Raw genomic sequence first — 57,671 nt, 5'->3', positions numbered from 1 at the left:
GTTATAACAGGGTTGGGAAATATGCTTACAGCACTGTTGCCGGAAACATTTACAGCAGGATTTGCTTTTACTTCAGAAATACTCTCGTAAGCCAGGTGACCACTTGCAAGGTCAGATGCGTTATAAACATCTTCGCCTTGTTTTGCGAACGCTGTAGCTTTTAAGGTAGAAAGATCTACGCTGTAATAGTTATCTGTTCTGGAGGCACTGCTTACAACCACTTTGCCTTTATCATCTACAGCGGCGCCGTTAATGGTATAATCAGCAGGCATGTTATCGATTGCGCCCATATAATCGGCCACCATTGTTTGTGGGTTAATCCTGAACACGTTTCTTTTCATGCTGATCACATACAGGTTTCCCATTGCATCTGCAATCATATCTCCACCCCAGCTTGTGCAGAAGTTACGGATAGAAATACCATCGTTGTCTGCACCATCTTTTATTGCACCAAGATCTGAGATAGTAATTTTATTGCCGGACGTAAAACGGATAAGGTGGCTTGCATCATTGGTTAGTGCATAGCCATAACCATCAGCGCCAAAACACATTCTTGTTACTACATCGGCTTCGCTTCTTTCTTCAAAAGATTTTAAAGGGGTATTACGCACGTAATAAACAGCGCTTGTGCCTTTATTAAGGTCAAAATACCTTAACTCGTTACTGTGCATCGGCGTAAAAAACAAACGGTTTGTTTTTGCGTCATAAGCTGTTGCAGCCACAAGGCTTTCGGTAGGAGCACCTGATGCGGTACGGGCACCACTTAATGCATCCAATGTTGCGGGTTTATCCTTTAGCGAGTAAATGCTTTTTAATTCAGCGCCGGTTGTTAAATCAATCTGCCTTACAGCGTTCCAGGAAATATCTCCTTTTGTAGAACCGGTAATTGCAAATGCTTTTGATTTTTGGGCAACACTTTGGCCGTTATAGGTTAGACATAAAGCACTTAGCAGGCCTGGGATTAGGTAAAACGTTCTCATAGTTTAATAGTTTTCAGGTGCAATGTAAAAAATTTCTGGTACTTGTTTGAATAAGTTTGTAATAAACCAGCCTTTAATTTCGTTGCAAGCCCTTATTTTGTTGGTATTTTAAGCTTACTCAGGTGTTTCTAAGCCACACAACCCACATGAAAATGTAGTAGTCCTTCTACCGCGTTTGGTGATGGCACAAAATTAAAATCACCTGCAACAAACATTGGCCATTTTAATGCTTTCCTGTACGTTTGCCTTATGCCAAATTTATCTATCAGCCACCGCGGGCAGCTAATGCCGCCTTCACCAATAAGAAAGCTTGTTCCATATGCCGAAACAGCCAAGAAAAAAGGAATCAAGGTTTTTCACCTGAATATTGGTCAGCCGGATATAGAAACACCCAAAGCAGTGCTGGATGCAGTGCGCCATTCAGAATTTAAGATTCTTGAATACAGCCACAGTGCAGGTAATGAAAGCTACCGCCGCAAACTCGTGGATTACTATCAGTCTGTTGGCATTGCCATAGACCATAACCAGATCATTATTACCACGGGTGGTTCAGAAGCCATCTTGTTTGGTTTTATGGCCTGTCTCGATCCTGGAGATGAAGTAATCATCCCGGAACCATTTTATGCTAACTACAACGGGTTCGCAGTAGCGGCGGGCGTCAATGTTGTACCCATCACCTCTTATATCGGGTCGGGCTTTGCATTGCCGCCAATAGCAGAATTGGAAAAGGCCATTACGCCCAAAACAAAAGCCATTATTATCTGCAATCCCAATAATCCTACGGGTTATTTATACAGCAGGGAGGAGTTGGAAACACTCAAACAGATTGTGCTAAAGCACAACCTTTACCTTTTTTCAGACGAAGCCTACCGCGAATTTTGTTACGAGGGCACGCATTTCAGCGCCATGCAGTTAGAAGGTGTAGATAATAATGTTGTGATGATGGATACCATCAGCAAAAGATATAGCTGTTGTGGTGGTCGCATCGGTGCGCTGGTTACCAAAAACAAGGCACTGTTAGATACAGTCATGAAGTTTGCACAGGCAAGACTAAGCCCTCCCGGTTTTGGCCAGATCGCAGGCGAAGCTGCACTGGATCTTCCGCCGGATTATTTCGACGATACAAAAGCTGAATACAAGGCCCGGAGAGACCTCATTGTAAAGCGCCTGAACAAAATGCCCAATGTTGTGTGCCCAAATCCAGGCGGCGCATTTTACGCAATCGCAAAACTGCCGATTGATGACGCAGATAAGTTCTGCCAATGGTTACTCGAAGATTTTTCTTATCACAACAAAACAGTCATGCTGGCGCCTGCCACCGGGTTTTACGGCACCGCCGGTCTTGGCCGGCAGGAAGTTCGCCTTGCTTACGTACTCAATCTTGAAGCTATCAACCAGGCAATGGATTGCCTGGAAAAAGCACTGGAGGTATACCCCGGTAAATCAGGCTGATCAGTAATAATGAGCCAGGGGTTCACCTAAGCATTAAGCGCCTGTTGCGTCGCACTCCTGTACATCCTGTCCGCTGTGCAGCAGTGAGCAACCGTCTCACGATAAAACAGCTTTTCGCCAAATGCGAAGCTATACGATCAGGCTGCTGCGCAGCCTGATCGCTTTTTATATGGCCCGTTGTATGTGCACACCTCACAAAAGCCAAAATACAGGAATACGCCTGCCAATATTTCCACTTATCTTGCCTTGGCAAAAAATTTGACCTCCTGAATAACAATTTTTTAAGTATGGAAGAAAAAGAAAAGCAAACCTTTGAGCAGGAAAACACTGTAGAAACGGCTGATTTTTCAATTAATGCTGACGAAAGTGCAGCAGGCACCACACATCTGAACGAACCAATGAGCGAGCAATCAGAAATTGAAACACTCAGAACCGAACTGCAGGAACAAAAAGATAAATATATCAGGCTATATGCAGAGTTCGATAATTTTCGCCGCAGAACCAGTAAAGAACGGCTGGAACTTATGCAGACAGCCGGCAAAGACGTGATCGTGTCGTTACTCGATGTATTGGACGATTGCGATCGCGCCGAGAAACAAATGCAAACCACTGACGACGTTACCCTGATTAAGGAAGGCATTCAACTGGTGTTTAATAAACTCAGGAATAACCTCTCCTCAAAAGGCGTAAAAGCAATGGAAAGTATTGGCCAGGAATTCGATGTCGAAAAACATGAAGCCATAACCGAAATTCCGGCTCCTTCGCCAGAGTTATCAGGTAAGGTAATCGACGAAGTGCAAAAAGGTTATTATATGAATGACAAGATCATTCGTTTTGCCAAAGTTGTAGTAGGCAAGTAACAGCCAAAACCTGTAAAGGTTGGGGCAGACTTTTTATAAAACAATTTCATTATTACAAAAATTCTTAAGTCCCGTTTGGGATTTAGGTTAAACTCCCCTTCGTGGGGTGGGACTTATGAAGAGAGATTATTACGAAATACTCGGTGTTAGCAAATCTGCCACAGCAGATGAGCTAAAGAAAGCATACAGGAAGGTGGCCATGCAATACCACCCCGACAGAAACCCGGGAGATAAAGCTGCAGAAGAAAAATTCAAAGAAGCTGCTGAAGCTTACGAAGTATTAAGTGACGCGGACAAACGTGCCAAATACGATCGTTTTGGGCACCAGGCGTTTGCTCCCGGCCAGGGTGGTTTTGGTGGCGGTCATGCTTCCAATATGGAAGATATTTTCAGCCAGTTTGGCGATATTTTCGGCGATGATATATTCGGGAGCTTTTTTGGCGGTGGCGGCCGCAGAGGCGGAGCGTCTGGTGGCGGAAGGCCGAGAGGAGTACGGGGCAGCAACCTGCGCGTAAAGCTGAAGCTCACTTTTGAAGAAGCCGCCAGAGGCGTTACCAAAACAATTAAAGTAAAAAAATACGTTGGCTGTAATACCTGCGGTGGCAGTGGCGCCAAAGATAAAGGTAGCGTGCAGACATGCAGCACCTGTGGCGGCAGCGGCCAGGTAAGAAAAGTTACCAATACTTTTCTCGGGCAGATGCAGACTGTTACAACCTGCCCCGGCTGTAATGGAGAAGGCACAACAATTACGGCAAAGTGCGGTAATTGCAAAGGAGAAGGGCGCGTGTATGGCGAAGAAATGGTAACTGTTGACATACCTGCAGGCGTGCAGGAAGGCATGCAACTGAGTATGAGTGGCAAAGGAAACGCCGGCGAACGTGGTGGCGCACCCGGGGATCTTATTATTTTAATAGAAGAAGAAGCACATAAAGAGCTGCAGCGAGACGGTTTAAATGTTGCGTTTGAATTGCATATTACTTTTCCCGATGCGGTATTTGGTACACAGGTAGAAGTACCTACAATAGACGGGCGTGCTAAAATAAAAATACCTGCAGGCACACAAAGCGGGAAAATTTTCAGGTTGAAGGGTAAAGGCTTCCCGGATGTAAATGGGTACCAGAAAGGCGATCAATTGGTACATGTAAACGTTTGGACGCCGCAAAACCTTACCAGTGAAGAAAAAACAGTGCTTGAAAAGCTGAATAGCAGTCCCAATTTTTCTCCGCAACCTGGTAAGAGCGAGAAAAGCTTTTTTGACAGGGTGAAGGAAGTGTTTAGTTGAATAAAAAAACGCTGCAAGACCTGCAGCGTTTTTTTCTTTTTGCAACCATACTACTAATGCTATTATTTACAGACATTTTAGTAATTAATGTATTTAAAAGCTTTTGAAATAAGAAATCCCAACCATCTTTACAGACGATTGGGATTTACAACTTTACCTTTTCCTGTAGAGCGTACGGGAATCGAACCCGTGATTCCTCCGTGAAAGGGAGGTGTCTTAACCCCTTGACCAACGCTCCGTTCCCTTGTTTTTTGGGAGTGCAAAAATAGGAGTCAATTACAATTCCGCAAAATCTTTTTTAAAATATTCTGCAATCGTTATCAATTGTTTTGGTAACTGCCGCCGGAACGCCACAGTTCATAAGCATTACAGAACGATGAACGTAATGCGACGCAACAAAAGCTTAATTCATATTCTACAGCCTGTAAACAAAAAAGATCATGTTTTTTAGCTGTATTCAACGTAAATTCGCAACGCTTTTTAAAAACTAAACAATTAAACATGAGCACAGTAAAAGTAGCTATCAACGGTTTTGGCAGAATAGGCCGCCTGGTATATCGCCAGATCTTTAACATGGAAGGCATTGATGTAGTGGCAATCAATGATCTTACCAGCCCCAAAGTGTTGGCTCACCTGCTCAAATATGATAGCGCACAAGGTCGTTTTAACGAAGATGTAAAAGCAACAGAAAATTCTATCGTTGTTAATGGCAGCGAAGTAAAAATATATGCACAAAAAAATCCTGCTGAAATTCCATGGGGCCAGCACGATGTAGACGTAGTACTGGAATGTACCGGTTTTTTTACAGATAAAACAAAAGCTGAAGCACACCTTACTGCCGGCGCAAAACGCGTTGTAATATCTGCACCCGCAACAGGTGATCTGAAAACAATTGTATTCAACGTTAACCACAGTATTCTCGACGGTAGTGAAACAGTAATCAGTTGTGCATCCTGCACCACTAATTGTCTTGCGCCAATGGCTAAAGTGCTCGAAGATTCTTTCGGCATTGTAAACGGGTTAATGACTACCATACACGCCTACACAAACGACCAGAATACACAGGATGCGCCGCATGCAAAAGGCGATCTTCGCCGTGCACGTGCAGCAGCGCAAAATATCGTTCCAAACAGTACAGGTGCAGCTAAAGCAATCGGCCTTGTACTTCCTTCATTAAAAGGCAAATTGGATGGTTCTGCACAACGTGTACCAACCATTACAGGTTCTTTGACTGAGTTAACTGCCGTACTGGGTAAGAAAACCACTGTTGAAGAAGTAAATGCAGCAATGGAAGCAGCAGCCAACGAAAGCTTTGGTTATACAACAGATGAAATAGTAAGCACAGACATTATCGGCAGCAGCTTCGGCTCTTTGTTCGATGCTACACAAACACGTGTACAAACAGTTGGCGATGTTCAACTGGTACGTACAGTGAGCTGGTACGATAACGAAATGAGCTATGTAAGCCAGTTAGTACGTACGGTACATTATTTCGCTGGTCTAATAAGCAAATAGTTTGTGTTGACCAACAGAAGCAATACTATGATATTTTCGTTGTGTCACTCACTTGTACTTAATGTTCTCTATTGAACTTTCATACAGCCGTAGTGTGTAAACGCTACGGTTTCTTTTTTCACCTTATAACTTAAAAAATGAAAATCAAAAACATTGAAGGGCTTACTGTTGATGAAATGAAAAGGGAAGTAAGTAACGGCGCAAAATTTGTAATTTACCGTTACACCATGTCTTTCCTGATCATAACACTTAGAAGACCGTCAGACATTTATTTTGTAAGATCTCATGAAAAGCCTCTGGTTAAAGGTTTACCTTTTACATTTCTCACTTTAGCTTTAGGCTGGTGGGGAATACCATGGGGCCCAATCTACAGTATTCAGAGTCTCGCAAAAATTTAGGTGGTGGTGTAGATGTAACAAATGATATTGTTGCATCTTTAATCAGCAATAATCCAATGGATGAAGTACAGGTTCATTTACCTAACTAATTTATAATCGTAAAACGATAAACTCATGAGCAAATTCTCCGATCACAACTTTGCAGATGAAAAAGCATTGATCCGTGTAGATTTCAATGTGCCTTTAGATAAACAAACCTTTGCTATTACAGACGACACCCGTATGCGTGCCGCTGTGCCTACCATCAAAAAGATTCTTGCAGATGGTGGCAGCGTAATATTAATGAGCCACCTCGGCCGTCCAAAAGAAGGCCCAGAAGATAAATACTCACTAAAGCACATAGTATCTCACCTCGGGGAATTGTTGGATGGTGTAACTATTGAGTTTGCAGATGATTGCATTGGTGCACAGGCTACCGAAAAAGCCGCAGCATTACAACCCGGACAGGTGTTATTGCTGGAAAATCTGCGGTTCTACAAACAGGAAGAAAAAGGTGATGAAGCTTTTGCAGAAAAGCTATCGAAGTTGGGGGATGTTTACATCAATGATGCATTTGGTACAGCACACCGCGCCCATGCCTCCACTGCGGTCATTGCAAAATTTTTCCCCGGGGAGAAAAAAATGTTCGGCCTAGTGATGGAAGGCGAGGTTAAAAGTGCAGAAAAAGTATTGCACCAGTCAGAAAAACCATTTGTGGCCATTATTGGTGGAGCAAAGGTTTCTGACAAAATACTCATTATCGAAAACCTGCTTGAAAGGGCCACCGATATTATCATCGGCGGCGGAATGGCTTATACATTTATGAAAGCCCGTGGCGGTAAAATAGGCAACTCGCTTTGTGAAGATGACAGACTGGATACCGCCAAAGATCTGTTGGAAAAAGCAACGGCAAAGGGTGTAAGTATTCATTTGCCGGAAGATTCCGTAATTGCAGACAAATTTGATAAAGAAGCAAACACTAAAGTTTCTGTAAGCGACGCCATCCCGGATGGCTGGATGGGCCTGGATATTGGTCCTAAAGCGCAGGGTGTATTTGCAGAAGTGATCCGTAAATCAAAAACCATTTTGTGGAACGGGCCGATGGGTGTTTTTGAAATGGAAAAATTCCAGTCAGGTACAAAAGCAATTGCTGACGCAGTTGCTGAATCTACCGAAAATGGTGCATTCTCCCTGGTAGGCGGCGGAGATAGTGTAGCTGCTGTTAACCAGTTTGGATATACCGATAAAGTAAGTTATGTAAGCACAGGTGGTGGTGCCATGCTCGAATATTTTGAGGGCAAGGAATTACCGGGTATAGCCGCTGTTAACGCTTAACGGTTCCTCATAGATTTTTTTAAAGCCAACATGCAAATAAAAGCACGTTGGCTTATTTTTTGCTGGCAATTCATGGCGTTATAATCGCAATCCGTTCGTGATTTATTACGATTTAAACACATATGGGTTGCATAAACTTTTGGTGAAAAGTATCTTTACATCAGTTAAGAAAACACCGAAAGATTCAAAAATTTAGCAGACTACTTTTGGATTTGGATATTGGAACAAGCAACCTATGGAACAAAAAGAACAAAGTGGCCCCGTAAGGTCACTTTTTTTTGTGCTCAAAGGTCCAGAAGACCGGCATTATCTTTTAACCGGACACCGCTGATCTGTAAGCGTAATGACTCTCTGACCAGGTAAAACATTTTTTCTGCGGCTGCCTGATAACCCAGTCCATCGGGCCTTATATTGGAAATGCAATTGCGTGCTTCATCTGTTAACCCTGCTACCGGGCAATAGGTTAAATATGCGCCCATGCTGTCTGCTGCAGTTAAGCCCGGTCTCTCTCCTATCAGGATCAAAGACAACTTTGCCCGTAATAAATTGCCTGTTTCATCGCTTATTGCAACACGTCCCTGCTCTGCAATACAAAAAGGCGCGACAGTTATCTGCGCCTTTTCCAGCATGGGCATAAGCAGCGCTAAAACGTTTACTGCATGCAGGTTTACAGCTGTTGAAGACAAACCATCTGCAATGGTAATGCACACGTCATAGCCTTTGCTTTTGAAGTTCTTCAGTTTCACCACAGCATCTTCATCAAGTCTTCTGCCTAAATCCGGCCGCTGCAGGAATGACTGCCGGTCTGAAGCTTTGCTGTGTATAAAAAAAACCGGTAACTGGAACATTTGCAACGCGGTAAATATTCTTTCTTTTTCGAGATAAGAGAATACAGCATCCCGTGCGTGGGCATGTGCCATTTTAAAATCCAGTGCCTGGCCAACGGGTAACGACACACCGGTGCGGCCCAACGCTATCCTTGCAGCGGTGAAACTGCGCAGTGCACCCCATTCGTCTCTTTGTGTTATATGTTGTTGCGGTTCTGTCAAAATACGTGTTGCAAAAGTTTGTGTGTGTGCTTAACCGGTAAAGGATTTCCTTCCGCATCTATAATTTCATGCTGCATAAGCCATCGTTCAAACTCAGGTGCAGGTTTAAGTTGCAATGCTTTTCTTACATATAAGGCATCATGAAATGAAGCTGACTGGTAATTAAGCATAATATCGTCTGCACCTGGTACACCAATAATAAAATTACATCCTGCTACACCCAGCAGCAGCAGCAGGTTGTCCATATCGTCCTGGTCTGCTTCTGCGTGATTGGTGTAGCACACATCCATACCCATTGGTACGCCCAGCATCTTTGCGCAGAAGTGATCTTCCAATGCGGCACGCATAATCTGTTTACCATCGTACAAATATTCGGGTCCTATAAAACCTACCACTGAATTGACAATATGTGGTTTAAAATGCCGCGCCACTGCATAGCTTCTCGCCTCGCAGGTTTGCTGGTCGACACCTTCATGTGCGTTGGCGGACAATGATGACCCCTGCCCGGTTTCAAAATACATAACATTATTGCCGGTAACGCCCCTGTGGAGTGAGAGTGTTGCATCGTATGCCTCCTGCAGCAGCGAAAGATTTATACCAAAGCTGCTGTTTGTCTTTTCTGTGCCGCCAACTGACTGGAACGCAAGATCTACCGGTGCACCCTGTGCTATTAGTTCTATTGTTGTTGTAATATGGCACAGTACACATGACTGCGTGGGTATGGAAAAACGGTTTATCAATTCATCGAGCATATGCAAAAGCCTGTGCACATGTGCGGGACTATCTGTAGCCGGGTTAATACCAATCACGGCATCGCCGCTTGCATACAACAAACCATCTATAATACTGGCAGCTATACCTTTTGCATCATCTGTAGGATGGTTGGGCTGCAACCTGGCTGAAAACCTGCCCCTGAGACCAATTGTATTTCTGAAACGCGTGACAACCTCGCATTTTTGGGCTGCGAGTATCAGATCCTGGTTGCGCATGATTTTACTTACTGCGGCAATCATCTCAGGCGTAAAGGCATACTGTAATTGTTGTAACAACCGGGTATCTGCAGCATCACTCAGCAGCCAGTCGCGCAAAGCACCCACGGTAAACGAAGCAATGGTGTTAAAGGCGCTGCGGTCATGCGTATCTATAATGAGCCTTGTTATTTCATCAGCCTCGTAGGGAATAACAGCCTCGTTTAAAAATGTAGTCAGCGAAACATCTGCAAGGCACATCTGTGCAGCCACACGTTCTTCGTATGTATCGGCAGCTACACCGGCCAGCGCATCTCCGCTGCGCAGGGGCGTTGCCTTTGCCATCAATGTTTTCAAATCATTGAAGTGATAGGTATGATTTTTTACCGTGTATTTATATGCCATAGTATATACAAACTTATGTTGCAGGGGCACTATCTCATTACTGCCTGTTGCACAACGGCGGTATTACACGATTGTTGCAAACGCAGTATCGTTGTTGCCCAACTGTTATGACGTACAAGAGTGCGACGCAACAGGCGATGCCACAACGTACAGGTGCCGGGATCATGAAAAAACTAACCCGTTTCTTCAACCACTGCGAGTAACTCATCGTTTATTGGCTGCCTGTGCTTTTTCAACGCTATAAAAATGAACAACGCTATAATTAACCCTGCAAAAAATATTATGCTTAACAATGGATTGTACCAGATGATGGCGACAAGGCAAACGACTGAAAGCAACAAGGCAATGACCGGAAACCAGGGATAGAATGGTGTTTTGAAAGTACCTTGTATGCCACCCTGTTTTTTAAGTTTAAGTAAGCTCATCATACTTATACAATACATTACAACAGCGCCGAGGGCTGATATGATGATGACCTGGTTTGTTGCACCTGTATAAATTGATATAAGCCCTACCACTCCTCCTGCAATTAAGGCCCAGTGCGGTGTTCGGTATTTTTTGTTTACCGCACTTAGTACTGCGGGCAAAAAACCGCTTCTCGATAACGCAAAAATCTGTCTTGAGTAACCAATGATCAACCCGTGAAAAGATGCGATGAGCCCGAATAAACCAATGCCGGCAAAGATTTTTGTCCAGCTATTTGTTTTGCCCAGTACAATACTGATTGATTCGGGCAGGGGGTAATCGATGGTGCTTAGCTGCTGCCAATCGCCAACACCGCCGGAAAAAATCATGACCCCCAAAGCCAGGATAACCAGTGTTGCTATACCCAATATATAACCTTTGGGAATATTGCGATGTGGTTCTTTTACTTCTTCTGCAACCATTGCCACGCCTTCGATACCGAGGTAGAACCACACAGCAAAAGGCAAAGCGGCAAAAATGCCTGTAACACCAAAAGGCATATTGTTGCGCATAAAATTATCAGCACTGAAATGCGGGGCAACAATGCCCATAAAAATGAGTAATTCAACCACCGCGAGTATGGTAACTATAAGATTGAAAACAGCAGATTCTTTAATGCCAAAAAGGTTGATGAAGGTAAATATTACATAGCAGCTCACAGCCGTAAACGTTACAGGAATTTCGCTATGTAAAAAATGCACATAACTGCCCAGTGCAAATGCGATGGCGGGTGGAGCAAAAACAAACTCAATTAATGTTGCATAGCCTGCCATAAGCCCGCCCAGCGGGCCATAAGCTTTGTATGCATACGCAAAAGGACCCCCGGCATGTGGAATGGAAGTTGTTAATTCAGTAAAACTAAAAATGAAGGTGATGTAGAGCACGGTTACCAGGAGTGTTGCTATGAGAAAGCCAACGGTACCGGCCACACCCCAGCCGTAATTCCAGCCAAAATATTCACCTGAGATAACAAGCCCTACTGCCAAAGCCCATAGGTGAACCGGCTTCAGCACTTTTTTTAGTGCAGTAGTTTGGTTGCTCATGGCCTTGAAACTACTGATAAAAAAGATTGTAAAAAAATTGAAGAAGTTTTTTTAGAGTGAGCGACAGTACTACTATTAAGCTGCTGTTGTGTCACTCACTTGTACTTCCGGTACGTGCATCAGCTCTTGCGATCAGGGTTTACCTGCGCAATTAGTTTGCGATTTCAATAAACAATCAGCCTGCTCCTGATGATGGAATCTTTTGACATCGATTTATCAAGGTTGTAAAAAGCATTTTCCCAGTCACCATAGTTAGGGTTAGGCAATACGATAAACCGGTTGCCAAATTCCGCAGCAAGGATTTGTGTATTTTTCAGCCGGCTGTCAAACTTTTTGTCATCATACAGCACACTAAGATCTGCAAGGTTGTCGCCACAAAGCATAACTATTTCATGGGTCTGCAAAATGCTTTGCCTTCTGGGCTCTTTGCTGGATGTATTGGTAAGCAACAGCAGGTGTTGATCATCTGCATTGGGAAAGTTGTAACGCTGCAGGTTTTTCAATGTTTGTGGCCGGTCACTTTCAGCGCGGTTGGTTACATAAAACACTTCTACCTTTTTTGATGCAGCATACCTGAAAAAAGTACAGGCACCGGGAACGGTATCTGCGTTTGCCAATGAGGTCCATTCATTCCATGACTTTTCATCGAATGTTTCACCCGCCAGGCCCTGCTTTACTGCATATGGGCTATTGTCTAATACGGTTTCATCAATATCTGTAACAATAGCCAATGGTTTTGTATACTGCTTTGTTAGAAACTGATCTAGCCGGAGTTGCGCTATGTTGTAAGCCTGGAAACAAAGTGCCTTATACTCCGCGGCCTTTTGCTGGTACATGGCGGTAAACAGCTTTCCATCGGCAACGAGGTTGCTTTGTACAGGAATTGACGGTGCGGCGGTGGATGGTGCTTTTTGAGATACACAGGCGGTAAAGATGATGCATATTAATAAAACAGAGTTCCGGATATTCATAGATGTTTGTTTTACCATTCGGCTCTTGCTGCAGGGCTTGCATCAAGCGACGCGAAGTCGTTGTTTAAAAACTTGTAATAGGCCGTTATTGCGATCATCGCAGCATTATCAGTACAATATTCAAATGCAGGTATAAATGTTTGCCAGCCATGTTTTTTACCCGTTTCTGCCAATGCCGTACGCAAACCGCTGTTGGCACTTACACCCCCTGCTATACAAACATTTTTTACACCTGTTTCTTTTACCGCTTTCTTTAATTTTTTCAGCAATATGTTAATGATCGTGTACTGAACAGAAGCACACAGATCAGGCATATGCTTTTCGATAAAATGTTCATCTTCTTTTTTACGTGCCTGCAAAAAATACAGTACCGATGTTTTTAAACCACTGAATGAAAAATTGAGTTCGGGTATCTGCGGCTCGGCAAATTTAAATGCAAGCGGGTTGCCTTCTTTGGCGTATTTATCTACCAGCGGGCCGCCTGGGTAAGGTAAACCCAGTAGTTTGGCGCTCTTATCAAAGGCTTCACCTGCGGCATCATCAATTGTTTCGCCGATAACTTTAAGATCGTACGGAGAATTTGCCAGCACAATTTGTGTATGGCCGCCACTAACGGTTAAACATAAAAACGGGAAGTCCGGCTTTGGTTCAGCAATTAAATTGGCCAATACATGCGCCTGCATATGGTGTACTGCTATAAGCGGCTTATCCAGTGCCAGTGCCAGTGATTTGGCAAACTGTACCCCTACCAACAGGCTGCCAATAAGCCCGGGCGACTGTGTAAAGGCTATCGCATCAATATCCTGCAGGGAGAATGCCGGATGACCAACCCCCGGTGCCTGTGCAATTTTGGCTGCAGCAGCCTTTATTGCGGCATCTGCTACCGGTACAATGTTTTGCATATGTGCACGGCTGGCAAGCTCGGGCACTACACCGCCATATTTCTCATGTACTGTTTGATTAGCGATAAAATTGGACAATATTTTACCATTGATACATACAGCGGCAGACGTTTCATCGCACGAAGATTCGATTGCCAGTATGCGTATATCCTTCACCGTTTTTTTTGCAGTAGCCTGCTGTTCGTTCATGCTGTTCACAGCAACAAAAATAATATTAAGTAGTTGTAGTAATACACTTTGTATTATAGTTACTAAATGACTAATTTGCCGCCGTGGTAACACATGGCTTCGCTTCGATCTTCGGGTTTGCCCGGCAAATTTGCTGCAGTTGAAGCGTGCGACGCAACAAGCGATGCCACCACTACCAATGCCGGGCTCATAAATGTTTTTACCATGCTTATCGAAAAAAATTTCTATACCATTGAAGCGTTTAGTAACGAATCAGAAACTGTAAAAGCTACGGTTGCAATCAACAAGTTGCATGAAGTGTTCAACGGGCACTTTCCCGGAACGCCTGTGGTACCCGGTGTTTGCATGACCCAGATGGTAAAAGAACTGACTGAAAAAGCGGTTGACAAAAAATTGCTGCTGGCAAAGGCGGACCAGCTAAAATTTCTCTCTGTTATTAACCCGGCGGAGAACAATATTGCCACAATAGAAGTAAAATACAAAGTGGCCGAAAATATGGTTGATGTAAACGCAACCATTACAAATACTGCGGCTACGTGTTTTAAAATGAAGGCACAGTTTACTGTTTTGTAGAAATGACTTTTACCACGCTACCGGTTTTTTTCAGGCATTAAATAGTTGATGAGGTTGAGTGCAGGGTTGGTCATGAACGTAGTGATCAGTGCCATCAATACCATCATAGCAAAAACCTGCGGGGACAGGATACCAAGATCGTAACCAATATTCAGCACAACAAGTTCCATTAAACCGCGTGTGTTCATCAGTGCGCCGATTGACAAACTGTTTTTCCATGTTTGTCCTGTAACCCGGGCTGCAACCATGCTGCCGCCAAATTTACCTGCTACCGCTACCAGTACAATCCACATAAAAGTGATCCAGAGATCACCGTCGTTTAGCAACCCAACCTGTGTACGCAAACCGGTAAACACAAAAAACAGTGGCAGCAGCAGCACAAGGCTTACATCTTCTATTTTATCAATAATGGTTTGCCTGAAGTTTATTTCTGCGGGCATAATGACCCCTGCCACAAAAGCACCAAACAGTGCATGTACACCTATAAGTTCTGTGAGGTAAGCAGAGAGCAACATAACCATGAAAACGATGGCCATCATCGACCTGTTGATAACTTCTCTCTTTATATACAAACTGCCGAGTTTTTTTAGCAGCGGTCTTACCACCGCTACCATCAAAACGATATAGGCAGCCACAAGCCCGATTGTAAACAAAATGTTTACCGAATTATCTGCCTTTACTATAGCAATTAGTGCTGCCAGAATGCACCACGCTGTTACATCGTCTGAAGCGGCGCATGTAATGGCCATTACACCAAGGTCTGTTTTGCTAAGATTGCGTTCTTTGATAATTCTTGCCAGCACCGGGAATGCGGTTATACTCATGGCAATGCCCATAAACAATGCAAAAGATAAAAATGAAATGCCTGCTGGTGAATAAGCCTTATACATGAACAATGCCAGGCACATACCCAGTGCATATGGTATAATAATACTTGCATGGCTGATAACGATGGCAGACCTGGCCTGCCTGCGGATGATGCTGATATCCAGCTCGAGGCCTATTACAAACATGAACAGGATCAAACCAACCTGGCTGATGAACTGCAGATTACCCATTGATGAAGCCGGAAAAACAAATTGTGAAACATCGGGCATACATGCACCGAGTACTGATGGACCGAGTACCACGCCGGCTACAATTTCTCCTACTACCGCGGGCTGACCAATTTTGCTGAAGAGCCAGCCAAAAATTCTCACTGCCGTTACAATCACGATAATTTGTAACAACAGCACCGGCAAGGCAAGGCCGGCACTGTTGATGAATGAGTCTCTAAATGCTGCATAGGTACCAGCAACTGTTACATTCGTGTTTTTATTCCCTGCTTCCAGCAGGCGGCCATGCTGTATAATATAATATGCAGCCAGTGCAAAAACGAGTAGCATACCAACATAAAAAAACAATACAGCATTTTTTTTCATGGCTATGAAGATAAAAAAACAGGTTGCTTTTGCAACCTGTTTTAGAAAGTGTTGTTTATTTTTTTACAAACTTACCAAGCGCTTTTCCTGCATCTGCATAGGCTTCCATAATACGGCCACCGGTATCAAAATCGTAACCACCAAATGTTCTTCCCAAAGCTTTTTCAACAGATATTTTTGCTATAATGTTGGATGGGTTTGCAGTTTCAACGATCCATACTTCGCCATCTATGACTGCATTTTTACGCATTACGCCTACGTTAAAGCCAGGCTCAGTAAACGTTGTTTTAAAGATCAGTGTATACTTTGCATTCCTGCTTTGTGATTTTTCACTGTACTCGGTAAACAGTTCAATAAATTTCGGTTCAAATTTATCTTTGCGGTCATCTACCCATGCTTTTGCCCAGCGGTCTCCCCTGCCATCTTCTTTGTTGTTGTACTCTGCTGTTTTCTTAGCCACATAGTCTGCTTCTTTATCAAATTTTCCCACACTCATATTGTCGTAAGAAAAATCAAAATTTAAACTCGTTTCAGATTGAATGGCATCTAAACTGCCCTCAATAAGTTTTAGTCTTTGCGCAGTTGCGCTGCCGGCAGTAGCTATCATTAAGCTGATACCTGCCAGCGCTGATAAAATTTTCATGATTGATTGTTTATTCTTGGTTTAAATTAAAGGCTGCTTTTTTTGGGAGCCCGGCTGCATTGCTGCTATGTAGCCCCGGTTGCGTCGCACACTTGTACAAATGAATCTCTATTCTGCATGTGCCATCTTCTTCAGCGTACAGCAGCCGGTTTAATGCAGGTAGCATTATATTTTACTTACCAGTATTATACTATGCTGCCACTGCCGGTAGGCGTTATAGATTAAAACGTTTGTACAACCGTGCCACCATGCGCCATGCCGCAGCATATGCTGCGGAATAGTTTCTGCCTGCAGTATTTGTGCAGCAAGCCACACCGCTACGGCCGATGCCGTTGCATAATCGCCCGTCATATGTTTGAAACGTGCTACTACAGGCGCGTTGCAGACGGCGACAGCTTTGTTATAAAGCAGTGCCGTACGTTCATCACCTTCATCACCGCTGAGTAAAAGCGTTGATCGAATATCCACATTGTGCGCCTGCAAAAAATTATACAGCCGCTCTTCAAGTATTCCAGTGTTGCCGGTATGAAAAAAATCAAAGGCGGCAATTCTTACTGCCGCGTTGTTTGCATTATCGTTTACCACGAACATAGCTGCACCTTCTCCGGCAATCGTACCGGTTTCGCTGCCATCGTATAGTGCATCGCTGGAGATATTTTCTTTCCTGAAACAACCTGCCAGTACATCAACATTGTAGTTGTATGGTGATATAACATCTACACCACCTACCATGAAATTTTTGCCGGGATTTTCTTTTACAAGCATGGCAGCATCCAGCAAAGCATTTTCAAAAGAAAACCCGCGATGTACATGCGTGCTGTTATAGCTTTTATTGCTGGTCATTAAACTGATCTGCGATGCCACTGCATTGGCGGTGCTTTGCACAAAATCTCCGGGTGTAAGCAAGCCTTCCTGGTATTCTACCATCTGGTTAAGAAATCTTACACTTTCTTCCATACCGCCATTGGCGGTTCCTATAATAATGCCATCAACAAATGTATGCTCCAGTAATGGCAAAGCTGCCGCTATACCGATTTTTACATTCCGGCTCATGCGGCGCAGTACCCCGGGCGGAATGTTTTTGTAAGCGGGTTCTATTACCTTCAGTTTGTTATCGCCGGTAGTATACAGATGCTCTATATCAACATTGCCAAATGTTTGCTGCGGAGATATACAGGATGACTGGTGTATATAAAGCATGGTGTGATTATTTGCGCATTGATGCCATATATGCTACAGATGAACGGATTGCGACGCAACAGGCGATGCCATGAAAAACCGCTGCCGGTATCTTAACTAATACTTCGAAAAAATGAGTGATGTACAATTACCACCAAAACCAAAAGAATTACTCATTACATGTTGCAAATGCTTTTTTTGATAATACTGCACCGGTATTAAACCTGTTGCAGCAATCGCTTCTCTAAAATGCAATGCAGGGTAAAGCTCCTGGTTGTGCAGTGATAAAATACTATACACAGCCTCTATGGCACCGGCAGCACCGAGCGTATGGCCCGTATAGCCTTTGGTAGAAGCAAATGCGGGTACGTGGCCAAATACTTTTTTCATTGCCACACTTTCCACCTCATCATTGTTTTCGGTAGCAGTGCCGTGTGCATTAATAAAATCAATATCGCCCGGGGAAAGATTTGCTTTTGACAAGGCTGCATACATGGCAGCCACGGGGCCATCGCCCTCAGCAGATAAGGACGAAGGGTGATATGCATCATTTGCATTGCCATAGCCTTGCAACACCGCGTAAATAGTTTTACCCGCGGCATCTGCTTCTTTCTCCAGCACAATATAAGCTGATCCTTCGCCCAGGTTAAGTCCCTTGCGGTCTTTGTCGAATGGCCTGCAAATGTCGTCGCTTAATATGCGCAGTGCATTAAACCCGTTGATGGTAAATTTTGCCAGGGTGTCTGCACCGCCAACAATTGCTCTCTTTGCAAAACCGTGCTGTATAAGTTTGGCGCCGTACATGATTGCGTTGGCAGATGACGAACATGCGGTATTGAATGTATCTGTGATGCCATTCATCCTGTACCTGTCCTGCACATAGATGCCAACAGAAGCAGCATCGTAAGAGGTCATGTATTCAGTACCATTTGCTGTGCTTCGGGTATCGGCATACAATTCATCTGTAAGGCACATGCCGCCAACAGTATTGCCACTGATAAAAGCAGTATTCAAAGAACTGATGTCCGATGCAGGCAAACCGCTGTCTGCTACTGCTTCGTTAAACGCATGCAATGATAGTAACATGGTTCGTGTAACACCAGGTTCACTTGCATGAAGCTGTTCTTTTAGTGTACCAGTTGTTGTTTTTATTTCGCCAAATGGCATAAGACCGGCAAACCGTGTGTCAATATTCCGGAGCGGAGTTATACCACACTGACCATTTACAAGTGCCGTCCTGTTTGCGTCAACAGTATTGCCAACAGCACTTATAACGCCTATTCCGGTAACAACAATGCGGCTCAAATGAGAAAGTTATTTTGTTCTGTGTTTTTCGATATAGTCAACCATGGTATTGATATCGGTTAATATTTTGCGCCCTTCTTTGGGGTCTTTTATTTCAATACCATATTCACGGGAAAGCAAAACAATCAATTCAATGGAATCAATAGAATCAAGTCCTAACCCTTCACCAAAGAGCGGCTCATCATCTTTGATATCTGCCGGGGTAACGCTGAGATTCAAAAACTGAACGATCTGTTGTTTTAGCTGCTCTTTCAAAACACCTGTTTCCATTGTCATTTAGATAAGATTTTTTCGCTTCAGGCCCCACACAGTCAGCAACTGTATAAAGACCGTTATGGCAAATAAAGATAAAATATTCGTTATAATGTCACTTAATTTTCCGCCCTCCAGGAACAAGCCGTAGTAAGCTTCTATACACCAGTGCAGCGGGGAAATGTTCATGAGTATTTTAAACGAAGCGGGCATTACAAAAGAAGGTATCATAATGCCGCCAATAGCAGCAAGCAACACTACTGATACTGCACCAAAGCCATTGGCCTGCTCCTGTGTTTCGGCAAATACTCCAATACAGATTGCATACCCCGCGGCGCACCAGCCACAGGTAAACGTTACAAGCAACAAACCCAAAACATCTCCAGGAATATTGAGTGGTGGTAACCCTAGCAGCGGAAATATCCAAACACCGATTGAAAAAATAACAGCGGCCTGTAAAATGGTTACAGCAGTGTAGGTTATTTGTTTGGATAATAATGAAACCAGGTAACTCGTGGGCAATGTTTTTAACCGGGCAAAACTGCCATTCTGCTTTTCCCTTACCACAGCACCGCCAAGGGAAATAACAATAAAGAACATTGCAAAGATGGTCCATGCAGGAATATTGTGCTGTGAAGCATTGGGTATATTCCTGCTGCCATCTCTCGAGACAGGTATTTCATTTACCTCCACGCGGTTGTTGATCATTTCATTTTCCAGCGAATCGGGTACTGCTGCATCATTCAGGGAACTGTAAATGGTTTGCAGTATCTTTTTATTTTCCACTATCTGCAATGCGCTCCTCAAAGTGCCTTGTATAGACTGCCTGAAAGCTGTTTGCAAAACAGGATGATAGTAAAATGTAACGGGTGTTACATGCAGTGTTGTTTTGCCGGCACTGTCTTCACTTACACCAAGGTCATTCAATGCTTTGGAAGCCACATACGCTGCTTTGTCCGAAAGCTTTGCATCAAACCCGGGCGGTATAATAATAGCCACCAATGCATCTTTGTCGTGCATGGTGTTTTTTATTTGCTCGTCTGTTAAACCGGCCGCAACACTGTCGATGTTAAACATACCGAAACGATGTATGGCAGCGCTTAACTGCCTGCCCGCATCGCCGGTGTCCCTGTTACATAACAGCATACCGATCTTATTGTCATTTACCAGTTCAAACGTACTGTTTTGCACACTGGTTATTACCACTGCCAGCAATATGGGCATTGCAAACATTACAAGCAAACCAACCTTATCCCTCGAAAGAATAAGCAGGTCTTTTTTAATGGTCGCTAAAAGTTTGTACATGCTTGTTAACCGTGTTTGGAAATGAATATGTTTTTGTAACAGGCCAAAGTAAGTTTATGTACCCGGCAGCAACGCTTTACTGATCGTCCCTTGCGTCGCACTCTTGTACTGCAGTGCAGGCATGACCGGTGCTATGCGGAGTTGCTGCCAGCAACCTGCTGCATGCATAACGCTGCCCATAGCTGCATAAAGAACCAAGCGTACAAGTGAGTGACACAACAGGCGATGCCACAAAGTACAAATGCCGGTTACTAAAAAATTAATCCCTGTATGTTTTACCGGTAAGATGAAGGAACAAGCCTTCCAACCCGTCTTGCTGGTGTGCTGCCATCAGGTTGGGTAGTGTATCGTGCGCAATGATCCTGCCTTCATCAAACAATGCTATCCTGGTACAGAGGTCTTCTGCTTCATTTAACTGGTGCGATGTGTACACCAGTGTACTGCCTTCCCTGTTTAATTCTTTCAGGTAATTAATGATGGCATGGCGGCTCTGCACATCAACGCCAACTGTTGGCTCGTCTAAAAACAAGACTTTAGGCTGGTGAATAACGCCAATAGCAAGATTTACCCTTCTCTTCATACCGCCGGAAAATTTTTGTACGGGTTTATCGCTCACATCTTCCAAACCCAGCACCTGCAACAGGTGTGCACTCCTGCGTTGTATTTCAGGCTTTGTTAAACCGGCCCATGCGCCAAAGAATGAAAGGTTTTCTTTGGGGCTAAGCTCATGATAAAATGAAAAATCCTGTGGCACAAAACCGAAAAGATTATTGGCTTTTTTGTTTTGCCGCTGTATTTTATTGCCCAGTAAATGAATGGAACCTTTTTTGTAAGCCAACAGGCCTGTCATCAGTTGCATGAGGGTTGTTTTGCCTGCTCCGTTTGGGCCAAACAGACCAAAGCGTTCGCCCTGCTGAATGGTAAGATGCAGGTTGGCAATAACTGGCGGGTAACCGGGGTAGGCAAAGCTTACATCACTGATGTCTATTGCAGCACTCATGCATTGAATTTTATTTTTGCAAGGTCCTGGAATGCCTTTTTTTCCATGGCCGAAATGGCGATAAGGTAATCACCCATAATATTAAAATCTGCCTGGCTGGTAATACGGCCTTTGTAAATACCGGAAGCCTGCACAGCGGCATTGCGCCACTCGTCGCCGGCCTGCGTAAACTGCTTTGAGATATCAAGCAGCTCATCGAATGGAAAATATTGGTGGGCTTCCTGCAGAAAGGCACCGTATAAAAAACGGAAACCGCCGCCGCCTGTACCGATCTCTTCCTGCATACGTACCAGTTGCGCCAGGTAACTGCCGGCTTTTTGTACGCCCATTTTATCGCGCCATTTCTTAATCTTCCTGCCTGTATAAGCAATACCGCTTACGCCTGCAAAACTGCCGGGTATGTGCAGCATATCTCTTATGTTGAGCTTTATACCTTTTCTTATGGCTTGTTGTATTTGTGCAACTGTTATTTCTTTGGCACGCTCAGGGTAATACAACTGGCCCTTTGGTGCAAGAAACCCTTTTGCAAAACGTACCCGCTCCAGCTCATAACTGCTGAGTTGTGTAACGTATTCCATAATAGGATCGCTGATAAGGTAGTTGTCTTCTTCCTTACCAAACACTACGAGGTTGTGTGCATTAAAATGAAAGCGGTATTCTTTGGGGAAGTAAGTAAGGTAATACACACCTACCTGGCAACCTGCAGGCTGGCCTTGCTGCAAACATTCATCAAGCGCTTGCCGGGCTTCTTCTTTGGAAGAAAACTTTTTGCGGATGATATTGATGCCAAGCGATTTTGCGGTTCTTTTGAAGATTAAACCGGGTTGTGTACGAAAGGAAATGGCCGGGCCATTATTTACTTTCATAAAAGGCAGGTGTATATAAAATAAGCCTGACCCTATACCGAATGCAAGTGGTTCTGTAATAAAATCTACCCCTGCATGTTTGAGTAAATTGCGGGTAACGCCATTCTCACAATGCGCTGCCTGTTGGTGCCCGAAATTAAGCTTCATGCGCATTCATGGTTTTAAGTTGCTCTACACTTACCTCAAAAACGTCTGCGTAGCGTTGTAATTTATCGTGCGATAATTTTTTGAAAACAGCGGGTTTCATGTGCCTCTTGATGGTCCATTTCCAGAAACCTGTGTAAGCTGATAAGATAGAGAGGTCCATAACACGCAGTTCCATGAAAAAGAGAATGGGGCTGGCTTCGTTGTTTTCTACCTTCTTTCTTGCTGCGTTGATCTTTTGTTCGATATCCTGCCATGCTACATCAAGCGCATCTGATTTTATCTTCCAGCCATTGCTGAGCCCGGTAACATATTTGCCATGTTCGTCTGTAACGTAATAAACCTCGGTGGTAAGTTTGCCAAGTGCACCTAAATCCTGGGGAACATTTGCTTTGTTCATGTTACAAAGTTTTTAAGTGGTGAGATTAACCTGTTTGCAGGTTAATGTTGCTCTGTTGAACCCGCTGAGCAAATGTATGGCAGAGCGGGTGTTGTTCATTGCCCATTATTGATCTGCCAGTACAAGAGTGCGACGCAACAGGCGATGCCCAAAGAACAACAGCCGGGCTCACAAAAAATTTACACTACGGTAAGCAGGCTGTACATGTAAGAGAAGCGTGAACTTTCCGGAACAAGTAATAATATCTTCTGGCCTTTCTGCAAATCGCCGCTGTGGAATAACTGGTCGAGCGCCAGGTAGATGTAACCGGCACCCACATTACCGATCTCGCTGAGACAGGTGCGCCATTTTTCCCATGGAATATGCATACCTATTTCATTGAGCCGGTCGTATATTTTTTGTTTGAAAAATTCGCTGGACATGTGTGGTAAAAAGTGATCGACATCTTCTACATTAAAGCCATGCTTTTCGCAGACATCTTTTAAACCGCGGCCACCAAGCGGCACGATATTCTCGCTCAGCAGTTTTACGTCCTGCTTTATACTAAGCACAGATTTCTGCATTAGTTCATCGGGTGTATAGTCGAGGTACCCTTTTAGTTTACCAGCTTCTTTTTCGCTGCCGGCATACATGCAGGGGTCCATTTCATTGGCATAGGATACACCGTCTACCCAATCTATCCGCAAGCTGATGCCATCTTTGTTGGGCGTATCAGACATGTGAAAGGCGCATGCACCGTCAGACAACATCCAGCGTAAAAAATCTTTATCAAAGCTGATATAGGGGTTTTCTTCGAGATCGATCAGTTTCTGAACTTCATCTTCAAAAACATCGGAACGGATGGAAGCTGAAAACCTTTCTGAACCTGTTGCAATTGCTTTGTGCACATTGCCAAGTTTAACAGACATGAATGCATACTTGTATGCATGCATACCTGCGCAACACACACCCGATGGCGAGACTACTTCTACGGCATTTGAATCGGGCAACCAGCCGTGCACCATGCATGCATGGGAAGGCATGATCTGGTCTGGAGATGAAGTGCCGCAGCTTAATAATTCCAGGTGCTTCAATCCGCCGGGATCATCTTTAAACAACAGCCTTATAGCCTCGGCCGTTATCTGGGCATTGGTATGGGTAGGTTTGCCGCCTTTTGAAAGTGCGTAAAATCTTCTTTTTATACCATTGTTGCGCAGTACAATGCGCTTTGATTTGGAAGGTTTGTTATTGATATACCCGAGGTATTCCTCCATTTCATCGTTGGAAACCGGATCGTTAGGAAAGAAATGCGCTGTATTAACAATGTAAACTTCGTTAAAAGACATGTTGGTTACTCCTTGTTATAATTCACACCTAAAAAATACTCAAATTTTCTTTTGGTTCTGCTGTACAGAAAAGGGCGCACAAGAATACTATGAATGAGTAATATAATTGGTGCCGCAACAAAAAGCGCAATTAAAAGATAATATTTGAATGCAACAAGTAACGCTTTCCTTTTTTTTGAACCGTAAATGAGCCTGCTCCACACCTTAAACATTATTCCTGCCTTTGATTCTATGTACATAAGATTGTACCTGATTTCTACTGCTTTAGCCTGCACAAGTGCCTCTTGCATACGGTGGTAAGAGCCTTTGGAAACATATGGCGCAACCACAGCACCAAACGCCTCTACATGATCTATATCCTTTTGTGCCACGCCGGGCATGGGTAAAATGCCCCATTTACGTTCTTTTTTTCCATTCAGCATCCAGTGAAAGATAGTTAATACACCCAACTGGTTATTGCCACGGTCTGCCAGCGCTACATTACCCACCAGGTGAGCACCCGCAGCCTGTAACAATTTCTTTAGTTTTTCCTGGGCATTTAACCACATATTACGTGACCCGATAAGTGTGATAACCGGGGTATTTTTCAGCACTGCTGTTATTCTTTCATCATGCAGCATGGATGTTGCCGGAATACTGGGCGACAAAAACCAGGGCTGGTAAGCAAAGATGACCAGGTCGTATGATGATTCATTTAGTTGGAGCGGTTGCAATTGCTGCGGAATGCCCTGGACGCTTTCGGGCATTGCATCAAAAAATACAGGAGCAGTTTTCCACGGGAAGGGATATTCATTTACCAGCCTTACCCTATGTGTTTCTACCGTATGGCCTGCTTCTTTTAGTGGCTTTGTAAAATTGTTGGTTATTTCTTCAAGCTGGCCACTTTGGGTATAATAGAGGGCTAATATCTTTTTGCTCATTTGCTGAAATTATAGATCTGCCGGCTTTAAAATAGCCGATTGTTTGCTGTAATCGAGAATAGCCTGCCTCAGGTCTTCGGAAAGATTTTTATACGACACCAATATGATGCTTTTATCATCATCCAGGTTTTTCTTATAACCCAATATTTTTGGTGCATTTTCCTGTATCTGCAATCTCAAAAACCTGAATTCTGCGTTTTTTGATGAGGCCGCAATCATCTTTTCCAGTTTTTCGCGACCTTCTTTAAATACTTTCAGTTTGTCTTTTTTTGCTTTCAGCAGGTCTGCTTTTTTCATGAGCAGGGCACCTTCATACGCGTCTTTATCGGCACCTGCTGACTGCCTGACCACAGCAATCTGCTGATCTACTTCTTCTACGCTGGCAGATGCCATTGCCTTGTAAAACTGGCCGCGGTTTACCTGCGCCAGGCTGCCCAGAGCGAGCAACACGAGTGTACAGGTAATCATAAACAGCTTACCGGAAAATTTCCATTGTTTCATATACCATGAATTGAATCAAAGATAATGATAGCATTAAAAAAATAGCATGCAATTGGTTTACCCAACATTTACACTGGTATTTCAGCTGAGTGTATTGATATTATTTACGGCCTGAATATATATTTTGTAACATTACAGGAATAATATTAGCCACTAACTAAGCAATGGCATCTGAAAATATATACCGGCTTATTGCCATAGATGAATATGCAGTTACACCAAAATACCTGCAGTTGACCAATTCTATTATAAAAGCCATTGAAGAAAAAAAACTACTTAAAGATTATGTGTTGCCTTCAATTAACGACCTGAGCTTTGAACTGGATATATCGAGAGATACCGCTGAAAAGGCTTACCGACATTTGAAAAAACTTGGGATCATCGGTTCTGTGCCGGGTAAAGGCTATTTCATTTTGAAGACCGATGTACAACAGCCCATTAAGATATTCCTGCTGTTTAATAAATTAAGTACACACAAGAAAATCATTTACGATGCCTTTGTTGAAAGCATCGGCGAAGATGCTGTGATTGATTTTTACATCTACAACAACGACTTTGCATTGTTTAGAAAACTGCTGACCAACAAGAGAGACGATTACACCAACTACGTAATAGTGCCGCATTTTTTAGAAGGTGGTGAAAACGCGCATGAGATCATTAATACCATACCAAAAGAAAAATTGCTGTTACTGGACCAGACTATTCCCGGTGTAGAAGGAAGTTACGCGGCCGTATATGAAGATTTTGAAAAAGATATATACAGTGCACTGGAACAGGCAGTGGAGGAACTAAGCAAATACAACACCATTAAAATAATCTTCCCGGAGTACACATACCACCCGCGGCAGATATTACAGGGCTTCTACAGGTTTTGCAACCAACATGCTTTTAATTATGATGTAGTGGCAGACCTGAACAGGAACGACATTGCGGAAGGCGAAGCCTATATAACTTTAATGGAACACGACCTGGTTGTACTGGTGGAAAAAATTCTCGAAACATCACTGGAAGTTGGAAAACAGGTGGGTGTTATTTCCTATAATGAAACACCACTGAAAAAAATTATACTGGATGGCATAACAACCATCTCCACAGATTTTCATGCAATGGGCGCTAAAGCTGCTGAATTAATTCTTACAAAATCTACCGAACATTTTGCCACCCCTTTTTACCTTAACAAGCGCGCCTCACTATAATCAACGGTGCCTTAGGGCAGTGGTACGTATGGCAACAGGTTGTAGAGCCTGCAGGTTGCTGCCTGGTTGATCCAGGTAAAAATATGCAACCGCAGAAACATCATCTGAGCGGTAGAAATTCGTCCAGCCTTTATACGAGTCTGCAGACAATCTTGCCACACTATCTTTCCGGTAAAACATTTTAAAGCCTTTTTCCCCGGCTGTTGTAATGGGTAAAATGGCGGCGCCTTCCTGCTGGTAAGCGGCCACGCTGTCCGTTGCATCGCCACCAATCTGCTGCATGGTTACGCGACAGGCAGTTTTAAAAAATACGGGGTCTGGAATATGGTAACGGTAAAATGCCCATTGCAGCAATGAATCATCTGCCACACTGCAGCCTGCGTAATTGTTGATAAACTTACCCTGCCCCCAGCCTGTTCCAATATAATCTTCTGTGCCTGTACCGTTGAGTGTTGGATATGCGCCATCTTCATCGAGGTAAATTTTTACTTCCCCTTCGCCAAACCAGGATTTGCGGTAAGCTTTATTGGCCGCAACGCCGATATTGGCACCAAGAAACCTACCTTTACCTGTTACTTTTGGCAGTATTTCGTAGTCTTCTCCAAGCTTTGTTGCGGTATCTCTTTTCCAGTACGCATGAAAATACATGTTCTCATTGTTCCATGTTTTTAGCAGGCTGTAATTAACATCAAAAAAGAAAAGACCTAATGTTTTAGACGATTCGTTTACCACCTGAATTCTTGCGCCGCTTTTAAATGGCATTTGTATAAAACACTGAAAAGACCTGCCTTCTGCATTTGCAAATAATACATTTTGGAAGGCGGTTGTTTGCCCCAGCCCAACACCAAAGAAATCGCCAAAAGGCACACTTACGGCGGGCTTATCTGCGCCATCCCAATACATTTCGAGTTTTAACGAGCGCAACATTTCCGGGCTGCGGTCATTGATCGTGATCCACATTCGATTGATGATGCCCATGTCTTTTACATCGAGCAATTTGTATACTGCGCCTGCAGCAATCGTATCAAACGCGTGGCCCTTTGCTGTGTTGTTTTCTTTGCCGCCTGCACCAGGCACACCATTGAGGTTTTCGGGGCTGCTCCAACGTGTACTTACATTTTCATCATACTCATATAAACTTCCGCTATGCCGGCTTGCAGCCTGGTCTTTACAGCCTGCAAAAAGCAACACGATAATTACGGGAAGTATGATTTTACGAACAGCAGTATGGCGTTGAGTGGGCATAAAACAACAGTTTTTTGCTAAGTAAAGAAGATGGCTTGTTTGGATGTTTGTGCCGTTGCAGCGTGGTGCACCATGCTGCATATTGCTGCTACCGTACAAGAGTGCGACGCAAGCAAAGCCCAATAGTAGCAATGCAGCCGGCTTCATAAAAATACTTTGCTGTTATCTTCAACTGTGCTGGTTACGCAAAATAAAAAACCCGGCTGTAAAAACCGGGCTTGTATAACAAAACAATTACTGATTAATCAATATTTGGTTGTGGTGTATAACGCAGGTATGGCTTAACCACTTTTACACCTTTGGGAAACTTTTTGATGGCATCTTCTGTGCTTACCGCAGGTACAACAATTACATCCTCTCCATGCTCCCAGTTAGCCGGCGTTGCAACGCTGTGCTGTGCGGTTAACTGCAATGATTCTATTACACGCAATACCTCATGAAAATTGCGGCCGGTAGAGGCCGGGTATGTAATGGTTAATTTAATCTTTTTATCTGGACCTATCACAAATAACGAACGAACTGTAGCAGTTGCAGAAGCATTGGGATGGATCATGTCATACAACGTAGCAACCTTACGGTCTTCGTCGGCAATGATCGGGAACGTTACATCGCAATGCTGTGTTTCATTGATATCTTTCACCCATCCAAAATGGCTGTCGAGTGCATCTACACTTACCGCAAGCACTTTTACATTGCGCTTTGCAAACTCTTCATTCAATAACGCGGTACGGCCCAGCTCAGTAGTACAAACCGGCGTATAGTCTGCAGGGTGAGAAAATAAAATGCCCCAGCTATTGCCAAGATATTCGTAAAAGTCTATATCACCCGCTGTTGTTTTTGCCTGGAAATTTGGCGCTTCATCGCCTAAACGTAAACTCATAGTCTGTGATTTTAGGATTGCAAATATATAGCCTACCAATTAAGTAGACTAATATTTTTTTGTTAATGAGCTGCATTGCTACTATGCAGCTTTGGTTGTGTCACTCACTTGTACGGCCGGTAATACTATTGGGCAATGCTCAGTCTTCTTTCTCTTTGCGCACCGTTCTTCCTTTTTGAATAAATGTTTTGCCAAACTTGTTCTTTACATCATCAATGGCTTTGTAAAGATTGTTCTTCTTTTCACCGTCATCAAAAAGGCTTGCCTGTACGGCATGGTTGGTAAGCTCGCTTAACCGCACACCCAGCAGCCGTACCGGCTGGCCTTTGCGGTAAAGTTTATGAAAGAGATCTTTGGCGGCAAGAATAAGCTCATCATCGCGCAAGGTATAATTGATGGTCGTTTGCCTGGAAGTTGTTTCGAAATCCGGGTAGCGGATCTTAACCGCTATACAACCGGTAAGTTTTTCATCCTGCCTTAGCTCGTAGCCCACCCGCTCGGTCATGCGTACCAGTTCACTCAGCAAAAAGTCGGTGTTATTGGTATTTGACTCAAAGGTATTTTCCGTAGAAATTGATTTTGCTTCGTGGTAAGCATGTACTTCTCCAAAGTGAATGCCATGGGCTTTTTGCCAGAGGTCTCTGCCCCATTTACCGAGTTTTTTTTCAAGTTCATCCGCGGTATGTTTCGTAATGTCCCCAATCAGTTTTATACCCAGTTCTTTTAAAGCGATATGGGTACTCTCTCCCACACCCGGAATTTTATTTACCGGTAATGGCGCCAGGAACTCCCGTTCTTTACCGGGTTGTACAAACAGGTAGCCGTTGGGCTTGGCTTCATCAGTGGCAATTTTAGAAACCAGTTTATTGGCTGACAAACCAAAAGAAATGGGCAATTTGGTCTTTGCAATAATTTCCTGTCTTAAATCAATCGTCCACTGGTAAGGGTCGAAATATTTATCCATCCCTGTAAGATCAATGTAAAACTCATCAATACTGGCTTTTTCAAACAGTGGTGCTTTAGCAGCAATAATTTCTGTAACCCAGCGAGAGTAACGGCTGTAATCACCTCTTGAACCACGCACCAGTATTGCCTGCGGGCAAAGCTGCAAAGCTTTTTTCATTGGCATAGCAGAGTGTACACCAAATTTTCTTGCCGCATAACTGCATGCGGCTACCACACCACGTTCCCGGCTGCCACCTACAATTACAGGTTTATCCTTCAGTTCCGGGTTATTCAATACTTCAACGCTTACAAAAAAAGAATCAAGATCAAAGTGAGCAATATAGCGTTGTGGCTTTTTCATTACAGGGCGAAGGTAAAAAAGTTTGCAGTGTGTTGTGGTTATACGTGTGGCTGCTCAAAACGCTTTTTTAACAAAAGAAAACGTCGTTCAAAAAAAGTATATGATAAAAAAGCCACTGCCATTGTACCTGCAACACAAAGTACATAATACATGACCGTTGCCATCCATGTTGAAACATGCAGGAAAAAATGTTTCATTACTGCCGCTACCACAAAGGAGGTCATTACATGAAACATATACATACCGTAGGAAATATTGCCGAGTTTATTTAATACTTTGCCCTCTGTATTTAAGAAGCTTTTATTATTTACAGACACGCACAGCAGTACATATAAAAAAATTATGCCCATCAAAACACCATTGTAAATACTGCTGAATAACAGGAAGGATAATGCTGCCACTATACTGTTCGACGAGTGTTCGAGTTCTTTGTTAAAAAACAGGGCACTGAAAAGTATACAGAACATTAATGCCTGCATGGCATAACCAAAGAGCGGCTGTAGCAAACGTTTATACCTGCTTTGCAGCAGCAATGCACCCAGGCAACCGATACTGATCACTTCAAAACGAAGACCAAGCAAAAAGCTTCTTACATGTGTGCCTGCAAAAAAGTGATCAGCAAGCAGGTTGAGTATAAGCTTGCTAACGATAACCGCAAAGAAAATAGCTGCAAGCCTTTTCTTTCTGAATTTTATTACCGGCGCTATAAGCAGGTAAAACTGTTCTTCAACACCAATAGACCATAGCGGCGAGAGAAGCACCTGTGGGCCAAACATAAACGTGGTATTGGGCAACATAAACAGGAACAATAACAACTGTGGCCATCCCAGGCCAGGATCAGCTGACAGATTAAAAACTGCAGATAAAAATGGGAAAATGGCAAAGGCAATGCATATAACCAGGTAATACAATGGCCATATGCGCAGTATTCTTCTGATGTAAAATTTTTTGACACTTATTGTACCGGTACTACGGTGCTCCTGCAATAACAGGGAGGTGATGAGAAACCCGCTCAATACAAAAAAGAAATCCACTGCACGGCTGCCATTATCAAACAATGACCAGCCTCTGAAATCTGTAATGTTTGGGTGAGATGATGTAGTGATGAATGTGGATGCATGAGCTATGATTACAAAGAACGCTGCAAAGAACCGAAGGCCATGTAGTCCTTTAAAGTATACTGCAGGTTGTTCATTCATGCCGTTATAAGTTTTCCATCCATGCTTTCATACCTCCATCCAGAGAATAAACTTCACATGCACCAGCTTGCTTCTTCATTTTCTTTACAGCTTCCGCACTCCTTTTACCTGACTGGCAGTAAAAAATGATGGGTTTATCCTGTGGAATTTCTGTAATACGGTCATCCAGTATAGCTACCGGAAAATGCAACCCTCCAATGGTAAATTTATCTCGTTCTTCCTGTGTGCGCACATCAATCAACAGGTGCGTTTCTGTATCGATCGCTGTTTTTGCTGCTGCTATCGAAATAAGGGGCACCATAAACGTTTCGGGTAACTCGTTTACAAATGTTTTACTGGTGTTTCCAATTTTTATAACACGGCTCTGCATACTCTGCGCATCAAATACCAGTATTTTGCCAGCCAGTATTTCTCCTGTTCCTGTTATAAATTTTATTGCTTCGTTGGCCTGCATACAACCAATAATACCTGCCAGCGTTGGTATAACACCGCCTTCAGCACAATTTGGTATCTGCGCTGCATCCACTTCAGGAAACACGTCCCTGTAGTGTGGCGTGCGTGTGCCATCTGCATTGAGCACATTCCACACAGCAACCTGTCCTTCATACTGATAAATGGCTCCATAAACAAGTGGCTTGTGTAAGATAACGCAGGCATCGTTGAGCAGGTAGCGGGTATCGAAATTATCTGTACCATCCAATACAATATCAACATTGCTGATGATTGCTGCCGCATTATCAGAAGTGATACGTACATCCAGCGGAGTAATAACTACCTGTGGATTTTGTTGCTGCAATTTTGCCGCTGCAATGACGGCTTTCTTTTTTCCTACCTCTCCGGGTGTATATAAAATTTGCCTGTGCAGGTTACCAATAGAAACCACGTCATCATCGGCAATAAAAATACGACCCACACCGGCAGCAGCAAGGTACTGTGCAGAAGGGCAACCCAGGCCGCCTGCACCAACAATCAACACGCTTGCATCCTTAAGTTTTTGCTGCGCGGTTTCTGTAAAACCAGGCAGGTTTATCTGGCAGCTATATCTTAGCAGTTCTGCATTCATCAGGTAAGTGCAGTTTTATTGTCCATTACTTTTTTTGCTTCCAGCAATTCGGCTTCTGTGTTTACATTCATCAGCTTTAGCGGTTGCGGTGCCTTGATCATTTTTATATCGGCATTACGCAGTACTTTTCTCGGGCATGAATAACCCTGGCCAAGAAACGACAACAATAGCGGGTAAGCTTTGGGCTCCCAAATGGTAATCAATGGTTCAGGAAAACCATCGTGCGGACTTTCAAATGTGGTGGCAACCTTTGAAGCGTCCCTGTACTGAACGAGGTAATTCAACATATCACTATCCAGCAACGGAAGGTCTGAAGCTACCACCAGCCAGGCAGCATCGGGATCTTCCCGAAAGGCAGAAAGTATCGCACCAAAGGGTCCGAGACCTGTAAAGCTATCGGCAATGGCAGGATAGCTGTTCACGTTCTCAACCTGCTCCTGCCGGCATGAAATAAAAACACTGTTGCAAACAGGCCGCATCAGGTCCGCCATATAGGTTCGTTGTTCCTTTCCATGCCATGCTATCACGGTTTTGTCGAATCCCATTCGCTCACTCCTGCCACCTGCCAGCACCAGGCCCTTTAACAACGGTTTATTTTTTTCCTGTTGCTTTTCGAAAAATTCAGTAATGTTTTGCGCTTCTTTCAGAGCCAGTAAAGGCAGTTGCTGCCAGTGGGGAACAGCTTCTTTTATAAAATCGAAAATGCCATCGGCGTTTTCATGCAGCAGTATCAGTTGTACATTGCTTAATTGAGATACACGCTTCAGTAACGACGCCTCTTTCATCTTATCAATCACCACTATCTGTTTTGCAGCTTCGTAGTGGTTCCCGTTTACAAGTACAAGATCAGCATCATTAAACAATTGGCGTAGCTGAAACTTGTCCGGCTCCTGCTGGTAGCGAAATTCTTTATACGAAATCTTGTCTGTATACTCTATAAAACTTTGTTGAGACTGCAGTGCAGCAATTTTGTCTTTATGGTCTGCATCTGCGTAGGCACACTTGTATTTTGCAGAAAGCGCCTTTATAATTGTATTACATAATGCCTGCACGTTTGCGCAGGTTGTGCCCAAAACAGCATACTCATTACGGTTAAAGTTTCCGATGGCCGGCCTTGCAATAGCTGCATGCTTTTTATGATCTTTTGAAATCATTCTTCCCTCCTGTTTTTTCCATGAGCTTTGTTTCCTTAATCACAATATCATGGCTCAATGCCTTACACATATCGTAAACCGTTAGTGCTGCAACACTTGCGCCCGTCAATGCTTCCATTTCCACACCAGTCTTTGCGCTAATACCTGTTACGCACTCGATCACTAATTCGTTTGACTCATTCACGTGAATACTGATGTCGCATTTTTCAAGTCCCAGCGGGTGGCACAAAGGAATCAGTTCACCGGTTTTCTTTGCAGCCATAATGCCTGCAATAACCGCTGTCTGAAATACAGATCCTTTCTTCGTTTGTATATCGCCATCAACCATTTTCACAAGCACTTCCTGTGGCAGATACACGATGCTCTGCGCCTTTGCCACGCGTAATGAAATAACTTTTTCACCCACGTCAACCATCTTTACTTTACCCTTCTCGTCAATATGTGTAAAATCGCTCATATAATTTTGTACTTGGCTGTATTGCTACTATTAAGCTTTTGTTGTGTCACTCACTTGTACGTTTGGTCCATTATTCAGCACGGTGAAAGCTGCTGCATTTCACCATTTACCCGCCAGGGCAAATGGCCATATCCTGTACGTAGTTCCTTTGGTAAATTTATCCTGTTCCAGCGGAAGTTCCATAAATGCATCTGTTGAAATAAGATTGGCAAAATCCCCTGATCCGTTTCCTTCAACAGGTGTGGCCAACAATATTCCTTGTTCATCCAACCGCAAATGCACCTGCAAAAAATATTGCAGGGCGGGCTTAAATGTAAATTCAGTATCCAGTCGTGCGTACATAGCCGGCTTTGCAATAAGCAGGTTATGCTGCAGCCACAAAACGAAATAACGGTGTAAACACATAAACGTTGAAACAGGGTTACCTGGAAATGCAAATACAAGCACGCCCTTGCTATGCGTACCAAACCAAAACGGTTTGCCGGGCCGCTGCTGCACTTTGTGAAACAGTTTGTCTACACCGCATGCAGACAAAGCCTTTGGTATATAATCAAACTTGCCTTCAGATACACCGCCACTTAAAATAATTACATCGTATTGCAGCAAAGAATCGGCTATTACCTGCGCGGTTATAGTTGCATCATCTGGTATGTGCAGCATAACAGCATCAATACCGTATTGCTGCAATGAAGCCTTAATGGTATAGTTGTTTGATTTTCTTACCTGGTATGGCGTGGGCGTTTCATTTACTTCAACCAATTCATCGCCCGAAGAAATGACCACTACTTTCGGCAGTTTTTTAACCTGTAAAAAGTTTTTACCAACAGCTGCGGCCATCTGAATTACAGCCGGTGTTATCAACTGGTTAGCTTCCACAACAACATCATGCAGATGCTTATCCTTTCCTTTAAAATGTATGCTCTGATTTTTTGTTACTGTTTCTGTTGTAATTGTGGCAAAACCATCAGCCAGTATTAAATCTTCATAGCGGACGACCGTATCGGTAGTTGCAGGCAATGCAGCACCGGTCATGATCTCTACACAGTCTGCCGCGTCGTTCAATTCAACTGGCTTTTCTCCTGCTGCCTGCGTACCTGCTATTCTGAATACGCGGCGCCCTTCCTGGTATGCCTTAAACTGTATGGCAATACCATCCATTGTAACGCGGTTGTATGGCGGAAGATCGCGATCGGCTGTTATGTTTTCTGCCAGTACACGACCAATGGCATTTTCAAAGTGCAATTGTTCTGTACCGTAATCTCTTCTTTGTGCAAGTATTATTTCTTCTGCCTGCTTAACTGTAACCATTACCAAATTTATTACTTATACAATAGCAGGCTGTAACAAAGATGCGCAGACCCTGCGTTAAGCTGCCGAATAAAGCTTTACAGTACAAGTGTGCGACGCAACAGGTGCCTCATGCATAGCCTGTTGCCTGGTACATAAATAAAAAACCTCATCGCTTGGCGATGAGGTTCTATAAATAAAGTAGTGTGTAATTATTTTACTTCTACTTCTGCACCAGCTTCTTTCAGCTTAGCTTCAAGATCAGCAGCTTCTGCTTTAGAAACGCCTTCTTTAACTGGTTTTGGAGCGCCATCAACCAAATCTTTTGCTTCTTTAAGACCAAGACCGGTTAATTCTTTAACGATTTTTACAACGTTAAGTTTGTTAGGACCAGCAGCTTTCAGAACTACATCAAATGCAGTTTTTTCTTCAGCAGCAGGGGCAGCAGCGCCACCAGCAGGAGCAGCAACAGCTACAGCTGCAGCAGCAGGTTCGATACCATATTCATCTTTCAGGATTTTGGCTAATTCGTTAACTTCTTTAACTGTTAAGCCAACAAGTTGTTCAGCAAATGCTTTTAAGTCTGCCATTGTTGTCAAATTTTTTCCGCCTTCATTGCCTGTGCTCCGGCGGAGAATTTAAAAAAATTTGTGTGGTACTACCCCTCAGGCTGGGATAATTATTTTAGTATTTAAAAATGAGCAACTATGAAAATCAATATTGTCTTTTCAAATCGCCACATTTTAAATTGTCTATGCTTGTGCTCTTTCTTCCAAAGCTTTTACAAGACTTGCCAGTTTGTTGCCAGCGTTTAAGCCGCTGATAACATTCTTCGCAGGAGACTGGAGTAAACCAATGATCTCACCAATAAGGTCGTTCTTGCTTTTAAGCGTTTTGAGTGCTTCAAGTTCTTTATCGCCAACAAAGATCGATGTATCTATGTAAGCTGCTTTAAGAACAGGTTTCTCAGATTTTGATGCTGTGCGGAAGCTGCTGATAATTAAGGCAGGCTCTTTTGCATTCTCGCTAAAAAGCAATGCCGTAACGCCGTTCAGGCTTTCATATACACCGGAAAATCTTGTGCTGTCGATTGAATCCAACGCTTTCCTGATCAAAGTGTTTTTAGCCACTTTCATCTCTACGTTTTTATCGAAGCATATTTTACGTAATTTATTGATCTGGTCTACAGTTAATGATTCTGTATTGGTAACGTAGAAGTTATTGTATTGATTGAATTTCTCTTTGAGCGCTTCAATCACTTCATTTTTTTGATCTTTAGTCATAACGCTTTATTTGTACGCCAGGGTTCGTAATTACACGAATCAGGTAGCTTAGTTATGTAATGTTTTTGTGTCTATGGTAATACCGGGGCTCATTGAGCTTGCCATACTTACAGCTTTGAGATAAATACCTTTTGCTGCAGATGGTTTTAACTTGATGATTGCGTTGATAAATTCGTTGCTGTTGTCAGCCAGTTTCTCAGGCGCAAAAGATACGCGGCCTATAGAAGCGTGGATGATACCCGCTTTATCAACCTTAAATGCGATTTTACCACCTTTAACCTCGTTAACAGCAGCAGCCACATCATTGGTAACTGTACCTGTTTTTGGGTTTGGCATAAGGTTACGCGGACCAAGTATTTTACCCAGTTTACCAATTTTAGGCATCACAGACGGTGTAGCGATGATTACATCGATCTCCGTCCAGCCACCTTCAATTTTTGTGATGAATTCATCCAGACCTGCAAAGTCAGCGCCTGCTTCTTTGGCGGCGGCTTCTTTATCAGGCGTACACAAAACCAACACACGTTTTGTTTTACCTGTTCCATGTGGCAACGTTACTGTACCACGAACCTGCTGGTCTGCTTTTTTAGGGTCTACACCTAAACGCACGTGCAGATCCACTGAAGCATCAAATTTTGCTATATTGATATCTTTAACGATAGCAGAAGCTTCTTTTAAAGAATAAACTTTGTTTTTATCGATTTTCGCTTCCGCTACTTTTCTTTTTTTGGTAATTCTTGCCATTTCAGAAGTTTTAAGGAGTTAATTAATTTGCCCACGGAGCGTTTCCTTCTACCGTTAAACCCATACTGCGTGCAGTACCGGCCACCATTTTCATAGCGCTTTCAACGGTAAAACAGTTAAGATCACTCATTTTGTCTTTGGCAATAGCCTCAACCTGTGCCCAGTTTACTTTACCAACTTTTACACGGTTGCTTTCCTTAGAACCTTTCTGAATTTTTGCAGCTTCCATTAACTGAACGGCTGCTGGTGCAGTTTTAATAACAAAGTCGAAAGACTTGTCAGCATAAACGGTGATGAGTACAGGAACAACTTTTCCCATTTTGTCCTGGGTTCTTGCATTGAATTGCTTGCAGAACTCCATGATATTTACGCCCTTGGAACCGAGCGCAGGACCCACCGGAGGTGCAGGATTGGCTTGACCACCTTTAACCTGCAGCTTTACGAAACCTGTGATTTCTTTAGCCATTTGTTTAATTTTTATTGGTTCGAACGTCTCCCGTTTGTCGGCAGACTCCCAAGCTTACCCCAATTTAACGGGGAATAAAAGAACTTTTTGGGGCGGCAAAAGTAGGAAATATTTCTGATTTGGAATGTATTACAGAAGATTTTTTGTGGCCCGGGCGAAAGAATACGCATTTGGCTGCTGTTGCGTCGCACACTTGTACTGCAGGTATGTAAGCAGCAACGATGCTTTTTCGCCCACAACAACCGCTTTCAATATAGCAATAATACAATTTACAAATGTGTAGGTTATTGCAACAACCTGTACCCCGCAGAAGGAATTTCAAATTTGGAGGCGGGAACAGGATTAAAATTTATAACAGTGGCTGTATACACAATTTTTGACTTACCGGCGCCCATTGAAGTTTCATACTCCAGCACAAAACCCTGTATATCTTTAAACTGGAAAGGGTTTTCGTTTGCAGATGGCATAATGGCCGTTGTATAATACATACTGTATGAAGTACCATCTTTAAGCGTGGCTATTATTTTTTTGCACTCGTAACCTAAAATCGTTTTCTTTTCGGTTGTGGGTGTAATCTTCATACCCTCGTACTTTTTGTTTTCACTGTTCCACTTCTCAGGAGTGTAAACAGTTTTGTATTTATCGGGGCCCACTTCTTTCAACACTACAGCAGAACCTGCTTTGTTATCGTAAATGATGGTTTGTTTAAAGCCGGTACTTTCAATGTCAGTCCTGGCAAGTTTACCTTTAACATACAGTGTCTTGGTAGCACCGGAGAGATTTTTGTTTGTTCCGGCGTCTTCTCCATGAATATTAAACGTAACGGTGCAATCGCCTACCACAACTGTACCCTGTGCAGTTGAAAAAATAGCCAAGGCAAGGAACAGTAGTAAGAGTAAATTTTTTTTCATACGCTAACACTTAGGTAAAAGTATGTTTTTTATATGTTTAGGATTCGTGAATGTTGCCGGGCTGACGTGGCAATACCTGTAATAAAAATGCAATTTATACTTAATTATTTACCAGCCACAAACAATAAAAACGTTGAAAAACATTTTTTATTTGCTGCAATAAAAAAACCCACGCATTTACGTGGGCTTTTTCTATACAGGAAGCCAGCGGTTTTTTACTGACCTAAATATACTTTGAGCAACTTGCTGCGGTTGGTAGATTTCAATCTTGTAAGTGCTTTATCTTTTATCTGGCGTACGCGTTCCCGGGTAAGGTTAAACTTGTGGCCAATATCTTCCAGGCTTAACGGGTCTTCCTGCCCGATGCCAAAAAAGTAACACACTACCTCCCGCTGCCTTTGAGAAAGTGTTTCAAGCGAACGCTCTATTTCTGTTTTCAGTGACTCGCAATGATCCATTCTGTAATCTGCCTGCTCTGCATTTGGATTCTCCAGCATATCGGCCAATGTGTTGTCTTCGCCATCTGCAAGTGGTGAATCCATACTCAGGTGTCTTGTTGCTACATTAATAGCTGCAGTTATTTCTTCAGTATCCATTTGCAGCAGGTCTGCCAGTTCTTCTGTTGTTGGCTCCCGCTCAAATTCCTGCTCCAGTTGCTGAAAGGCTTTGCTGATCTTGTTTGTCAGTCCCACTTTATTAAGCGGCAACCTTACTATGCGGCTTTGTTCGGCGAGGGACTGTAAGATACTTTGCCTTATCCACCATACAGCATACGAGATAAATTTAAAACCTTTTGTTTCATCAAAACGCATTGCGGCTTTTATAAGCCCCAGGTTGCCCTCGTTAATAAGGTCTGGCAGGGAAAGACCCTGGTTTTGATATTGCTTGGCAACCGACACAACAAAGCGAAGGTTTGCCTTAACAAGGCGATCCAATGCCTTCTGATCATTCTTTTTGATTTTCTCGGCGAGGTAAACTTCCTCTTCGGGTTTGATCAGTTCTACTTTACCTATTTCCTGCAGGTATTTTTCGAGACTTTGAGATTCACGGTTAGTTATTGACTTTGTGATCTTAATTTGACGCATAGCCATGACCATTAATTTTGGGGTCAACAATATTGTTTAAACGCCATAAAAAAATCTGAATCGGGAGGATTAGCTGAAGTGGTAGCAAGGTAGACAAACTATATGTGCACGCCAAAAATTATGGATGGGATTTTCCACCTAAAAAATAGGTAAAAACACTGTTGGTGCGCTATTGTAAAAAGACTATACTGAGGTGATTTTTAAAAAGTTTTTTCTCGTGTCAATAATTTAATATTATTGCAACCCCCAAGCTAATGGAAGCATAAAAGAAGAATAATGGCAAAAAAGCAACTATTTACAATCGAATACCCGGTAAGGTGTTCGCCATCAATATTATACGAGTTCTTATCTACTCCTGCAGGTATGCAGGAGTGGTTTGCTGATAAAGTGGATGAGCGTGACCATGTTTTTATCTTTTCCTGGAATGGAACTACTGTTGAAAAAGCAGAAGTAGTGGAGCAGGAACAGGATAAATTTATCAGGTACCGCTGGCTGCATGCAGGAAAAGATGAGTATTTCGAATTCAGGATTGAGAAGACTGAGATATCCAATCAAACAATTCTTATTATAAAAGATTTTGCTGAGAAGGCCGAGATAAAAGATCAAACGCAGCTTTGGGACTACCAGGTGAAAGAACTTTTTCACAGGCTGGGTAACTAGTGCGAACAGCTGCATTAACTACCTGCAGTACAAGAGTGCGACGCAACAAAAGCCTCATAGCTGTTCTGCCGCCGGGTACATCAATATGCTAATTTTTCTTTGCGGGCAGGTTAACCAGGTATTGAAAATTCTGAACGAAAAAATCATACACATCATCCCACTGTTGCAGTGGGATTTTTTTTGCAATTTTCATAAAAGTGGCACCTTGCTTTATGTCGGCATCGGCCAGGGGAATATAATTGGACGGCTCAAAATGGTGCTGCCATTTGTCTTCATTAATGCAATAAAACCACTGCGCTTTTTCTTTATTATCCTGCATTACGGCATCAACATACAACGGCACATACTTACCCTGCAGGTGAAGCGTAATACTAAAAAAATTGCCCCACCAGAAAAAACATCTTACAGCAAATGCATCTGTGCGTGAAAACGACCGGGGATAATCGAGCATAACATATGGCAAACCGTTGTACTGTTCGCCACGGTATATTTTTGGCGATTGCAGCAGTATAGCTGCATCCGGCAAATGGTGAGGCGCTGTTAACCGCTCTTTAAACGTTTCGCTTAACATGCCAAACAACTCATATACTTTTTGTATGATGTTGTTCTTTGTTAAAATAACCGATTCATCACATACAAGTGTCAATTCATTTTTCGAAAGCTTTACATTTGCCGGTACCATACTAAATGAATAAGATTGCAAAGTGGTAAAAAAACTTGATATACTCATTCTCAGATCTTTTGCGGGACCATTTCTTGCCACTTTCCTGATAGCGCTGTTTGTGCTTACCATGCAATTCTTCTGGCTTTACATTGATGATCTGGTAGGTAAAGGTCTTGATACCGGCACGCTCGTTTATTTAACAGGTCTTGTTGCCGTTACCTGGGTGCCGCTGGCGCTGCCACTGGCATTACTGCTTTCTTCTATCATGACATTTGGCAACCTTGGCGAAACCTTTGAACTGGTTGCTATAAAATCTGCCGGTATTCCATTGATAAGGTTTATGCGGCCACTACTGATTACAACTGCTATCTTAAGCGGCATTGCCTTTTTATTTGCAAACAATATTATTCCTGTTGCCAATCTTAAACTTAATGCGCTTAAATACGACATCATCGTAAAGAAGCCTGCATTCGATATTAAAGAAGGCATTTTCTATGATAAGATTGATGGATTTATTTTAAAGATCGGCAGAAAAGACAAAGACGACAGCACGATACACAACGTGATCATCTACGAAAAAACTTTTGGCCTGCAGGATCATTTTATGGTGGCAGAAAGCGGTGTTATGCGTATTTCGCCAGACCAGCGCTACCTTGAATTTGAATTGCATAACGGCTGGAACTACCAGGAAAATGGTAACCGCTATTCGGCCAATACAGAGTTTATCCGTCTCGGTTTTAAAACTTATAAGAAAGAATTTGACCTGAGCACTTTTATGTTCAACAAAACCGAAGACAGCCTGTTTAAATACGATCCCAAAATGCTTAGTCTGCGGCAAATCAATATTGCTGTTGACTCGCTTGAAAAAAATGCCCGGAAATCATTAACCAAAGCAGAATCAGATCTTAAAACGTCGCTCAGCTTTTTACGGTACGAAGCTGCAAAATGGGCGCCGCTGAAGAACGATACCAAAAAGGTTAAAAAGTTTGATAAGTTGATCCCCGACTCTGTAAAAATGAGCGTTTTTGATGGCGCCATTTCAAACCTCAATACTGCAAAAAGCCAGGTGGAATTAATGTCTACCGAGTACAAGAGCAGAACGGAAATGATCCGCAAACATTATATTGAACTCAACAGGAAAATTGTGCTTTCATTCGCCTGCCTCGTACTTTTTATGGTAGGTGCACCGCTGGGTTCCATTATACGCAAAGGTGGTTTGGGAACGCCGTTGATCTTCGCAATTGCTTTCTTTGTGCTATTTAATATGCTCAACACCTTTGGAGAAAAATTTGCCAAAGAAGGCGTTACCACCGTATTTACCGGCATGTGGCTCTCAACATTCATATTGGTGCCAATTGGTTTGTTCCTCACCTACAAAGCCATGAGAGATTCGCAACTGTTCAACAAAGAGTTTTATTACAGGATGCTTAAGCGCAAAAAGAAAGAAGAAGGAGTATAGTTTTTTTGGGGCCGGGCTTTGGTATTTCATGGCATCGCCTGTTGCGTCGCACACTTGTACGTTCCGTTGCTATGGCTACTGCAGCGTTGCGGTTTCACTTACTCCCTGCTTTTTACAATTTACCTTTAGCGGTCTGTTTTTCTTGTAAAGATGTAAGAATAATAATCAGCTATTACAGGTATTTACAAAATCAGTTGGGTATTTTTGCTATCCTGTTTTCCAATGCTTATTTAACACTGTTTAATATTGAATTCAGCCAAACAAAATTTTAGGGTACAACAATGGATAACGCTGCTGTCGGTAATACTTTTTGCTGCAAAAATTGTTGCGTATTATCTTACGTCCTCGCTGGCTATTCTCTCAGATGCGCTTGAAAGTATTGTAAATGTTATTGCCGGTTTTATTGGGCTGTATAGTTTATATGTGGCAGCAAAACCAAGAGATACAGAGCACCCATACGGGCATGGCAAAGCCGAGTTTGTTTCTGCAGCCGCTGAAGGCGCACTGATCTTTGCTGCTGGTTTACTGGTACTATACGAGGCTACGCAGAATTTTATAAAAAACAAACCGGTAGAAAAACTGGATACCGGTCTTATACTGGTGGCACTAACCGCCGTTATAAACTTTGTGGCCGGGTTCATCTGTATAAAAATTGGCAAAAGAAATAACTCGCTGGCATTGCAGGCCAGTGGTAAACACCTGCAGCTCGATACATGGTCAACGCTGATCATTATTGTTTCGCTGGTGGTAATACTTTTTACGCAGTTATTCTGGCTTGATAAAGTGGTTGCACTTGCCATGAGTGTTTTTATCATGTACAATGGTTACAAAATACTACGTCAATCACTGGCCGGCATTATGGATGAGGCTGATATGGACTTGCTGCAACGAATGGTGAACATGCTTAACAGCAGGCGCAGGCCAAACTGGATAGATCTTCATAACCTGCGTGTAATCAAATATGGCAGCGTATTACATATAGACTGCCACCTTACCCTGCCATGGTACATGAATATTCATGAAGCACATAAAGAGATTGACATACTGGTAGAGCTCATTAAAGAAGAATTTGGAGACGCAATCGAAATGTTTGTTCACACAGATGGCTGCCTCGATTTCTCCTGCCACCTTTGCCAGAAAGATGATTGTAATGTAAGGCAACACCCGTTTACCAAGCGTGTTGAGTGGACGCTTGAAAATATTATTTCGAATAAAAAACACCAGCTTTAGGCTGGTGTTTTTTTGTTATTGCAAAGTAAAAACAACGTTTACCTCAAACTTAATTTTCATCTTCTTAAAATCTACATCTAATGCAGCCTGTTCTGCGCCGTCTGCAGATGCTTTCATCATTACGTTAGCATAATAAGGTCTTGGCGTATGATCAATTTCCACAGGATCGTTGATAGTTATGGCCTGGCCAACATGTTCACCAATTGCCGCTGCGAGGTAGGTGGCTTTTTCTTTTGCAGCTTTAACCGCAGCAATCTTCATTTCTTTTTTCAGCTCTTCTATTTTGCTGTAAGCTGTTTTGGAGATGAAGAAGTTTTGTGTTGCCTCATCATCCATTTTATCTACCAGTTCATCAAGCTTTGCTACGCTACTTACTTTAACGACGTAGCTGATAGCTGCTTTCATGTCTGGATTTTGTTTTTTGCTCTTCTTCTGTATCCAGTATTGCTGGTCGTACCCCTGGTAGCTCTGCACCATTACTTCTTTCTCGGTTAGTCCGATGCTCCTGCAGGCGGCAAGAAAATTATTCCTGATGGTATTGATGTCAATTTTATCGCCGTTCTTTTTATTGTATTCACGCAGATCTACCTGCACATAAATTTCGTCTGGTGTTACCTCTGCTTCTGCTGAACCACTTACGGAAATTGTTTTCTGCAAAGGCTTCTGCTCCTGCGCAAACAAATGCGATACCATTACTACTGCCGTTACTAACGTAATTATCTTTTTCATACTTCTGTGTTTTAATAACGGATGTAAAAAAAGATGTGATTACATAAGTAGCTACTACGGCGATGAATGGCTTAACAAAATCTTTGCACTAAGATCAAAAGATAGTTATCGGTTAGTTGTGGAGATTCTTTGCTGTTACGCGTTTGAAAAAACGCATCACTGATGCCTGAAGATATACAGTACAAGTGAGTGACACAAGGGACGATGCCATAAAAAACTACTGCCGGAAACACAATTTTCCGGCATTTATCAGCACGGGAAACAAAGCCGGAATAATGACCTTATTTAATACATGCCACAACATTTGCCGCGAAGGCATCTACATCAAATTTATCGCTGTGTGTTAGCCCCAGGCGCACGATAACAAGCTTTTTTGAAGGAATTATAAATACATATTGCCCTTCGTAACCATCGCAACAAAACATGTCGGTAGGACAATGCGGGTATAACCGGTTGGCTGGATTCTCTTTTGCACCTGCGTTTAACCAAAACTGGTAACCATACTGCCCCAGCGGTGCAGCATCGGCAGGTGTTGCAGTTGCTTTTACCCAACCTTCGGGAAGCAGGCGTTCATTGTTGAACACACCATCGTTCAGATAAAGCAAACCAAAGCGGGCCCAGTCTCTTGCTATACCATAGGAATAAGACGAGCCAACGAATGTGCCGGAAGCATCTGGTTCAAGTATTGTATTATACATACCAATTTTGTAAAAAAGCTGCTCGTAAGGAAAGGCGCGGTAACCTGCTTCTCCCACCTGCTCCCTGATGATCCTCGACAATAAATTGGTATTGCCACTTGAATAATAAAAAACGGTACCAGGTTTGTCTTTTAAAGGACGCCCGGCAGTATAAGTACCCATAGCAGCTTTTTGAAACAACATTTTCGTTGCATCACTACTTTTGGAATAGTCTTCCACAAAATCGAGACCGGTGGTTTGCTGTAAGATATTTTGCAAAGTAATGGTGTTGCGCGGGTCATTTGCATCTTTCCATTCCGGAACAGGGGCTTTCGCATCAACTGATAGTTTGCCTTGTTTTACCAGGATGCCGGTAAGTGCGCTGGTAATACTTTTGGTCATGCTCCAACCTATGAGTTTTGAGTTTTTGGTAAACCCTTCTGCATATTGCTCGGCTATAATATTGCCATCGTGCAGTACAATAACCGCCCTTGTTCTTACAGGAGCAGTAGTGTCTTTTTCAATAAAAATATCATTCACGGCTGATTTCAATTTCGCCATATCCACTGACGAATCTGCAACGGGTAGCAGTTTGTCGCCCATTGGCCATGGAATAGTGTCAGTATTGATCTGCGGACTTGCAGCAAGGCGATACTGCTGACCCCTGACGGCAGCTTCGGAACGTTCATTGATCAACGTTGCGCCGAGGCCGTGCCTGTAAACAGCTTTGCGTTTTGCGAAACCGAAAACAGTACCCGTAACAGAAGAATCTTTATAATCAACAGTAAAGGTTCCGATATTCATGGGCGTAAAGGAAAGTTCCTGCGCTCTTACCTGCGCCTCACTTCTGCCGGCAAGAAAGACTGCACTGCACATATTTTTTGCACCATAACCACTGATAATGGGAAAAGAAACCCAGCAATAGTAAATGCCGTAGCCAAGGGCAGCCAACAAAATAATAAGCAGGCTGCGCAATATGATTTTTTTAAATTTCATGCAGTCGTTTTTGTGGACAACGTAAATATAACAACTGCTTTGTTTATGTCAAATACGATGGCGGAACATTACGCGTTTACCAACTCTATTGTATTACCTGGAACTTTGGCCGGGTTTTCAAAAAGAGATGAAATATCTATGTCTTTTGCAAGTTTTTCTTCCAGCATACCGGCAAAAGTTTCCATATAAACAATAACATCTTCCTTTATATTTCTTTTTAACCACCTGAAACCACCCGGCAGGTTATCCAGTACTTCGCGGTCTTCGAGGTATTCAATATTGTGTACATCTGTTGGCGTTAAACCCAGTTGTTCAAGTTTATGAATAAGCAAACTGACAGGTGCATCTGTAATGCTGCAGTACTCCTCTGCAAGTTCTGTCCACTCACCTGTACCCGTTTGTGCATACCGTATAATTTCTTCCTTGCTGAGTTTGGTAACAACCTGCAAAAGGTTACCACAATTGCAGGAGCCGTGATTACCCCACGCATAGTGTACACCGCTTTTTAAACGTGATGCCGTCTCACGCAGTGCCAGTACCAGTTCCACATTTGCTTGTGCCATGTTAAAAAGAATTTAGATTGTATGAAAAACAGAAGTTTATGTTTATTTTACCTTTAAAACAATAAAACCTTCATTTCGTTGACTACAAAATTACAAAAGATGAAAAAGCTAACCCTGCTACTTCTCCTGGCACCACTGTTTTCTTTAGCGCAGGAAAAAGGAATGCATTTTGAACACGGCGCTTCCTGGGAAGCCATAAAGGCCAAAGCCAAAGCCGAAAATAAATACATTTTCATGGACTGCTTTACCACATGGTGTGGGCCTTGCAGGTTTATGAGTGCAAATGTTTTTCCGCAGGAAAATGTAGGTGCTTTTATGAATGAAAAATTCATTAACGTAAAGGTTCAGTTAGATACAACTGATGCAGATAACGAAGAAGTTAAAAGCTGGTACAAGGACGGGCACGATATCATGGAACAATACCAGGTACGGGCATTCCCTACCTACCTGTATTTTGACCCTAACGGGAACGTGGTACACCGCTCTGTTGGTGCCGGGCCAGCCGAAATGTTTCTGGAAAAATCTGCCGCTGCCCTAATGCCGGATAAGCAATATTATACGCTTTTAAAAGCCTATGAAAACGGTGCAAAAGATTCTGCTGCGCTAAGGAAAATGGCGCTGGCGGCCCAGGAAGCGTACGACATGGAAAACGCTCCAAAGATTGCCAATGAATATCTTGTCACGCAAGCCAATCTTTTTACAAAAGAAAACCTTGCTTTTGTTCAAAATTTTACACAAACAAGCAAAGACAAAGGTTTTGACCTACTGTTGAAAAATCAACAGAAAGTCGATGATGTTCTTGGCAAAGGAAGTGCTGCTGCCATTCTTCAGCCAATCATTATGCGGGAAGAAATCTTCAAAAATCTTTCCCCGGAAAGCGATAAGGCTGTTGACTGGCAAACCATAAAAACTGCACTCTCGAAAAAGTATCCCGCCTTTGCAGATGAAGCGCTGGCTAAAGCGAAAGTAATGTGGTACCAGCGCAAGGGCGACTGGAATAATTACCAGACGGCTATTGTTGCATATATGAATAAATACGGAGCCGGTGCTTCACCCAATGAACTGAACAGTTACGCATGGACGGTGTTTGAAAACTGTAACGATATGGCGTGCGTGGCCAAAGCACTTGAATGGAGCAAAAAAAGTTTCAAAGACTCAAACGAGCCCATGTATATAGACACATATGCCAACCTGCTTTATAAACTGGGTAAAAAAGATGATGCTTTAACATGGGAACAGAAAGCAATGGAACTTGCACCGGAAAGTGAGAAAAAAACTTACCAGGAAACAATTGACAAAATGAAAAAAGGGGAAAAGACCTGGAATTAATTAAAAGATAACCACATAAAAAAAGCTCCGCTACATGCGGAGCTTTTTTTATGCAAAATTTGTTATTCATAAATGGCGACTACCTGTGTTCCATCGCTGCTTTTCGCGGCCCTGTACATTCCTGCACTGTTAAACAACATAGCTATATTCCCGGTGCCGTCTACACCAATCATCCCGCCTTCTCCACCAATTTTAACCAGCTTATCGTTCACCACAATATTCATGGCATCGTGCAAACTCAGTTTCCTGTAAGCCATTAAACAGCTTACATCATATGCGGCAACGGCTTTAATAAACAATTCTCCGTGGCCTGTGCAACTAATGGCACAGGTATGGTTATGTGCGTAGGTACCGGCACCTATTACTGGTGTATCTCCTATACGGCCAAACTTCTTGTTTGTCATACCACCGGTAGATGTTGCGGCAGCTACATTACCTGCTGCATCGCATGCCACAGCACCAACGGTGCCAAACTTTTTTTCTTTCTGCAACGGGTCATTTTCTTTTGAATGATCAAGCGCGTACACATCAGAATGCTTTATTGCCTGCCATTGATCGTAGCGAAACTGAGAGAAAAAATATTCATCTTTCTCAAATTGCATTTGCTGTTGCCTTGCAAATTCGGCGGCGCCTTCGCCACTCAAAAACACATGGTCACTGTTGCGCATTACTGCGGCAGCAAGCTTTACAGGGTTGCGTACATTTTTAACACCGGCCACTGCGCCTGCACCCAGGTCTTTTCCCTCCATTACAGATGCATCCATTTCATGCATGCCGGTCTTTGTAAATACAGCGCCCCTGCCTGCATTAAAGAGTATATTATCTTCAAGGGCAGCCACTGCAGCAATAACGGCTTCGGTTGAAGAAGCACCTTCTTCCAATAGCTTGTAGCCCGCAACCAATGCGTCTTTCAAACCTTGCGTGTACAAAGCTTCGAGTTCCGGCGTCATCTCGCTTTTTAAAATGGTACCAGCCCCGCCGTGTATTGCTATGGAAATCTTTTTTTGCATACTTGTATTTTTATGTGCCCGGCTTTTGTATTTCAATGATACATTGTTGCGTCGCACTCTTGTACGGCATTGCAACCTTCAGCAACGATACAGCAAAAGCTAAACAGTTTGCAACAATGGTTTTTACAATGTTTTAAAAACTACAGGAAAAAATAAAAGCGAACTACTGCTGTAATCCGCTTTGTATCAAAACCTGTTTTGAACATTAAATTACCAAAACACCTTTGGCAGTAATGGTTAATTCTTTTTTCGCTTCTTTGATGGCGTCTATTTCTTCTTTGCTTTTGTTGGCGTCTTCTGCATAATGCTTTAGCTGTGCTACAGAAGTTGTTTTTTCTTCTGCAATACCGTCTACAATCACCTCTTTTCCGTTTAGTGCCAGCGGTACAAAAAATGCATGGTCTTTCATACGTACCATCAGGTCACCATCTGCAGATTTTATTTTTATCCAGCAACCCATTGCTTCGCAAACAGTGGTAACGGTACCTCTAATTTTTACTTCGGTTTTTTTGCCTTCGCGGCTTTTCATAACTGCGGCAAGCTGCTCAACAGTTATTGCATCATCGGCTGTGGTCTTGGCGCCAAATACGGTTCCCTTTTCTGCCGGAACTTCAGGAGGCTGTGCATTTATATTGATTGCAACAAACAGCATTACAACAAGGGCAGCGAATGTTTTCATGATTAAATTTATTTGTAGTTTATGTATTAAAATTATGCGTTTATTAAAACTGTGCCTGAAGCCGCAGTGCTATGGAGTATCGTTGTTGCATTTGGTTATACCGTACAAGAGTGCGACGCAACAGGCGATGCCATGAAAAACCAATGCCGGCTTCACCATTACCTATTCTATTCTTCCATCATTTCCTTTATTGTTTCAAACACATCTTCTGCATTGGGCTTGCTGAAGTAATCACCATCGCTGCCATACGCAGGCCTGTGTGCTTTTGCCGTAAGTGTTCTTGGCGCAACATCCAGCCATCGGTAGCCACCCTGCTCTTCCATTACTTTATTGAACATGTACGCTGCGGCACCACCCGGTACATCTTCGTCTATAAAAATTATGCGGTTTGTTTTTTTCAGCGACTTTAAGATGCTGTGGTGTATATCAAAAGGCAGCAGGGTTTGCGCATCTATGATCTCGCAACTGATGCGTTGCTCTTCCAGCCTTACGGCTGCATCCTGCACAATGCGCAGCGTGGAGCCGTAAGAAACTATGGTAATATCTGTACCTTCTTTGATTATTTCAGGAACACCGAGTGGCACGGTCATTTCCAGCAGGTTTGCGGGCAGTTTCTCTTTAAGCCGGTACCCGTTTAAACTTTCAATGATAATTGCGGGATCATTACTTTTTAAAACCGTATTGTACATACCCACAGCCTGCACCATATTCCGGGGCACACACACGTGCATGCCACGAAGCGAATTGATGATCATTCCCATGGGAGAACCGCTGTGCCATATACCTTCAAGCCTGTGCCCGCGGGAACGTACAATGATCGGGCAATGCTGCAAACCTTTAGTGCGGTATTGCAATGAGGCTACATCATCCGTAAGCGGCTGCAAACCATATACCAGGTAATCGAGGTATTGAATTTCTGCAATAGGTTTTAAGCCACGCAATGCAAGACCAATACCCTGCCCCATGATGGTAAGTTCGCGTATACCGGTATCAAAAATCCGGTTTTCGCCATATTTTTCCTGCAGGCCCGCAAACCCCTGGTTTACATCGCCGATAAAACCTACGTCTTCACCAAAAGCCACTACTTTTTTGTTTGCGGCAAACAGGCTGTCGAAATAGCGGTTGATGATTTCGTAACCGTTTAATGTTGGCGACGATGCGGTATAAACGGGCTTATGTTCAGTTACTTTCAGTGCTCCTGAAGGGCCTTCATTATAAAGGTGTGAATTATACAGGGCGCGGTTTACTTCCTTTTGTTCTTCGTAAAAAGTTTTAAGGTCATCGGCGCCGTCTTTGCCGGCAGCATCTACAGCAAGAGATAACGCACGCATAATATCTCTGCGAAGTGCATCCCGGTTTGTTTCCAGGTTTTTTGCGATCTTTTGCAGTGCATTGTACCTTTCTATATCATGCACCGTGGTAGCCCTTATTACTTCTACAGCTTTCGCCGTTTCAACCCTGATGGCGGCCGTATATTCTTCCCAAGCGCGGATGCGGCTTTGCTTCACTTTTTCTTTGGCGCTTTCCTCAATGGCGAGCAGTTCATCATCTGTTGCAATTTCATTTTCGATGATCCATTCCCGCATTTTTTTCAGGCAGTCCCAGTCCCTCTCCCATTGCAGGCGGTCAGCATCTTTGTAGCGTTCATGGCTGCCGGAGGTTGAATGCCCCTGAGGCTGTGTTATTTCTTCTACGTGAAATACTGCAGGTACATGGGTTTGCCTGACCTTATCAAGTGCGGCCTCAAATACCTCGCACATGCCTGCGTAATCCCAGCCTTTCACTGTGTAAATATCGATACCGTTTGTGTCAGGCTTTTTCTGGAAACCTTTTAATGCAGCAGAAATAGAGCCTTTGGTGGTCTGGTATTTTTTTGGAACGGAGATACCATAGCCGTCATCCCACACAAAAACAGCGAGCGGTACCTGCATTACGCCGGCCGCATTGATTGTTTCCCAGAAATGCCCTTCTGAAGTAGAAGCATCACCAATGGTACAAAAGCACACTTCATTGCCGCCGGTTGACAGGTTTTTTTCATCTTTCAGCGCCGGCGAATTGCGAAACAACTTTGATGCAAATGCCAGCCCCAGGCTGCGCGGCATCTGAGATGCCGTAGGCGCCATATCGGTAGCTACGTTTTTAATAGTTGCCAGTGGTAATACATGGCCATCATCATCAAAATTCCTGGAAGTAAAATGGCTACTCATCTGCCTGCCTGAGCTAAAGGGCTCATGTTCAGAATCGGGGTCGGCGTATAGTTGTGCAAAAAACTGCTGTGTGGTGGCAATACCCGTTGCAAACACAAAAGTCTGGTCGCGGTAATAACCGGAACGCCAGTCACCGGGTTTAAAAAACTTGGCCATTGCAATCTGGGCAATTTCTTTTCCATCGCCAAAAATGCCGAACTTGGCTTTACCGGTAAGCACCTCGCGGCGACCAAGTAAACTTGCCTCACGACTTTCAAGCGCTACGCGGTAATCTTTCAATACTTCATTTCTGAAATCGTCATATGAAAGCATACCATCGGGTTGCTGGATTATTGCAGAGCTGTTTTCCATGCGACAAATGTATAGTTTACAGAACGTAAGGAAAAAATAACCGGCAAAATAAAATGCACATCTACGGCACATTTGTAAAATAAAGAGGCGCCTTTCTGTGTTTATTTAAAGATAACTTTTAAAGAACAATTATCATTTTAAAGATTTTACAAAAAGACATTTGTATAATTTTACAATTGTAAACTAAAAAACGATGAAGAAAGCTCTATTAATGATTCCTGCGTTCTTTGCAGTAATGCTGTTACATGCACAAAGCACGGAACAGGAACAAAAACCTGCACCCGATATTACCAAAGTAGTGGAATTCAAAGAACTGGACCACGATTTTGGCAAAATTCCTTTTGGAAAACCCGCTGAGTTTCAGCTGGAGATGAAAAATATCTCTAATGATACCGTTAGAATTGAAAATGTACAGGTTGGTTGCGGCTGTACTACCCCAAAATGGCAGCCCGGCCCTTACAAAGCCGGCGAAACTTTTAAAATCGGTATCGGTTTCAACGGCAACACAGATGGCGCTTTTCAAAAAGTGGTAACTGTTTTCTTTAGTAATGGTATGAGCCAGGTAATCAAATTTCATGGCCAGACTTACAAAACACCGGATAACGCAGCACCCGGAAATGGTGCGCTTGAAAAAATAAGACCTAACAAATAAACATTCTAAACCATGAGAAAACTATTAGCGGCACTGGCATTTGTAATTGCCATCCCTGTTTTAGCACAAACAAACGCTCCTGTAAGCTTTAAAGAAACAAAACATTCTTTTGGCAAAATAGCGCAGGGCAAACCTGTAACAACGGAATTCTCTTTTACCAACGTATCAGACAAACCTGTTGTTATCGAAAGCGCTGTTGCGGGTTGCGGTTGCACCAAACCAGAGTATCCTGAAACACCAATTATGAAAGGTAAATCTGCAACTATCAAGGTTACATACAATGCTGCTTCTGTAGGCAATTTTACCAAGACTGTAACGGTGAAATTAGCCGGAACAGCCGAGCCAATTGTACTTACAATTGACGGAGAAGTACTGAAGCCATAAACAGCATTTGCAATAAAAGTAAAAGCCCACTTCCGGTGGGCTTTTTTTATGGTATGATCCAGGCTGCAATACTACTATCGGGCACCTGCGTCGCACTCTTGTACTGCAACAATGCTACGCAGCACGTGCTACCGCCGGCATTTTTACAGGCCTGCTTTTAGCAAGCCTTCCGTGGCCTGCCGGTTAAACGATTGCCTGTTGCGGCATTACGATCGGCAACGGGTAAATAACATATTGCGGCCACAGTTATTGGAATGATGCATACTGATCTGCTGTACAAGAGTGCGACGCAAGGGACGATGCACAACGCTTCAACTGCTGGCTACATAAAAAAATCCCGCTGCATACACAGCGGGACTTTTATTCAATCATTCATTCATCTTATTACGTACGTATCGCCGATTCATCCATTTCTCTTTCCAGTCTTTGTTGTTCCTGTAATTTCTTTAGTTTTTTACCATATGCTATTTTGGTGATCAGTACAAAGAGTACCGGCACCACGAATATTGCCAGTGTGGTGGCTGCAATCATACCACCAAACACCGTCCAGCCAATGGTTTTACGGCTTTCTGCAGCTGCACCACTTGCAAATGCCAGCGGCAGCACCCCGAGTATGAATGCCAGCGACGTCATTACAATAGGTCTCAAACGAAGTTCTACTGCCTGTAATGTTGCATGCACAATGTCTATGCCCCTGTCTACACGTTCTTTTGCAAACTCCACGATAAGGATAGCGTTTTTGGCAGCCAGCCCGATCAATGTTATTAAACCAATTTGCGCGTAAATATTGTTTGTAAGATTGGGCAATAATGTAAGTGTAAGAATGGAGCCAAACGCGCCGATTGGTACCGCAAACAACACGGAGAATGGTATAGACCAGCTTTCGTACAAAGCGGCCAGGAAGAGGAACACAAACACAATGGAAATGGCAAATACAATACCTGTGCTGTTGCCTGCGGCAATCTCTTCGCGGCTCATTCCGGAAAACTCGTAGCCGTAACCGGCAGGCAATACCTTTTCGGCAGTTTCTCTTAATGCATCAATGGCCTGGCCACTGCTAAACCCGGGTTTGGGTGTACCGTTTATCTCAACAGAACGATAAATGTTGTAGTGAGAGATCAATGCCGGGTTCTCCACGAGTTTCGTGGTTACAAGTGAACCAAGGGGTATCATATTGCCCTGCGAGTTGCGTACGTAGTACTGTTGCAGGTTATCCAGCGATGTACGGAAACTGCTGTCTGCCTGCGCCATTACCCGGAAGTTTCTTCCATACAGGTTGAAATCATTTACATAAGAGCTGCCAAGTAAGGTAGACAATGTAGAAAATACGCTTGCCACATTTACACCCAGTTTCTTTGCCTTGTCTTTATCCACATCAATCTGGTAGCTGGGTGTTTTGGTAGTAAAGAAGGTATATGCCACACCAATTTCAGGGCGCTGGTATAATGCGCCAAGAAAATTTTTGGCTACCTGCTCAAACTGTTGAATATTGTCTGTACTGGTTGTTTGCTGTAACTCGAAAGTAAAACCGGAAGTCTGGCCAAGACCCGGAATAGCGGGTGGCGCAATAGGTAGCACCCTGGCTTCTTTTATGTTCGCTGTTCGCTTTTGTATCTCGGCTATTACACCTTTGATCTGCAATTCGGCAGCTTTCCTGTCTTCCCACGGTTTGAGGTTTACAAACATGGTACCCACGTTTGATTTATTGGAGAAGCTGATGATATTTAAACCAGCCAGGCCACCGACAACTTTTACTGCAGGCATGGATTGTACACGACCCATGATCTCTTTCAGCATTTCCACACTGCGGGTAGTAGAAGTTCCTTCTGGCATTTCGTAAGTTACATATAAGCGCCCTTCATCTTCCGTTGGAATAAAGCCTGTGGGTTTTGTTTTAAAGAGGAAAAACAAACCAACAAACAGGCATACCATCATGATCAGCACATAAGGTGTTGCTCTTATCCATTTACCTACGCCTTTGGTATAAGAACGTGTCATTTTTCCGAATACCCTGTTGAAAGAAGCGAAGAACTTTTCCAGCCAGTTCTTTTTGGCAGTGGCTTCTCTGGATGGCTTTAACATGGTAGAGCAAAGCGCCGGTGTTAAAGACAGGGCCACAAATGCTGATATAATAACTGACACCGCGATAGTGATGGCAAACTGCTGATACAGTCGCCCCACAATACCGGGCACAAAGCCTACGGGTACAAACACCGCTGCAAGAATAAGCGCAATGGCAACCACCGGCCCGGAAATATCTTTCATCGCTTTTTGGGTGGCTTCTTTAGGCGACATTTTTTCGTGGTCTATGTAATGTTGTACGGCCTCCACCACCACAATGGCATCGTCTACCACTATACCAATGGCCAGTACAAAGGCAAACAACGTAAGTGTATTGATGGTAAAGCCGAATGGTATAAAGAAAATGAATGTACCAATAAGCGATACCGGGATAGCCAGTAACGGAATAAGCGTTGCACGCCAGTTCTGCAAAAAGAGAAACACCACGATCACCACCAGTATCAATGCTTCCACCAGCGTATGCAACACCTCACTGATAGACACTTTTACTACGGTTGCGGTCTCAAGCGGCATCAGGTAGTCCACATCTTTTGGAAACGATTTCTTTAACTCTTCCAGCGTTTTTGTCAATCCTTCAAATGTTTCCAGCGCATTTGCACCCGGTGCCTGGTAAATAAGCACGAACGCAGCAGGCTTACTGTTTACATATGCATTTATGCCGTAATCAAACTTGCCCAGTTCCACTCTTGCTACATCTCTTAAGTACACCAGGCTTCCATCGGCAGGGTTTGTTCTTACTACAATGCCTTCAAACTGATCCTGCGTATTGATGCGGCTGTTGGTTAATACATTGTATTCAAACGCCTGTACGCCCGGTTGAGGATTACCACCAATGGTACCGGCTGCTACCTGCAGGTTTTGTTCTGTAAGCGCCGCGGTAACGTCTGCTGGTGTAAGACCAAGGCTTGCAAGCTTTACAGGATCAAGCCATACACGCATGCTAAAATCATCGGCCCTGGTAAAGATGTCACCAACGCCTTTTACACGCAGCAGCGCGTCTTTTAAATAGATGTTTGCGTAGTTGCCTAAAAAGGTGGCATCATGCGTACCATTGGGCGAGTACAATGCCAGTGCCACCATAATGCTTGGGTTACGCTTACGCACCGTAAGACCCAAACGCTTTACGGCGTCTGGTAATGTAGGTTCAGCAACACTTACACGGTTTTGCACATCCAGTGTTGCAATATCTATATCTGTTCCTACTTCAAAGTTTACCGTAATGGATGCCTGGCCACTACCTGTGCTGTTACTGCTCATGTATGTCATGCCCGGCGTACCGTTTACCTGCGTTTCAATAGCGGTGGTAGTTGTCTGTTCCACTGTTTGCGCATCGGCACCTGTAAAGTTTCCTGCTATTGAAACAGTTGGTGGGGTAATATTAGGGTACTGCGCCACAGGTAATGTGCTCATTGCAATTAACCCAACGAGTACTATTACCACCGAAATAACGATTGCTGTAACCGGTCTTTTAATAAAAGTATCTGCTATCATCCTGGTTAGTTGAAATTTCTTATTTGTAATTTATCCGCTTCCTGTGCAGTGCCGGCTGTTAATGTACCCGGCGCCATTGCTACTATTAAGCTGCTGTTGCGTCGCACTCTTGTACAACAGAATATGCCTCGCCACTGTGCAGCCCCCAGTGCCATTACAACCTTCAGCCGGTGCCGTCATCCGGTAATGTTCATTACCGTACCGTTTAAAAACACTGCAGTAAGCCGACTGATGGCCATCTGTATCATAAGCCGCTATAGCGTTTCTGCATTTGTGCAGTAACAGCTACTTCGTTTTGGCAGAATCAGGTTTTGCCTGCGCCGGAGCGGCAGGTTTATTCTGCGCAGCAGAATCCTGCTTTATTACGGAACCTTCTTTAAGATTCTGCACACCCTGCACTACCACTGTATTGCCTTCTTTCACACCGTCTTTAATGATCACATTGGTGCCTATCTGTTTGCCCAGTACAACTTTTTGCTGAGATACCTTACTGCTGTCTCCCACCACGTACACAAAGAATTCGCCCAGTTGCTCTGTTACGGCTTTGAAAGGAATCATGAGCGATTTTTCTGTGGCATTGCTCAACACACGCACTGTACCGGTCA

Annotated in this window: 55 protein-coding genes and 1 tRNA gene (2 of these 56 cut by a window edge); 14 read left to right on the top strand and 42 right to left on the bottom strand. The window is 43.3% G+C overall.

The features are described 5' to 3' along the window. Nucleotides 1-980: the 5' portion of a T9SS type A sorting domain-containing protein gene (locus I5907_RS19895; protein WP_196992605.1), read on the bottom strand. Its footprint begins 223 nt before the window's first position; 980 of the gene's 1,203 nt are visible here — the first part of the coding sequence; it begins with the start codon at nucleotides 978-980; the stop codon falls past the left edge of the window. Nucleotides 981-1,229: 249 nt separating this feature from the next. On the opposite strand from I5907_RS19895, the gene I5907_RS19890 reads away from it, so the two are divergent. The 3 genes from I5907_RS19890 (at nucleotide 1,230) to dnaJ (ending at nucleotide 4,574) form a co-directional block, all read left to right on the top strand. Further along, nucleotides 1,230-2,432, top strand: a complete 1,203-nt coding sequence (locus tag I5907_RS19890; protein ID WP_196992604.1) for a pyridoxal phosphate-dependent aminotransferase — start codon at nucleotides 1,230-1,232, stop codon at nucleotides 2,430-2,432. Between the two features lie 287 nt (nucleotides 2,433-2,719). Beyond that, complete coding sequence (locus I5907_RS19885; protein WP_196992603.1) at nucleotides 2,720-3,292, top strand: nucleotide exchange factor GrpE; 573 nt, start codon at nucleotides 2,720-2,722, stop codon at nucleotides 3,290-3,292. Between the two features lie 115 nt (nucleotides 3,293-3,407). Next, entirely contained in the window at nucleotides 3,408-4,574 is a 1,167-nt protein-coding gene (gene dnaJ, locus I5907_RS19880; RefSeq protein ID WP_196992840.1) for a molecular chaperone DnaJ, read from the top strand. 166 nt (nucleotides 4,575-4,740) lie between these two features. On the opposite strand, the gene I5907_RS19875 is transcribed toward dnaJ, so the two are convergent. Then, nucleotides 4,741-4,812 (bottom strand) — tRNA-Glu (locus tag I5907_RS19875). Nucleotides 4,813-5,075: 263 nt separating this feature from the next. Between I5907_RS19875 and gap the strand changes: the two genes are divergently transcribed. From gap to I5907_RS19860, 3 genes are all read left to right on the top strand, one after another. After that, a complete protein-coding gene (gap, locus tag I5907_RS19870; protein WP_196992602.1) occupies nucleotides 5,076-6,089 on the top strand; it encodes a type I glyceraldehyde-3-phosphate dehydrogenase in 1,014 nt (337 codons plus the stop codon). A gap of 137 nt (nucleotides 6,090-6,226) precedes the next feature. Next, a complete protein-coding gene (locus I5907_RS19865; RefSeq protein WP_196992601.1) occupies nucleotides 6,227-6,487 on the top strand; it encodes a hypothetical protein in 261 nt (86 codons plus the stop codon). 114 nt (nucleotides 6,488-6,601) lie between these two features. Beyond that, on the top strand, nucleotides 6,602-7,801 hold the full coding sequence (locus I5907_RS19860; protein WP_196992600.1) for a phosphoglycerate kinase: 1,200 nt from the start codon (nucleotides 6,602-6,604) through the stop codon (nucleotides 7,799-7,801). Nucleotides 7,802-8,085: 284 nt separating this feature from the next. On the opposite strand, the gene eutC is transcribed toward I5907_RS19860, so the two are convergent. From eutC to tsaD, 5 genes are all read right to left on the bottom strand, one after another. Beyond that, a complete protein-coding gene (gene eutC, locus I5907_RS19855) occupies nucleotides 8,086-8,850 on the bottom strand; it encodes an ethanolamine ammonia-lyase subunit EutC (protein ID WP_231402202.1) in 765 nt (254 codons plus the stop codon). Beyond that, the gene (locus tag I5907_RS19850) at nucleotides 8,847-10,223 is read right to left on the bottom strand and encodes an ethanolamine ammonia-lyase subunit EutB (RefSeq protein ID WP_196992599.1); all 1,377 of its coding nucleotides are present in this window, start codon (nucleotides 10,221-10,223) and stop codon (nucleotides 8,847-8,849) included. Before I5907_RS19850 ends, eutC begins: the two co-directional genes overlap by 4 nt. Before the next feature lie 173 nt (nucleotides 10,224-10,396). Further along, the gene (gene eat / locus I5907_RS19845) at nucleotides 10,397-11,731 is read right to left on the bottom strand and encodes an ethanolamine permease (protein ID WP_196992598.1); all 1,335 of its coding nucleotides are present in this window, start codon (nucleotides 11,729-11,731) and stop codon (nucleotides 10,397-10,399) included. A gap of 164 nt (nucleotides 11,732-11,895) precedes the next feature. After that, nucleotides 11,896-12,702 carry a 5'-nucleotidase, lipoprotein e(P4) family gene (locus I5907_RS19840; protein ID WP_196992597.1) on the bottom strand — a complete coding sequence of 269 codons (807 nt, stop codon included), beginning with the start codon at nucleotides 12,700-12,702 and terminating at the stop codon, nucleotides 11,896-11,898. A gap of 11 nt (nucleotides 12,703-12,713) precedes the next feature. Further along, nucleotides 12,714-13,793, bottom strand: a complete 1,080-nt coding sequence (gene tsaD, locus I5907_RS19835; protein ID WP_196992596.1) for a tRNA (adenosine(37)-N6)-threonylcarbamoyltransferase complex transferase subunit TsaD — start codon at nucleotides 13,791-13,793, stop codon at nucleotides 12,714-12,716. A 93-nt stretch (nucleotides 13,794-13,886) separates the two neighbouring features. On the opposite strand from tsaD, the gene I5907_RS19830 reads away from it, so the two are divergent. After that, entirely contained in the window at nucleotides 13,887-14,366 is a 480-nt protein-coding gene (locus tag I5907_RS19830; protein ID WP_196992595.1) for an ApeI family dehydratase, read from the top strand. A gap of 17 nt (nucleotides 14,367-14,383) precedes the next feature. Here the strand turns inward: I5907_RS19830 and I5907_RS19825 are convergent, their stop codons facing one another. The 12 genes from I5907_RS19825 to I5907_RS19770 form a co-directional block, all read right to left on the bottom strand. After that, complete coding sequence (locus I5907_RS19825; RefSeq protein ID WP_196992594.1) at nucleotides 14,384-15,787, bottom strand: cation:proton antiporter domain-containing protein; 1,404 nt, start codon at nucleotides 15,785-15,787, stop codon at nucleotides 14,384-14,386. 55 nt (nucleotides 15,788-15,842) lie between these two features. Further along, the gene (locus I5907_RS19820; protein ID WP_196992593.1) at nucleotides 15,843-16,430 is read right to left on the bottom strand and encodes a hypothetical protein; all 588 of its coding nucleotides are present in this window, start codon (nucleotides 16,428-16,430) and stop codon (nucleotides 15,843-15,845) included. Between the two features lie 165 nt (nucleotides 16,431-16,595). Continuing rightward, nucleotides 16,596-17,630 carry a beta-ketoacyl synthase chain length factor gene (locus I5907_RS19815; RefSeq protein WP_196992592.1) on the bottom strand — a complete coding sequence of 345 codons (1,035 nt, stop codon included), beginning with the start codon at nucleotides 17,628-17,630 and terminating at the stop codon, nucleotides 16,596-16,598. Nucleotides 17,631-17,726: 96 nt separating this feature from the next. Then, a complete protein-coding gene (locus I5907_RS19810) occupies nucleotides 17,727-18,914 on the bottom strand; it encodes a beta-ketoacyl-[acyl-carrier-protein] synthase family protein (protein ID WP_196992591.1) in 1,188 nt (395 codons plus the stop codon). 9 nt (nucleotides 18,915-18,923) lie between these two features. After that, nucleotides 18,924-19,190 carry a phosphopantetheine-binding protein gene (locus tag I5907_RS19805; protein ID WP_346266798.1) on the bottom strand — a complete coding sequence of 89 codons (267 nt, stop codon included), beginning with the start codon at nucleotides 19,188-19,190 and terminating at the stop codon, nucleotides 18,924-18,926. Continuing rightward, entirely contained in the window at nucleotides 19,191-20,471 is a 1,281-nt protein-coding gene (locus tag I5907_RS19800) for an ABC transporter permease (protein WP_196992590.1), read from the bottom strand. A 259-nt stretch (nucleotides 20,472-20,730) separates the two neighbouring features. After that, nucleotides 20,731-21,471, bottom strand: coding sequence for an ABC transporter ATP-binding protein (locus tag I5907_RS19795; RefSeq protein WP_196992589.1), 741 nt, complete (start codon nucleotides 21,469-21,471; stop codon nucleotides 20,731-20,733). After that, complete coding sequence (darH, locus tag I5907_RS19790) at nucleotides 21,468-22,484, bottom strand: BtrH-related acyltransferase DarH (protein WP_196992588.1); 1,017 nt, start codon at nucleotides 22,482-22,484, stop codon at nucleotides 21,468-21,470. Before darH ends, I5907_RS19795 begins: the two co-directional genes overlap by 4 nt. Next, nucleotides 22,474-22,881, bottom strand: a complete 408-nt coding sequence (gene DarG, locus I5907_RS19785; RefSeq protein WP_196992587.1) for a flexirubin biosynthesis protein DarG — start codon at nucleotides 22,879-22,881, stop codon at nucleotides 22,474-22,476. Before DarG ends, darH begins: the two co-directional genes overlap by 11 nt. Nucleotides 22,882-23,060: 179 nt before the next feature. Further along, nucleotides 23,061-24,206 carry a dialkylresorcinol biosynthesis protein DarB gene (gene darB / locus I5907_RS19780; RefSeq protein WP_196992586.1) on the bottom strand — a complete coding sequence of 382 codons (1,146 nt, stop codon included), beginning with the start codon at nucleotides 24,204-24,206 and terminating at the stop codon, nucleotides 23,061-23,063. Nucleotides 24,207-24,211: 5 nt separating this feature from the next. Then, nucleotides 24,212-25,126, bottom strand: a complete 915-nt coding sequence (locus I5907_RS19775; RefSeq protein WP_196992585.1) for a hypothetical protein — start codon at nucleotides 25,124-25,126, stop codon at nucleotides 24,212-24,214. 9 nt (nucleotides 25,127-25,135) lie between these two features. Next, nucleotides 25,136-25,627: a hypothetical protein gene (locus tag I5907_RS19770; RefSeq protein ID WP_196992584.1), complete on the bottom strand. Its 492-nt coding sequence runs from the start codon at nucleotides 25,625-25,627 to the stop codon at nucleotides 25,136-25,138. 164 nt (nucleotides 25,628-25,791) lie between these two features. On the opposite strand from I5907_RS19770, the gene I5907_RS19765 reads away from it, so the two are divergent. Then, nucleotides 25,792-26,823, top strand: coding sequence for a GntR family transcriptional regulator (locus I5907_RS19765; protein WP_196992583.1), 1,032 nt, complete (start codon nucleotides 25,792-25,794; stop codon nucleotides 26,821-26,823). Here I5907_RS19765 and I5907_RS19760 read toward each other — a convergent pair whose 3' ends face one another. The 14 genes from I5907_RS19760 to I5907_RS19695 form a co-directional block, all read right to left on the bottom strand. Continuing rightward, entirely contained in the window at nucleotides 26,824-28,068 is a 1,245-nt protein-coding gene (locus I5907_RS19760) for a glycoside hydrolase family 172 protein (protein ID WP_196992582.1), read from the bottom strand. It abuts the gene before it with no gap. Nucleotides 28,069-28,309: 241 nt separating this feature from the next. Then, nucleotides 28,310-28,948 (bottom strand): peroxiredoxin, encoded by a 639-nt coding sequence (locus I5907_RS19755; RefSeq protein WP_196992581.1) that lies wholly within the window; start codon nucleotides 28,946-28,948, stop codon nucleotides 28,310-28,312. 139 nt (nucleotides 28,949-29,087) lie between these two features. Next, nucleotides 29,088-30,254 (bottom strand): DNA polymerase IV, encoded by a 1,167-nt coding sequence (gene dinB, locus I5907_RS19750; protein ID WP_196992580.1) that lies wholly within the window; start codon nucleotides 30,252-30,254, stop codon nucleotides 29,088-29,090. A gap of 38 nt (nucleotides 30,255-30,292) precedes the next feature. Continuing rightward, on the bottom strand, nucleotides 30,293-31,453 hold the full coding sequence (locus I5907_RS19745) for an acyltransferase family protein (protein ID WP_196992579.1): 1,161 nt from the start codon (nucleotides 31,451-31,453) through the stop codon (nucleotides 30,293-30,295). 4 nt (nucleotides 31,454-31,457) lie between these two features. Then, nucleotides 31,458-32,516 (bottom strand): ThiF family adenylyltransferase, encoded by a 1,059-nt coding sequence (locus I5907_RS19740; protein WP_196992578.1) that lies wholly within the window; start codon nucleotides 32,514-32,516, stop codon nucleotides 31,458-31,460. Further along, a complete protein-coding gene (locus I5907_RS19735) occupies nucleotides 32,516-33,670 on the bottom strand; it encodes an NTP transferase domain-containing protein (protein WP_196992577.1) in 1,155 nt (384 codons plus the stop codon). The genes I5907_RS19740 and I5907_RS19735 overlap by 1 nt, the downstream gene beginning before the upstream one ends. Next, entirely contained in the window at nucleotides 33,651-34,127 is a 477-nt protein-coding gene (gene moaC / locus I5907_RS19730) for a cyclic pyranopterin monophosphate synthase MoaC (RefSeq protein WP_196992576.1), read from the bottom strand. Before moaC ends, I5907_RS19735 begins: the two co-directional genes overlap by 20 nt. Nucleotides 34,128-34,226: 99 nt before the next feature. Continuing rightward, nucleotides 34,227-35,435, bottom strand: a complete 1,209-nt coding sequence (locus I5907_RS19725; protein WP_196992575.1) for a molybdopterin molybdotransferase MoeA — start codon at nucleotides 35,433-35,435, stop codon at nucleotides 34,227-34,229. Nucleotides 35,436-35,626: 191 nt separating this feature from the next. After that, nucleotides 35,627-36,004 carry a 50S ribosomal protein L7/L12 gene (rplL, locus tag I5907_RS19720; RefSeq protein ID WP_196992574.1) on the bottom strand — a complete coding sequence of 126 codons (378 nt, stop codon included), beginning with the start codon at nucleotides 36,002-36,004 and terminating at the stop codon, nucleotides 35,627-35,629. Nucleotides 36,005-36,166: 162 nt separating this feature from the next. After that, nucleotides 36,167-36,697, bottom strand: a complete 531-nt coding sequence (gene rplJ, locus I5907_RS19715) for a 50S ribosomal protein L10 (protein ID WP_196992573.1) — start codon at nucleotides 36,695-36,697, stop codon at nucleotides 36,167-36,169. A gap of 48 nt (nucleotides 36,698-36,745) precedes the next feature. Continuing rightward, a complete protein-coding gene (gene rplA, locus I5907_RS19710) occupies nucleotides 36,746-37,441 on the bottom strand; it encodes a 50S ribosomal protein L1 (protein ID WP_196992572.1) in 696 nt (231 codons plus the stop codon). A gap of 22 nt (nucleotides 37,442-37,463) precedes the next feature. Continuing rightward, complete coding sequence (rplK, locus tag I5907_RS19705; RefSeq protein WP_196992571.1) at nucleotides 37,464-37,907, bottom strand: 50S ribosomal protein L11; 444 nt, start codon at nucleotides 37,905-37,907, stop codon at nucleotides 37,464-37,466. A gap of 284 nt (nucleotides 37,908-38,191) precedes the next feature. Beyond that, nucleotides 38,192-38,818, bottom strand: a complete 627-nt coding sequence (locus tag I5907_RS19700; RefSeq protein WP_196992570.1) for a hypothetical protein — start codon at nucleotides 38,816-38,818, stop codon at nucleotides 38,192-38,194. 215 nt (nucleotides 38,819-39,033) lie between these two features. Further along, on the bottom strand, nucleotides 39,034-39,909 hold the full coding sequence (locus tag I5907_RS19695) for a sigma-70 family RNA polymerase sigma factor (RefSeq protein WP_231402201.1): 876 nt from the start codon (nucleotides 39,907-39,909) through the stop codon (nucleotides 39,034-39,036). 270 nt (nucleotides 39,910-40,179) lie between these two features. Between I5907_RS19695 and I5907_RS19690 the strand changes: the two genes are divergently transcribed. After that, nucleotides 40,180-40,563: an START-like domain-containing protein gene (locus I5907_RS19690; protein ID WP_196992569.1), complete on the top strand. Its 384-nt coding sequence runs from the start codon at nucleotides 40,180-40,182 to the stop codon at nucleotides 40,561-40,563. 88 nt (nucleotides 40,564-40,651) lie between these two features. On the opposite strand, the gene I5907_RS19685 is transcribed toward I5907_RS19690, so the two are convergent. After that, entirely contained in the window at nucleotides 40,652-41,293 is a 642-nt protein-coding gene (locus I5907_RS19685; protein ID WP_196992568.1) for a hypothetical protein, read from the bottom strand. Here I5907_RS19685 and I5907_RS19680 point away from each other — a divergent pair. Both I5907_RS19680 and I5907_RS19675 read left to right on the top strand, forming a co-directional pair. Then, nucleotides 41,268-42,686 carry an LptF/LptG family permease gene (locus I5907_RS19680; RefSeq protein ID WP_196992567.1) on the top strand — a complete coding sequence of 473 codons (1,419 nt, stop codon included), beginning with the start codon at nucleotides 41,268-41,270 and terminating at the stop codon, nucleotides 42,684-42,686. The genes I5907_RS19685 and I5907_RS19680 overlap by 26 nt on opposite strands. A gap of 246 nt (nucleotides 42,687-42,932) precedes the next feature. After that, nucleotides 42,933-43,916, top strand: coding sequence for a cation diffusion facilitator family transporter (locus I5907_RS19675; protein ID WP_196992566.1), 984 nt, complete (start codon nucleotides 42,933-42,935; stop codon nucleotides 43,914-43,916). Nucleotides 43,917-43,931: 15 nt separating this feature from the next. On the opposite strand, the gene I5907_RS19670 is transcribed toward I5907_RS19675, so the two are convergent. The 3 genes from I5907_RS19670 to I5907_RS19660 all read right to left on the bottom strand — a co-directional run bounded on the left by I5907_RS19670 (nucleotide 43,932) and on the right by I5907_RS19660 (nucleotide 46,881). Then, the gene (locus I5907_RS19670) at nucleotides 43,932-44,645 is read right to left on the bottom strand and encodes an SIMPL domain-containing protein (protein ID WP_196992565.1); all 714 of its coding nucleotides are present in this window, start codon (nucleotides 44,643-44,645) and stop codon (nucleotides 43,932-43,934) included. 281 nt (nucleotides 44,646-44,926) lie between these two features. Continuing rightward, nucleotides 44,927-46,318: a serine hydrolase domain-containing protein gene (locus I5907_RS19665; RefSeq protein ID WP_196992564.1), complete on the bottom strand. Its 1,392-nt coding sequence runs from the start codon at nucleotides 46,316-46,318 to the stop codon at nucleotides 44,927-44,929. A gap of 68 nt (nucleotides 46,319-46,386) precedes the next feature. Further along, the gene (locus tag I5907_RS19660; protein WP_196992563.1) at nucleotides 46,387-46,881 is read right to left on the bottom strand and encodes a hypothetical protein; all 495 of its coding nucleotides are present in this window, start codon (nucleotides 46,879-46,881) and stop codon (nucleotides 46,387-46,389) included. 99 nt (nucleotides 46,882-46,980) lie between these two features. Between I5907_RS19660 and I5907_RS19655 the strand changes: the two genes are divergently transcribed. Further along, nucleotides 46,981-48,210 (top strand): thioredoxin family protein, encoded by a 1,230-nt coding sequence (locus I5907_RS19655; RefSeq protein ID WP_196992562.1) that lies wholly within the window; start codon nucleotides 46,981-46,983, stop codon nucleotides 48,208-48,210. 62 nt (nucleotides 48,211-48,272) lie between these two features. Here the strand turns inward: I5907_RS19655 and I5907_RS19650 are convergent, their stop codons facing one another. From I5907_RS19650 to I5907_RS19640, 3 genes are all read right to left on the bottom strand, one after another. Continuing rightward, the gene (locus I5907_RS19650; RefSeq protein ID WP_231402200.1) at nucleotides 48,273-49,220 is read right to left on the bottom strand and encodes an isoaspartyl peptidase/L-asparaginase family protein; all 948 of its coding nucleotides are present in this window, start codon (nucleotides 49,218-49,220) and stop codon (nucleotides 48,273-48,275) included. Between the two features lie 205 nt (nucleotides 49,221-49,425). Then, a complete protein-coding gene (locus I5907_RS19645; protein WP_196992561.1) occupies nucleotides 49,426-49,899 on the bottom strand; it encodes a DUF4920 domain-containing protein in 474 nt (157 codons plus the stop codon). Nucleotides 49,900-50,066: 167 nt separating this feature from the next. Further along, entirely contained in the window at nucleotides 50,067-52,457 is a 2,391-nt protein-coding gene (locus tag I5907_RS19640) for an alpha-ketoacid dehydrogenase subunit alpha/beta (protein ID WP_196992560.1), read from the bottom strand. A 193-nt stretch (nucleotides 52,458-52,650) separates the two neighbouring features. Between I5907_RS19640 and I5907_RS19635 the strand changes: the two genes are divergently transcribed. Next, the gene (locus tag I5907_RS19635; RefSeq protein ID WP_196992559.1) at nucleotides 52,651-53,109 is read left to right on the top strand and encodes a DUF1573 domain-containing protein; all 459 of its coding nucleotides are present in this window, start codon (nucleotides 52,651-52,653) and stop codon (nucleotides 53,107-53,109) included. A 12-nt stretch (nucleotides 53,110-53,121) separates the two neighbouring features. Further along, entirely contained in the window at nucleotides 53,122-53,493 is a 372-nt protein-coding gene (locus I5907_RS19630; RefSeq protein WP_196992558.1) for a DUF1573 domain-containing protein, read from the top strand. Between the two features lie 384 nt (nucleotides 53,494-53,877). Here I5907_RS19630 and I5907_RS19625 read toward each other — a convergent pair whose 3' ends face one another. Further along, a complete protein-coding gene (locus I5907_RS19625; RefSeq protein ID WP_196992557.1) occupies nucleotides 53,878-57,066 on the bottom strand; it encodes an efflux RND transporter permease subunit in 3,189 nt (1,062 codons plus the stop codon). A gap of 285 nt (nucleotides 57,067-57,351) precedes the next feature. Beyond that, nucleotides 57,352-57,671, bottom strand: the final stretch of a protein-coding gene (locus tag I5907_RS19620) for an efflux RND transporter periplasmic adaptor subunit (RefSeq protein ID WP_196992556.1). The gene runs 853 nt beyond the window's last position; the window shows 320 of its 1,173 coding nt (coding positions 854-1,173); the start codon falls outside the window, past its right edge — the gene reads right to left on this strand; the stop codon is at nucleotides 57,352-57,354.

Origin of the sequence: Panacibacter microcysteis, assembly GCF_015831355.1 — a bacterium.
In the GTDB taxonomy this organism is placed as follows: Bacteria; Bacteroidota; Bacteroidia; order Chitinophagales; family Chitinophagaceae; genus Panacibacter; species Panacibacter microcysteis.
The sequence above is the reverse complement of the archived record's forward strand: the minus strand, read 5'-3'. Positions and strand labels throughout refer to the sequence as shown.

Excerpts from the sequence above, each read along its gene's own strand:
- I5907_RS19890 (WP_196992604.1), top strand. The coding sequence starts at position 1,230 with ATGCCAAATTTATCTATCAGCCACCGCGGGCAGCTAATGCCGCCTTCA.
- I5907_RS19885 (WP_196992603.1), top strand. The coding sequence starts at position 2,720 with ATGGAAGAAAAAGAAAAGCAAACCTTTGAGCAGGAAAACACTGTAGAA.
- dnaJ (WP_196992840.1), top strand. The coding sequence starts at position 3,408 with ATGAAGAGAGATTATTACGAAATACTCGGTGTTAGCAAATCTGCCACA.
- gap (WP_196992602.1), top strand. The coding sequence starts at position 5,076 with ATGAGCACAGTAAAAGTAGCTATCAACGGTTTTGGCAGAATAGGCCGC.
- I5907_RS19865 (WP_196992601.1), top strand. The coding sequence starts at position 6,227 with ATGAAAATCAAAAACATTGAAGGGCTTACTGTTGATGAAATGAAAAGG.
- I5907_RS19860 (WP_196992600.1), top strand. The coding sequence starts at position 6,602 with ATGAGCAAATTCTCCGATCACAACTTTGCAGATGAAAAAGCATTGATC.
- I5907_RS19850 (WP_196992599.1), bottom strand. The coding sequence starts at position 10,223 with ATGGCATATAAATACACGGTAAAAAATCATACCTATCACTTCAATGAT.
- eat (WP_196992598.1), bottom strand. The coding sequence starts at position 11,731 with ATGAGCAACCAAACTACTGCACTAAAAAAAGTGCTGAAGCCGGTTCAC.
- I5907_RS19840 (WP_196992597.1), bottom strand. The coding sequence starts at position 12,702 with ATGAATATCCGGAACTCTGTTTTATTAATATGCATCATCTTTACCGCC.
- tsaD (WP_196992596.1), bottom strand. The coding sequence starts at position 13,793 with ATGAACGAACAGCAGGCTACTGCAAAAAAAACGGTGAAGGATATACGC.
- I5907_RS19830 (WP_196992595.1), top strand. The coding sequence starts at position 13,887 with ATGGCTTCGCTTCGATCTTCGGGTTTGCCCGGCAAATTTGCTGCAGTT.
- I5907_RS19825 (WP_196992594.1), bottom strand. The coding sequence starts at position 15,787 with ATGAAAAAAAATGCTGTATTGTTTTTTTATGTTGGTATGCTACTCGTT.
- I5907_RS19820 (WP_196992593.1), bottom strand. The coding sequence starts at position 16,430 with ATGAAAATTTTATCAGCGCTGGCAGGTATCAGCTTAATGATAGCTACT.
- I5907_RS19815 (WP_196992592.1), bottom strand. The coding sequence starts at position 17,630 with ATGCTTTATATACACCAGTCATCCTGTATATCTCCGCAGCAAACATTT.
- I5907_RS19805 (WP_346266798.1), bottom strand. The coding sequence starts at position 19,190 with ATGACAATGGAAACAGGTGTTTTGAAAGAGCAGCTAAAACAACAGATC.
- I5907_RS19800 (WP_196992590.1), bottom strand. The coding sequence starts at position 20,471 with ATGTACAAACTTTTAGCGACCATTAAAAAAGACCTGCTTATTCTTTCG.
- I5907_RS19795 (WP_196992589.1), bottom strand. The coding sequence starts at position 21,471 with ATGAGTGCTGCAATAGACATCAGTGATGTAAGCTTTGCCTACCCCGGT.
- darH (WP_196992588.1), bottom strand. The coding sequence starts at position 22,484 with ATGAAGCTTAATTTCGGGCACCAACAGGCAGCGCATTGTGAGAATGGC.
- DarG (WP_196992587.1), bottom strand. The coding sequence starts at position 22,881 with ATGAACAAAGCAAATGTTCCCCAGGATTTAGGTGCACTTGGCAAACTT.
- darB (WP_196992586.1), bottom strand. The coding sequence starts at position 24,206 with ATGTCTTTTAACGAAGTTTACATTGTTAATACAGCGCATTTCTTTCCT.
- I5907_RS19775 (WP_196992585.1), bottom strand. The coding sequence starts at position 25,126 with ATGAGCAAAAAGATATTAGCCCTCTATTATACCCAAAGTGGCCAGCTT.
- I5907_RS19770 (WP_196992584.1), bottom strand. The coding sequence starts at position 25,627 with ATGAAACAATGGAAATTTTCCGGTAAGCTGTTTATGATTACCTGTACA.
- I5907_RS19765 (WP_196992583.1), top strand. The coding sequence starts at position 25,792 with ATGGCATCTGAAAATATATACCGGCTTATTGCCATAGATGAATATGCA.
- I5907_RS19760 (WP_196992582.1), bottom strand. The coding sequence starts at position 28,068 with ATGCCCACTCAACGCCATACTGCTGTTCGTAAAATCATACTTCCCGTA.
- I5907_RS19755 (WP_196992581.1), bottom strand. The coding sequence starts at position 28,948 with ATGAGTTTACGTTTAGGCGATGAAGCGCCAAATTTCCAGGCAAAAACA.
- dinB (WP_196992580.1), bottom strand. The coding sequence starts at position 30,254 with ATGAAAAAGCCACAACGCTATATTGCTCACTTTGATCTTGATTCTTTT.
- I5907_RS19745 (WP_196992579.1), bottom strand. The coding sequence starts at position 31,453 with ATGAATGAACAACCTGCAGTATACTTTAAAGGACTACATGGCCTTCGG.
- I5907_RS19740 (WP_196992578.1), bottom strand. The coding sequence starts at position 32,516 with ATGAATGCAGAACTGCTAAGATATAGCTGCCAGATAAACCTGCCTGGT.
- I5907_RS19735 (WP_196992577.1), bottom strand. The coding sequence starts at position 33,670 with ATGATTTCAAAAGATCATAAAAAGCATGCAGCTATTGCAAGGCCGGCC.
- moaC (WP_196992576.1), bottom strand. The coding sequence starts at position 34,127 with ATGAGCGATTTTACACATATTGACGAGAAGGGTAAAGTAAAGATGGTT.
- I5907_RS19725 (WP_196992575.1), bottom strand. The coding sequence starts at position 35,435 with ATGGTTACAGTTAAGCAGGCAGAAGAAATAATACTTGCACAAAGAAGA.
- rplL (WP_196992574.1), bottom strand. The coding sequence starts at position 36,004 with ATGGCAGACTTAAAAGCATTTGCTGAACAACTTGTTGGCTTAACAGTT.
- rplJ (WP_196992573.1), bottom strand. The coding sequence starts at position 36,697 with ATGACTAAAGATCAAAAAAATGAAGTGATTGAAGCGCTCAAAGAGAAA.
- rplA (WP_196992572.1), bottom strand. The coding sequence starts at position 37,441 with ATGGCAAGAATTACCAAAAAAAGAAAAGTAGCGGAAGCGAAAATCGAT.
- rplK (WP_196992571.1), bottom strand. The coding sequence starts at position 37,907 with ATGGCTAAAGAAATCACAGGTTTCGTAAAGCTGCAGGTTAAAGGTGGT.
- I5907_RS19700 (WP_196992570.1), bottom strand. The coding sequence starts at position 38,818 with ATGAAAAAAAATTTACTCTTACTACTGTTCCTTGCCTTGGCTATTTTT.
- I5907_RS19695 (WP_231402201.1), bottom strand. The coding sequence starts at position 39,909 with ATGGCTATGCGTCAAATTAAGATCACAAAGTCAATAACTAACCGTGAA.
- I5907_RS19690 (WP_196992569.1), top strand. The coding sequence starts at position 40,180 with ATGGCAAAAAAGCAACTATTTACAATCGAATACCCGGTAAGGTGTTCG.
- I5907_RS19685 (WP_196992568.1), bottom strand. The coding sequence starts at position 41,293 with ATGAGTATATCAAGTTTTTTTACCACTTTGCAATCTTATTCATTTAGT.
- I5907_RS19670 (WP_196992565.1), bottom strand. The coding sequence starts at position 44,645 with ATGAAAAAGATAATTACGTTAGTAACGGCAGTAGTAATGGTATCGCAT.
- I5907_RS19665 (WP_196992564.1), bottom strand. The coding sequence starts at position 46,318 with ATGAAATTTAAAAAAATCATATTGCGCAGCCTGCTTATTATTTTGTTG.
- I5907_RS19660 (WP_196992563.1), bottom strand. The coding sequence starts at position 46,881 with ATGGCACAAGCAAATGTGGAACTGGTACTGGCACTGCGTGAGACGGCA.
- I5907_RS19655 (WP_196992562.1), top strand. The coding sequence starts at position 46,981 with ATGAAAAAGCTAACCCTGCTACTTCTCCTGGCACCACTGTTTTCTTTA.
- I5907_RS19650 (WP_231402200.1), bottom strand. The coding sequence starts at position 49,220 with ATGCAAAAAAAGATTTCCATAGCAATACACGGCGGGGCTGGTACCATT.
- I5907_RS19645 (WP_196992561.1), bottom strand. The coding sequence starts at position 49,899 with ATGAAAACATTCGCTGCCCTTGTTGTAATGCTGTTTGTTGCAATCAAT.
- I5907_RS19640 (WP_196992560.1), bottom strand. The coding sequence starts at position 52,457 with ATGGAAAACAGCTCTGCAATAATCCAGCAACCCGATGGTATGCTTTCA.
- I5907_RS19635 (WP_196992559.1), top strand. The coding sequence starts at position 52,651 with ATGAAGAAAGCTCTATTAATGATTCCTGCGTTCTTTGCAGTAATGCTG.
- I5907_RS19630 (WP_196992558.1), top strand. The coding sequence starts at position 53,122 with ATGAGAAAACTATTAGCGGCACTGGCATTTGTAATTGCCATCCCTGTT.
- I5907_RS19625 (WP_196992557.1), bottom strand. The coding sequence starts at position 57,066 with ATGATAGCAGATACTTTTATTAAAAGACCGGTTACAGCAATCGTTATT.